The organism is Flavobacterium calami, assembly GCF_038290035.1.
Classification (GTDB): domain Bacteria; phylum Bacteroidota; class Bacteroidia; order Flavobacteriales; family Flavobacteriaceae; genus Flavobacterium; species Flavobacterium calami.
In genome coordinates, this window is the sequence record NZ_JBBYHS010000027.1 from 1 (window position 1) to 47,664 (window position 47,664).

General features: G+C 34.0%; 41 protein-coding genes. 21 read left to right on the plus strand and 20 right to left on the minus strand.

Annotated elements, in window-relative coordinates; translation table 11 throughout:
• Nucleotides 1–103: 103 nt before the first annotated feature.
• The 8 genes from AAEO57_RS19530 to AAEO57_RS19565 form a co-directional block, all read right to left on the minus strand.
• A complete protein-coding gene (locus AAEO57_RS19530) occupies nt 104–643 on the minus strand; it encodes an ADP-ribosylglycohydrolase family protein (RefSeq protein ID WP_341694711.1) in 540 nt (179 codons plus the stop codon).
• 3 nt (nt 644–646) lie between these two features.
• Nucleotides 647–1,378: a metallophosphoesterase family protein gene (locus AAEO57_RS19535; RefSeq protein WP_341694712.1), complete on the minus strand. Its 732-nt coding sequence runs from the start codon at nt 1,376–1,378 to the stop codon at nt 647–649.
• A complete protein-coding gene (locus AAEO57_RS19540; protein ID WP_341694713.1) occupies nt 1,375–1,929 on the minus strand; it encodes an RNA 2'-phosphotransferase in 555 nt (184 codons plus the stop codon). The genes AAEO57_RS19535 and AAEO57_RS19540 overlap by 4 nt, the downstream gene beginning before the upstream one ends.
• Before the next feature lie 23 nt (nt 1,930–1,952).
• Entirely contained in the window at nt 1,953–2,423 is a 471-nt protein-coding gene (locus AAEO57_RS19545; protein ID WP_341694714.1) for a macro domain-containing protein, read from the minus strand.
• 12 nt (nt 2,424–2,435) lie between these two features.
• Nucleotides 2,436–2,963, minus strand: coding sequence for an NADAR family protein (locus AAEO57_RS19550; RefSeq protein WP_341694715.1), 528 nt, complete (start codon nt 2,961–2,963; stop codon nt 2,436–2,438).
• 77 nt (nt 2,964–3,040) lie between these two features.
• Nucleotides 3,041–3,874 carry a ribose-phosphate diphosphokinase gene (prs, locus tag AAEO57_RS19555; protein WP_341694716.1) on the minus strand — a complete coding sequence of 278 codons (834 nt, stop codon included), beginning with the start codon at nt 3,872–3,874 and terminating at the stop codon, nt 3,041–3,043.
• A gap of 74 nt (nt 3,875–3,948) precedes the next feature.
• A complete protein-coding gene (locus AAEO57_RS19560) occupies nt 3,949–4,641 on the minus strand; it encodes an NUDIX hydrolase (protein WP_341694717.1) in 693 nt (230 codons plus the stop codon).
• A gap of 305 nt (nt 4,642–4,946) precedes the next feature.
• Nucleotides 4,947–5,846 (minus strand): LysR family transcriptional regulator, encoded by a 900-nt coding sequence (locus AAEO57_RS19565; protein ID WP_341694718.1) that lies wholly within the window; start codon nt 5,844–5,846, stop codon nt 4,947–4,949.
• Between the two features lie 84 nt (nt 5,847–5,930).
• Between AAEO57_RS19565 and AAEO57_RS19570 the strand changes: the two genes are divergently transcribed.
• The 3 genes from AAEO57_RS19570 (at nt 5,931) to AAEO57_RS19580 (ending at nt 9,278) form a co-directional block, all read left to right on the plus strand.
• Nucleotides 5,931–6,695 (plus strand): type 1 glutamine amidotransferase domain-containing protein, encoded by a 765-nt coding sequence (locus tag AAEO57_RS19570; protein WP_341694719.1) that lies wholly within the window; start codon nt 5,931–5,933, stop codon nt 6,693–6,695.
• A 4-nt stretch (nt 6,696–6,699) separates the two neighbouring features.
• The gene (locus AAEO57_RS19575; RefSeq protein ID WP_341694720.1) at nt 6,700–7,857 is read left to right on the plus strand and encodes an iron-containing alcohol dehydrogenase; all 1,158 of its coding nucleotides are present in this window, start codon (nt 6,700–6,702) and stop codon (nt 7,855–7,857) included.
• Nucleotides 7,858–8,282: 425 nt separating this feature from the next.
• Nucleotides 8,283–9,278, plus strand: coding sequence for an NAD(P)H-dependent glycerol-3-phosphate dehydrogenase (locus AAEO57_RS19580; RefSeq protein WP_341694721.1), 996 nt, complete (start codon nt 8,283–8,285; stop codon nt 9,276–9,278).
• 72 nt (nt 9,279–9,350) lie between these two features.
• On the opposite strand, the gene AAEO57_RS19585 is transcribed toward AAEO57_RS19580, so the two are convergent.
• From AAEO57_RS19585 to AAEO57_RS19620, 8 genes are all read right to left on the minus strand, one after another.
• Nucleotides 9,351–10,097, minus strand: coding sequence for a tetratricopeptide repeat protein (locus AAEO57_RS19585; protein WP_341694722.1), 747 nt, complete (start codon nt 10,095–10,097; stop codon nt 9,351–9,353).
• A gap of 45 nt (nt 10,098–10,142) precedes the next feature.
• Nucleotides 10,143–11,894, minus strand: a complete 1,752-nt coding sequence (locus AAEO57_RS19590; RefSeq protein ID WP_341694723.1) for a BatD family protein — start codon at nt 11,892–11,894, stop codon at nt 10,143–10,145.
• A gap of 137 nt (nt 11,895–12,031) precedes the next feature.
• Nucleotides 12,032–12,799 (minus strand): tetratricopeptide repeat protein, encoded by a 768-nt coding sequence (locus AAEO57_RS19595; protein ID WP_341694724.1) that lies wholly within the window; start codon nt 12,797–12,799, stop codon nt 12,032–12,034.
• 39 nt (nt 12,800–12,838) lie between these two features.
• A complete protein-coding gene (locus AAEO57_RS19600; RefSeq protein ID WP_341694725.1) occupies nt 12,839–13,873 on the minus strand; it encodes a VWA domain-containing protein in 1,035 nt (344 codons plus the stop codon).
• A gap of 150 nt (nt 13,874–14,023) precedes the next feature.
• Nucleotides 14,024–15,025, minus strand: coding sequence for a vWA domain-containing protein (locus AAEO57_RS19605; protein WP_341694726.1), 1,002 nt, complete (start codon nt 15,023–15,025; stop codon nt 14,024–14,026).
• Nucleotides 15,025–16,659, minus strand: a complete 1,635-nt coding sequence (locus AAEO57_RS19610; RefSeq protein WP_341694727.1) for a hypothetical protein — start codon at nt 16,657–16,659, stop codon at nt 15,025–15,027. Before AAEO57_RS19610 ends, AAEO57_RS19605 begins: the two co-directional genes overlap by 1 nt.
• A gap of 127 nt (nt 16,660–16,786) precedes the next feature.
• On the minus strand, nt 16,787–17,650 hold the full coding sequence (locus AAEO57_RS19615; protein WP_341694728.1) for a DUF58 domain-containing protein: 864 nt from the start codon (nt 17,648–17,650) through the stop codon (nt 16,787–16,789).
• A gap of 78 nt (nt 17,651–17,728) precedes the next feature.
• Entirely contained in the window at nt 17,729–18,733 is a 1,005-nt protein-coding gene (locus AAEO57_RS19620) for an AAA family ATPase (RefSeq protein ID WP_017497457.1), read from the minus strand.
• 224 nt (nt 18,734–18,957) lie between these two features.
• On the opposite strand from AAEO57_RS19620, the gene AAEO57_RS19625 reads away from it, so the two are divergent.
• From AAEO57_RS19625 to AAEO57_RS19635, 3 genes are all read left to right on the plus strand, one after another.
• Nucleotides 18,958–19,830 carry an aldo/keto reductase gene (locus AAEO57_RS19625; protein WP_341694729.1) on the plus strand — a complete coding sequence of 291 codons (873 nt, stop codon included), beginning with the start codon at nt 18,958–18,960 and terminating at the stop codon, nt 19,828–19,830.
• 115 nt (nt 19,831–19,945) lie between these two features.
• The gene (locus AAEO57_RS19630) at nt 19,946–20,698 is read left to right on the plus strand and encodes an SDR family NAD(P)-dependent oxidoreductase (protein ID WP_341694730.1); all 753 of its coding nucleotides are present in this window, start codon (nt 19,946–19,948) and stop codon (nt 20,696–20,698) included.
• Nucleotides 20,699–20,816: 118 nt separating this feature from the next.
• Entirely contained in the window at nt 20,817–21,956 is a 1,140-nt protein-coding gene (locus tag AAEO57_RS19635; RefSeq protein ID WP_341694731.1) for an ATP-binding protein, read from the plus strand.
• A gap of 49 nt (nt 21,957–22,005) precedes the next feature.
• On the opposite strand, the gene AAEO57_RS19640 is transcribed toward AAEO57_RS19635, so the two are convergent.
• Nucleotides 22,006–22,749 (minus strand): DUF3298 and DUF4163 domain-containing protein, encoded by a 744-nt coding sequence (locus AAEO57_RS19640; protein ID WP_341694732.1) that lies wholly within the window; start codon nt 22,747–22,749, stop codon nt 22,006–22,008.
• Nucleotides 22,750–22,944: 195 nt separating this feature from the next.
• Between AAEO57_RS19640 and AAEO57_RS19645 the strand changes: the two genes are divergently transcribed.
• Nucleotides 22,945–24,087, plus strand: coding sequence for a cystathionine gamma-synthase (locus AAEO57_RS19645; RefSeq protein ID WP_341694733.1), 1,143 nt, complete (start codon nt 22,945–22,947; stop codon nt 24,085–24,087).
• 49 nt (nt 24,088–24,136) lie between these two features.
• Here the strand turns inward: AAEO57_RS19645 and AAEO57_RS19650 are convergent, their stop codons facing one another.
• The gene (locus AAEO57_RS19650; protein WP_341694734.1) at nt 24,137–24,922 is read right to left on the minus strand and encodes a THC0290_0291 family protein; all 786 of its coding nucleotides are present in this window, start codon (nt 24,920–24,922) and stop codon (nt 24,137–24,139) included.
• Nucleotides 24,923–25,249: 327 nt separating this feature from the next.
• Here AAEO57_RS19650 and gdhA point away from each other — a divergent pair, with 327 nt between their 5' ends.
• From gdhA to AAEO57_RS19710, 12 genes are all read left to right on the plus strand, one after another.
• Nucleotides 25,250–26,593: an NADP-specific glutamate dehydrogenase gene (gene gdhA / locus AAEO57_RS19655; protein WP_341694735.1), complete on the plus strand. Its 1,344-nt coding sequence runs from the start codon at nt 25,250–25,252 to the stop codon at nt 26,591–26,593.
• 172 nt (nt 26,594–26,765) lie between these two features.
• Nucleotides 26,766–29,045: a type IX secretion system anionic LPS delivery protein PorZ gene (porZ, locus tag AAEO57_RS19660; protein WP_341694736.1), complete on the plus strand. Its 2,280-nt coding sequence runs from the start codon at nt 26,766–26,768 to the stop codon at nt 29,043–29,045.
• Nucleotides 29,046–29,075: 30 nt separating this feature from the next.
• Nucleotides 29,076–29,789, plus strand: coding sequence for a DNA repair protein RecO (gene recO / locus AAEO57_RS19665; RefSeq protein ID WP_341694737.1), 714 nt, complete (start codon nt 29,076–29,078; stop codon nt 29,787–29,789).
• A gap of 131 nt (nt 29,790–29,920) precedes the next feature.
• Nucleotides 29,921–33,322, plus strand: a complete 3,402-nt coding sequence (gene ileS / locus AAEO57_RS19670) for an isoleucine--tRNA ligase (protein ID WP_341694738.1) — start codon at nt 29,921–29,923, stop codon at nt 33,320–33,322.
• 10 nt (nt 33,323–33,332) lie between these two features.
• Complete coding sequence (locus AAEO57_RS19675) at nt 33,333–33,713, plus strand: TraR/DksA family transcriptional regulator (protein ID WP_341694739.1); 381 nt, start codon at nt 33,333–33,335, stop codon at nt 33,711–33,713.
• A 91-nt stretch (nt 33,714–33,804) separates the two neighbouring features.
• The gene (locus tag AAEO57_RS19680; protein WP_341694740.1) at nt 33,805–34,404 is read left to right on the plus strand and encodes a lipoprotein signal peptidase; all 600 of its coding nucleotides are present in this window, start codon (nt 33,805–33,807) and stop codon (nt 34,402–34,404) included.
• Nucleotides 34,405–34,528: 124 nt separating this feature from the next.
• On the plus strand, nt 34,529–37,687 hold the full coding sequence (locus tag AAEO57_RS19685; RefSeq protein ID WP_341694741.1) for a UvrD-helicase domain-containing protein: 3,159 nt from the start codon (nt 34,529–34,531) through the stop codon (nt 37,685–37,687).
• 72 nt (nt 37,688–37,759) lie between these two features.
• The gene (kbl, locus tag AAEO57_RS19690) at nt 37,760–38,953 is read left to right on the plus strand and encodes a glycine C-acetyltransferase (RefSeq protein WP_341694742.1); all 1,194 of its coding nucleotides are present in this window, start codon (nt 37,760–37,762) and stop codon (nt 38,951–38,953) included.
• A 112-nt stretch (nt 38,954–39,065) separates the two neighbouring features.
• The gene (locus AAEO57_RS19695; RefSeq protein ID WP_341694743.1) at nt 39,066–40,529 is read left to right on the plus strand and encodes an OmpA family protein; all 1,464 of its coding nucleotides are present in this window, start codon (nt 39,066–39,068) and stop codon (nt 40,527–40,529) included.
• A 64-nt stretch (nt 40,530–40,593) separates the two neighbouring features.
• The gene (locus AAEO57_RS19700; protein WP_341694744.1) at nt 40,594–43,359 is read left to right on the plus strand and encodes a PD-(D/E)XK nuclease family protein; all 2,766 of its coding nucleotides are present in this window, start codon (nt 40,594–40,596) and stop codon (nt 43,357–43,359) included.
• Nucleotides 43,360–43,797: 438 nt separating this feature from the next.
• Nucleotides 43,798–44,169 carry a roadblock/LC7 domain-containing protein gene (locus tag AAEO57_RS19705; protein WP_341694745.1) on the plus strand — a complete coding sequence of 124 codons (372 nt, stop codon included), beginning with the start codon at nt 43,798–43,800 and terminating at the stop codon, nt 44,167–44,169.
• 15 nt (nt 44,170–44,184) lie between these two features.
• Nucleotides 44,185–44,559: a hypothetical protein gene (locus AAEO57_RS19710; protein WP_341694746.1), complete on the plus strand. Its 375-nt coding sequence runs from the start codon at nt 44,185–44,187 to the stop codon at nt 44,557–44,559.
• 64 nt (nt 44,560–44,623) lie between these two features.
• Here the strand turns inward: AAEO57_RS19710 and AAEO57_RS19715 are convergent, their stop codons facing one another.
• Together AAEO57_RS19715 and AAEO57_RS19720 are read right to left on the minus strand one after the other, a co-directional pair.
• Nucleotides 44,624–45,403: an alpha/beta fold hydrolase gene (locus AAEO57_RS19715; protein ID WP_341694747.1), complete on the minus strand. Its 780-nt coding sequence runs from the start codon at nt 45,401–45,403 to the stop codon at nt 44,624–44,626.
• A gap of 174 nt (nt 45,404–45,577) precedes the next feature.
• Complete coding sequence (locus AAEO57_RS19720; protein ID WP_341694750.1) at nt 45,578–46,381, minus strand: TIGR00266 family protein; 804 nt, start codon at nt 46,379–46,381, stop codon at nt 45,578–45,580.
• A 177-nt stretch (nt 46,382–46,558) separates the two neighbouring features.
• On the opposite strand from AAEO57_RS19720, the gene AAEO57_RS19725 reads away from it, so the two are divergent.
• Together AAEO57_RS19725 and AAEO57_RS19730 are read left to right on the plus strand one after the other, a co-directional pair.
• The gene (locus tag AAEO57_RS19725; protein ID WP_341694748.1) at nt 46,559–46,915 is read left to right on the plus strand and encodes a hypothetical protein; all 357 of its coding nucleotides are present in this window, start codon (nt 46,559–46,561) and stop codon (nt 46,913–46,915) included.
• A gap of 89 nt (nt 46,916–47,004) precedes the next feature.
• A complete protein-coding gene (locus AAEO57_RS19730; RefSeq protein WP_341694749.1) occupies nt 47,005–47,523 on the plus strand; it encodes a ferritin in 519 nt (172 codons plus the stop codon).
• Nucleotides 47,524–47,664 lie beyond the last annotated feature (141 nt).

The window sequence follows — 47,664 nt, forward strand, 5'->3', positions numbered from 1 at the left end:
CCGCATCATTACTCGATAAAACATTTATAAATGAACTACTTATGAAATCAGATTACAATAATATCAATGAACATAATACTAACCAGCTGGTTTTTAACTTATTTTAAGTGGACACTAGTGATATTACGTAAATAAAACAAGCAAATACCGATCTGAAATGTGCGTGCGTAATAGACGAAACTTCTTTTACTTTTTGGTAAATAACTTCAATATCATTTTCTTTTTGAAGATAAAAAACCAATGGCAAAATACGCATTAATGAACCATTTCCGTTATCACTTTCAGAAAATCCTCCACATAAATCAGGCTGATGTCCTTTAGCTATATTGTGAATCGCATGAGTAGTCGCTATTCCAATATCGAAAACTCGTCCATGCGGCGTCCACATTTCTGCGCTATACCACTTTACGAAATTTCTAGCGATATCATTTAAATCATAACCTGCACACAAACTTTCTGCTAAACAAAAAGCAAGAGAACTATCGTCGCTCCAAGTTCCAATTGGTTGATGATGTGTTCCAAAGCCAAACATTTCAGTAACTGGATTTTCTTTTAAATAAGCTCTGGACTTAAATTCGACTGGAACGCCCAAAGCATCGCCAACCGCTAATCCAAATAAACCAGATTCTATTGTGTTTTTCATTTTTTACTTATTTCTTCCTTTTTCGTTAGGATAAAATGTCTGAACGACATCACTCTGCCAAAATTCTTTCGTTTCAACTTCTATACAGCTTAATTTTCCATAAAAACCTGCTCCAGTATCAATATTCCAAACATTACATCCTTGCATCGGGATTTCGACATCATAATGAAGTGTTGGCGTATGACCGATATAAAGTTCATTAAAAAGCAGTAATCGTTTTGGATAAGAAAGTGAATCTTTCTGGATTCGTTTGTCCATCGTCAAAGCCATTTCCCAAAGCGTTCTATCCCATGAATAATTAGTTTTGTAATGTTCTTTTTCTGGACCGTGCATCGATGAAAAACCAGCGTGAATGAACAAATTATTGTTTTCGTCTACAAAATAATCTTTCATCGAATTGAAAAAAAGACGATGCTTTTCTTTTTCTGAAAGTTCAATTCCTGCATAACTTTCTATAGTCGATTTTCCTCCGTGCAAGAACCAAATATCATTTATGATATCTTTTTCTAACCATTCCTGACACCAAGCATCATGATTTCCTTTTATAAAAATGCATTCTTGTTTTCGGGATAATTCAATAAGAAAATCAATCAATTGTTTCGATTCGCTCCAGCCGTCAACATAATCTCCCAGAAAAACAAATCGGTCGTTTTCTGAATAATTAATTCTTTCCAATAACTGAATTAAAGCTTTTAATCCGCCGTGAATATCTCCAAAAACTAAGGTTCTTTTCATGATTTAAATTCGATATACTTTGCCGGAACTTCATCTGTCAGCCAAACATTATTTTCAGACAAATAAAATTTAAATCCGTCTCTAAACATAGCGCCGCTTCTAACAGTTAAAATCTGAGGAACACCTCTTCTACTTCCAACCTTTGTTGCGGTTTCTTTGTCTTTGGAAAGATGTACGTGCTGACGGCTCATTTTTTTCAAGCCTTCTTTCTGAATGTTTTCGATGAATTTTCCAACAGTTCCGTGATACAGATATTCTAAAGGTTCTGTTTCAGCTAAATTCAATTCAACCGAAATGGAATGTCCCTGGCTTGCTCTGATTTTGGTTTTATCTTCGTTATAAGCGAAACGCTTTTTATCGTTATTTTCTACAACGTAGTCCAAAAGTTCAGCCGTCATCTGATTGTGACTTCCTTTTTTATTACATTTTTCTATTAATTCATTGACATCTGCCCAGCCGTTTTCGTCTAATTTTAGTCCGATCGTTTCTGGCGAATGTCTGAGCATTAGACTTAGAAATTTGCTGACGCTCTTTGCTGTTTTTTCATTCATCTTAATTAATTTTTATTCTGGATTTAAAAATCATAAACCACAACTTTTATATCCTGATCGGCCAGCTTTTTAAGAATGATTGGTTCAATCATTTCCCATTTTCCGCCAGCTAATCCGCATCCAATTCTAGGCATATGAACTGATGCATTGTTTGTTTTAGCAAAATCAGAAACTGCATTTAAGCCTTCTTCAATAGCATTGTATCGAATTGGAGCTCCCCCGTTTTCATCCTTATTGATTTTATGCTGACCAATTAAATTTGCTACCCATAAATCTTCTTCAACCTGAACAAACTGCACTTTCCCTAATTCAAAATCATTTTTAGATTTGAACCATTCACGATAACTTTTTTCAGGTGTTTTCCATCTTTTTGAAATTGCCATTACAAATCCTTTTCCCCATGCACCAATATCGTTGCAAACGTGAACAATTATCTTATTTTCTGCCCCTTCAGGAGATGTAGCATCGCCTTTTATATATTGAATGTCTTTCATTTTGTAATCAAATTATTTTAATTCATCCCTAACTTCCATCAAAGCAAAACCTAAAAGATTCAAACCTTTCCAGGCTTTCGGGTTTAGAACATCTTTGTGATCACTTGCCATTCCGATTCCCCAAATTGGATCTACGGGGCTCGCCTCAACAATAACTCGCTCTTTAGTGTTTAGTAAGAAAGTTTTCAAATCAGCATTTTGACTGAATTTGTGATAGTTTCCTTGTTTTACAATTTCATATCGGTTTTCTAACCAAACTTTGTCATTATAATTTCTCACTTCACGACCTAGTTTCTTAGCTTCAGCGGGAGAATCGGCTTCAAGAATTTTTTCTAAAATTTCCTGATCTTGAAACAATTCTGCTTTTTTGGACATCATCCAGTGTTCGGCAGTTTTGTAAGTTACTTTTTCTACTTTAAAAGGACTTAACCACCATTGACTGAAACAGGTTTTGGTAATTTTTCCGTTTTTATCGGGTTGATGTCCCCAGAAAAATAAAAATTTACTTTCTGGAACTACATTTTCTATATTGTATTTCATTTTGTTAGTGTTTTTGTTTCAAGTTTAAAGTTTCAGGTTTTTCGCTGGACTTGAAAACTGTTTTTAACTTGAAACATTTAAAGTAATTGATCCAATCCAATTACTTGAACGCTTTCTCCTTCAAAATCTTTAAAAGAATTTGTGGTAAAGATTCCGTCAAAACAGTTTAAAACTTCAAAACCTTTATTGAAAATTCCGTGGCTTACCGCTAAGTATAATTTGCCAGCATTTTTATTTTTTAATTCTTCAGCCAATCCCACGAAAGTTCCGCCGCCGTCGCAGATATCATCTACAATTAAACAATCCATTCCTTCCAAATCATCTTCGTAAACTTTAAAACCAGATAATTTTCCAGTTTTTACATCACGGCTTTTACTGCATTCTACCACCTCAATACCACCTAAAAACTCAGAAACTTTGTAGATTTTTTTCAAAGCCCCACCGTCTGGAGAAATCAGTTTTACATTATTTCCAATATTTTCTAAAACTTCTTTTATAAAAGTATAATTCGGAATCACAGTACTATTATTTAACAAAGCTGGAGTAACTTCTGAGTGCGCATCAAAAACAAAAACTTTGTTTAATTGCATTGCATTAATAATATCAGCATACACTTTTACAGACAACGGTTCACCAGGAATCATAACACGATCTTGTCTTGCCGCTGGAAAATACGGAATAAAAAGATCGATGATTTTAACATCCATTCTGCGTAAAGCATCAACTGTAATGCACAATAATCCTAAATCGTTGAATGAATTTAATCTATGCGTAATTGTTATTTTCTGATTACAATCAAAATCTGGATTGATTTTAATATGGGGTTCTCCTCCAGAGAAAGTAAAACTTTGAAATTTAATTTCTTCCTGATTATGAAATGGAGCGAATTTTGGGTCGAGATTTAGTATCATAGTTTTTTTGTTTGCGTTAATTATACGCAAATGTAGAATTAAATTTTAAATAAACAATTTATTTTGTGTAAAAATTACGCAAACTTTATTTCGAAGTGAAAGCCTTTTTTTGTTAACTTATTGTATTTTAATTTGTTAAACTTGAAAAGTTTAGCTGGACGACCACTTTTCGAAGGGGCATATTGATCTGTTTCTTCGATAATTTCAAAGCTTAATATTTTTTTTCTGAAATTTCGTCTGTCTATTTCTTTCTCCAAAATTGTACAGTATAAATTTTCCAGTTCAGAAAAAAGAAATTCTTTTGCCAGTAAATCAAATCCGACGGGTTCATAAGTGAGCTTTGCTTTTAAACGTTCAATAGCTTTTTTTAGAATATTATTATGATCAAAGGCTAAAGGTGGAACTTCCTTGATTTTAAACCATTGCGCATGGTCAGCATCAGAATCGGCTTTGATGGTTAATTTGGATGGATCTACCAGAGCAAAATAAGCAACAGAAATTACACGGTTTCTTGGATCTCGTTTTATATCATCACCAAAAGTAAACAGCTGTTCAAAATAATTAACTGTAACATTGGTCTCTTCTTTTAACTCCCTTTTTACTGCATCCTGCAGCGCCTCATCATTTTGGACCAAACCGCCAGGCAACGCCCAATACAATTCTTCTGTCCCAAATTTCTGTTGTATCAAAAGAACATATAACTGATTGTTCTGGTAGCCAAATACAATTGCATCAACAGCTACTCTGATATTTTGAATGTTAGTCATATTCTAAATGCGTAAGATTTACACAAATATAAAAATTGTTTTGTACTTCCTACGATTTAAGATTTAAAGTTTTTTAACTAAAAATTTTATAAATAGGGATTTAGATTCCATAAAATATTGGGTATTATTGAATCTTTAATAGTTCAATATTTTTTGAAATTTAAGAACGAATTTTACCGTGAGAAGAGTCGAAGGGCTTTATAGGATAGGGCTTTGACTTCGCTCAGCCTGACAGCTATCATAGCATAGAAGTTCTGGTTAACAAATTATTGTTGGATTTAACCTTCATTCATCATTTCTGATGATTAAGTAGACATGGCAATTCTGACTTCGTTTGCGATGGTGTCAAAAAAAGTCTTCAGATTATTGTTTTTAGCGGCCAGTAAATAAACATATTCTTCAGGAACATGAAAACTGTTCCATACTAATTGCAATTTGTTTTGCTGAATAAATTTTCTCGCATTGCAATTCCACGTTATCGCAATTCCGGAATTCCTGGACAACATTTCCAGCATTTCATGTTCAGATGGAATAATATAGTTGGGAACCATTGAAGGTCTTTTTTTATTAAAGGCATGAAGCCAGAACACTTTGATATGCGGAATCCTGGCGTCATGAGAATACCATTTTTGTTCGTTCAGCCATTGTTCTGCTTCAGTAAAATTGTCAGATTTTAACTTTTGACGGAATTCGGTTATATCTAGATTTACAGGCGCAACCATTACCAGTTTAATTTTAGCCACAGTTTCAGAAATAGTATCGAATGTATCGTATTTTTTGGAAACGATTGCAAAATCAAGTTTTTTAGAATCGACTAATTCAAAAAGTGAATCATTATCTGCAAAAGTAAAATCAATAAAATCAAATTTTGAAATTAAACTATTGCCAATACTGGAGAACAGATGTTTTGAAATACCAACAGAAATTAATCGCGTAGCATCTTCGGCTTTGGCTCTGAAACCGGTTTCTACATTTTCCAGCCTTTCGAGTGCGTCTATTATTAAGTTATTCAGTAACTTAGCGTATTCAGTTGGTTCGACGCCTTTTGATTTTCGAATGAATAATTTGTTTCCAACATGAGCTTCAAGCATGGAAATCTGCTGACTTACGGCTGGCTGACTCATAAATAACTCTTTTGCGGCATTCGAAAAATTACCATTTTTATAAACTGCCTTAAACGTTCTGTACCATTCTAAGTTGACCATGATATAAAATTATTTATAACAAACATAGTTTATTTTATTTTTACAAATACCATATAAGCCGTAAATTTGTTTAAAATTAATCAAATGAACAAAATAGCATTATTTGCGATAATCGCTTTTACAGCAAGTAGCATTTCGACTACTGCTCAAAAATTAAATAAAAAACAGATGAAAAAAGTATTATTTGTGCTTACGAGCCATGACAAATTAGGAGATACAGGTGAAAAAACAGGATTTTGGACAGAAGAATTTGCTGCTCCTTATTATACGCTGATAGATCAGGGATATATTGTAGAGATTGCAAGTCCTTTAGGTGGTCAGCCGCCAATTGATCCAAAAAGTAATGATCCGAGTGCTGCTACGGAAGACACGAAACGTTTTGATGCAGATTTAGCTTTACAGGAAAAACTAAAACATACACATAAAATTACAGATGTGAATCAGAAAGATTTTGATGCAGTGTTTTATCCGGGTGGTCACGGACCAATGTGGGATTTGGCTGTAGATCAAAACTCTATTGCTTTGATTGAATCTTTTTACAATCATAAAAAACCAGTAAGTTTTGTTTGTCACGCACCCGCAGCATTAAAAAATGTAAAAATTGATGGTTCTTATTTGGTTAAAGACAAAAAAGTTACCGGATTTTCAAATACCGAAGAAGAAGGTGTTGGATTGACAAAAGTGGTTCCGTTTTTATTAGAAGATGTCTTGAAAGCCAATGGTGGCAAATATTCAAAAGGAGCTGATTGGGCACCTTATGCAGTAGAAGACGGTTTGTTGATTACAGGTCAAAATCCGGCTTCTTCAAAACTGGTAGCTGAAAAATTAATGGCACAATTAAAAAAATAAGCAGATGTTAAATTTTGAATTATACAATCCGACGAATTTAGTTTTTGGTAAAGGACAAATTGAAAAACTTTCGGCTTTAGTTCCAAAAGAGGCTAAAATTCTTTTGACTTATGGTGGAGGAAGTATCTTTAAGAACGGAATTTACGATCAGGTAATCAATAATCTGAAAGGTTTTGAAATTGTAGAATTTGGCGGAATCGAACCAAATCCCAGATTTGAAACTTTGATGAAAGCTGTTGATGTTATAAAAGCAGAAAAAATTGATTTTATTCTGGCTGTTGGTGGCGGATCTGTTATTGATGGTGTAAAATTTATTTCGGCAGCGGTCAATTTTGAAGGGGATCCGATTGATATTCTTCAAAAAAGAATTTTAATTAAAGAAAATGCAATGCCGTTTGGAACAGTTTTGACGCTGCCGGCAACAGGAAGCGAAATGAATTCGGGATATGTGGTAACAATTGAAGCTACTCAGGAAAAATTATCTTCTGGTGGAAGCGCCTTATTCCCTCAATTCTCTATTTGTGACCCAACAGTAATTGCTTCTTTACCAAAAAGACAATTAGAAAACGGTGTTGTAGATGCTTACACCCACGTAATGGAACAATATTTAACTTATCCTACCGATGCCTTTCTTCAGGATAGAATTGCCGAAGGAATTTTACAAACATTAATTGAAGTTGGTCCTGGAGTTGTAAAAAATCCAACGGATTATACTTTAGCTTCTAATTTTATGTGGAGCTGTACGATGGCTCTAAACGGATTGATTCAAAAAGGTGTTCCGAGCGACTGGGCAACACACATGATTGGTCATGAATTAACAGCTTTGTACGGAATTGATCATGCCAGAACTTTGGCGATTATTGGTCCAAGTTTGTATAATGTCATGTTTGAAACTAAAAAAGGAAAGCTGGCACAATACGGAAGACGAATATTTAATTTAACCGGTTCTGATGATGAAGTGGCTAAAGAAGCGATTAATAAAACGGTAGAATTTTTCCATACGATGGGAATGGATACTAAACTTTCTCAATACACAAATGACTACGACAAAACAGCAGATTTTATTGTAGATCGTTTTGAAGAAAGGGGATGGAAAGGTTTAGGTGAAAATCAACTGGTAACTCTGGATAAGGTAAAATCTATTGTAGAAATGAGTTATTAAAAAATAAAATTTCAAGTTTTTTTTAAATTCCAAATTCCAATAGTAACCTAAATTATTGGAATTTGGAATTTTTATTTGAAGTTGTAAATGTCTATTTAATATCAAGAAATAGAAATTGTTATTTGGAGCTTAAATTTGGGGATTTGCATTAAAAAAGGCGTTCTTAAAATTTTTAGGAACGCCTTTTTAAAATACTAAAACAAAACTAACTAACTCAATTCTTACTAAATTCATTTAATAATCTAATTAATAATAACTTACAACGCAACTGCTTGTTTTTTATTGTATGGGTAAGAAAATATTTTTTAATTTTTTGAAATTCATTAGAAAAAGCCTTGTTTTTAAAGCCTGTTTTTAAAATTCTTAAATCACATTTTGTGATATTACTGCATTATTAAGTACTTTTGCCTTAAATTATTTGAATAATGAGTCAAAATTTAAAATTTGCAGTAATTGGTGGTGGGAGCTGGGCAACAGCTATTGCAAAAATGTTATGTGTGAATCTTCCTGAAATTTCGTGGTATATGCGAAATGATGCAGCGATAGAGCACCTTTTAAAATATAAACACAATCCAAATTATTTAAGTTCAGTGGAGTTTGATACCAATAAACTTAAATTAACAAACAATATAAATGAAGCAGTTGAATACGCAGATTATTTAATTTTTGCGATTCCTTCTGCTTTTTTAAATGCAGAATTAGAACATTTAACAGTTTCTCTGGAGAATAAAATTATCTTTTCAGCTATCAAGGGAATTGTTCCTGAGACAAGTTTGATTGTTGGAGAGCATTTTCATATTCAATACGATATTCCATACTACAATATCGGCGTTATTACAGGGCCTTGTCATGCTGAAGAAGTTGCTTTAGAAAGACTTTCATACTTAACAATTGCCTGCGGTGATCCAGAGAAAGCCTGTACGGTTGCAAAATCTCTATCCAGTAATTATATAAAAGCTAAAATTTCTGACGATATCATAGGAACAGAATATGCGGCTATGCTGAAAAATATTTATGCTATAGCTGCCGGTATTGCACATGGTTTGGGTTATGGTGATAATTTTCAGTCTGTATTGATGAGTAACGGAATCCGTGAGATGCGAAAATTTATCAAGAAAGTTCACAGAATGAAACGAAACATCAATGACTCTGCTTATTTAGGAGATTTACTGGTAACAGGATATTCCGTATTTTCAAGAAACAGAATGTTTGGTAATATGATCGGGAAAGGGTATACGGTAAAAAGCGCTATGATGGAGATGAGTATGGTTGCCGAGGGTTATTACGCTGCTAAAAGTGCTTATAAATTAAATCAGGGCTATGGAGCCAAAACACCTATTATTGATGCCGTGTATGCTGTATTGTACGAAGGTAAGAATGCCAAGACTGTTTTCAAAAAACTAACAGAATCTTTAGATTAAGATAAAATTTAAGTATAAAAAAGAGTCCGTTTCTACTATAGTAACGGACTCTTTTTTTATAATGATATTGCTCTATTTTACTTCTTTAATAGCAGAAGCATCAATCCAGCCTTCTGTGCCATCTGTCAATTCGATTTTTTTCCAGTTTTCCAGGCTTTCGGTTACGTAAACCTTAGCGCCTTCATGTAATAAGAAAATACTCGATGCCGCTTTCTGAGGTTCGCTTCGTACTTCTGTCATTTCAGCAAAAACGATTGCCGGGCGATCGTTATTATAGTGGTCTTTTTCAGTTATTCCTGCTGAAACGCTCAAAAATAAAGCAAATAACAAAACAAACATTCCGATAAAATAGATTCTTTTTGAAAGGGTAAGCTGTGAAAAATAATAGCCAATAAAGCTCAGTAAAAAGGCAAATGCAATTCCTACCGAAATCCATGCCCAGGTGTTGTAATTAAAAATGCCTGTAAAATTCTGAATCAGTTTTGCAAAACCAACTTTTGGAACTTCCTTAATTTCATCAATGGTTAGTTTTTTGGCAAATTTCAGGTTGTTCAAAGTTTCGGCATCATGCGGTTTCAGTACAAGTGCTTTTTCATAATTATAAATAGAGAGTGCGACTTTATTGAGTTTGTAGTAGCAATTTCCTAAATTAAAATACAATTCAGCAGAGTGTTGTTTGTCTTCTTTAACAATGCTTTCATAAACCTGAGCTGCCTCCTGATATTGCCCTTTTTGATACAAGGCGTTTCCTTTTTCAAAGCTGCTCTGAGCAAAGAAAACCTGCGTGATTAATAAAAAGAGATATACTATATTTTTCATTTTCCTGGTTTCTAATTTTTCACCTTCACAAACTTGCGGCTAGGTTTAAACAATTTGTTTTTCTAATTCCGAGATAATCAGAACAGCTTTGTCATAATCCTGTTGAATTGAAGCGCTCGATGCCGGAGCATAACGTGCAAATTCGCAGTTTTCAGTCAGATTGATAAAACTCTGAACCGTTTCAGGATTCGCATTTCGGGATAATAGTAATTCGCGGATATTGTCTTTGCTCATTTCGGATGTTTCAATGTGTAATTTGGCTTTTAGGAAATTATGCATTGCTTTTTCCAGCGCAATATAAAACGGTTCTTTATTGTTAAGCTGCTTTTTGGCTTCAGATAAATATTTCTTAGCCAGTTTATTATTCATTTTAATTCGGTTACCGGTAACATCACTGTCAATAGCTTCTTTTTTCTTCTTAGCAATCACGATAATAGGTAGAATCACGAAAGGCAATAATAATAAGCTGTAATATAAATCAGAGCCGTAGAAATCATCTTTTGCTGTCGAAACTAAAACAGTTTTTGGCTTGATGTATTTAAACTGTTCTGATTTCGTAATTACATTTTTTGATGCATTGCTGGAAGCTGTAGCTTCAGCCTGAACCGGTCCTTCTAAAACATCAATCATGATTTCAGGAGAAGTTACGGTTTTATAGCTTCCGGAATTCAAATCGAAATAAGAGAATTCCATTGGTTTTATAGCATATTTTCCTTTAAATTGAGGAATTATAGTATACTTGTCAGAAATTTTTCCAGACATGCCGGCAAGTGACGTATTTACTTGTTCATCATGAACCGGATCATACATCTCTAATGCATTTGGTACAACAGGTTTTGGTAACGTAAACAATTTCATATTACCTGTTCCGGCTGCGCTAACAATTAAATCAAGGCTCTCACCACTTTTTAAAGTAGTTTTTGAAGGGGTAACTTTAAAATCAAACTTACCAACAGCTCCAGTAAAACCAATTGGCTTACTTGCTTCCGGAAGCGCTTTTACATTAATTGTTTTGGCGCCTGCAGAAACGGTTTTGTTTCCGTCATCAAATACGATCTGACCAAACATGTTACGGCCTCTAGGTACCTGAATCCCGATGTCTAAAGAAAGTGGTTCAATAGTAAGATTGCCTGATTTTTGAGGGTATAAAATCGTTTTTTTAAGCACCACAAAATAACAACGTTCTCCTTTGAACATTCCTTCTTCAACCTGCAGTTGTTTGATGTCAATGTTCTGATTCCAGAAGTCTTTGTATTTTGGTTTTGCCAGCTCTTTAAAACCGGTTACGTTAATACCATTGAAATACAATTTATAAACCACCGTAATAGGCTGATTTATATATGGATTTGTTTTTGAAATTTCTGCTACAAGATTCAGAACCTCATTTCCTCCTCCTTGCTGCTGTTGCTGATAATTAGGGTCCCTTTCCTGAGCCACAGCATTGGTAACTGTTATTTTTATAGGAGAGGTTTTGTAAACCTGTCCGTTGTATTCAATTGAAGCCTGTTTGATTGTAAAAGTTCCTTTTTGCACAGGCAGCAAAAAATAGGAATATATTTTTTGAAATGAGCTTCGGCCATTAACCCATGACTGGCTTATTTGCTGACTTGGTCCGGCAACAATCCTGAAGCCGTCAAAAGAAGGCTGATCAAAGTTATCACCGTCAACATTCATGATAAAGTCAATACGGAGTCTCTCATTAACCCCAAGTGTATTCTTGCTTACTCTGGCTTCAAACTGAACCTGAGCCATAAGCCCCTGAAAAGTAAATAGTAATAGAATTAAATATCTTTTCATTACTTGTTTGATCGTTTTTTGAATGTTTTTAAATTAAAATTCATGTTATTTTGTCAGGCTGAGCGGAGTCGAAGCCTACTTATGTTATGAGCCTTCGACTTCGCTCAGGGTGACATATTGTTTTAAAGAAAAGTATTTTACCAGTCTTTTTCTGCTTTTCTAGGGCTTCCCTTTACTTTTTGAGCATTTACTCTATCCTGAATTTTCTTTTCTTCATTGTTTACAGCATCTAGTAAATTCTGGACACGATCTTTGGAAATTCCTCCAGGCATAGGTTTTGGCTCTCCGTTATTGTTTGATTTGTCCTCTTTTTTCGGATCGTTTTTACCGTCTTTTTTGTCTTTGTTATCGCCTTTATCGTCTTTTTTCTGATCGTCCTTCCCGTCTTTTTTGTCTTTATTGTCGCCGTCTTTTTTGTCGTCTTTTTTATCCTTGTTTTTGTCTTTGTTTTTGTCTTTGTTTTGATCGTTTTTAGGAGGGTTTTCTTTTAGTTTTTGTTTAGCCAAAGCATAATTGTAACGTGTCTCATCATCAGTCGGATCATTGCGCAATGCATTTTTATAAGCTTCGACAGCCTGAGAATAATCTTTCTCTTTCATAAAAACGTTTCCTAAATTATGGAAAGCTTTATGTTTCTCAGGTCTCGTTTTGGCATTTTTAATCGCTTTTGCATAAGCATATTTTGCTTCTGATGCCTGATTTTGTTTATAAATAGTATTTCCTAAATTATAAGATGCCGTAGCTTTTTTAGGGAATTTTGATTGAGAAATTCTGTAATCTGCCTCAGCATCAACAAATTTATTCTGTTTATATTCTTCATTGGCTTGTGGCAATGTTTTGTCTTTTTCCTGAGCCGTAAGTGCCAAAGAAAAGGTTAGTAAAATATAAAGAAGTAAATTTTTCATTCTGTTATTGTTTTTTGTTTCCGTGTGTATGTGAAACAATTATTTCTTTTCGTTAAATAAATTCAACTCGTTTATCCAGTTTGTTTTTCTTTCCAACAGAAAAATATCCAAAAACAACAGTAGAAAGGCAAAACCTAAAAACCACTGAAATTGCGATTGGAATTCGGCCATTTGTGTGGCTTCAAACTCTGTTTTCTGAATATTATTTAAAGCATTTTTTATGTATTCCAGTACTTCTTTTGTGCTTCCGCCGTAAACATATCCGCCTTTTGTTGCTTTTGCAATAGCTTTTAAACCCTCCTGATTTAATTTGGTAATAACAGTTTCACCGTTTTGGTCCTGCTGATAGCTTCTTACTACACCATTTTCTTTTAACGGAATTGTAGCACCTTTTTCAGTTCCGATACCAATGGTAATGATTTTCATACCAATTTTATTGGCTTCTTCTGCAGCAATTTCAGCTCCTTCGGAGTGGTCTTCACCGTCAGAAATCAGGATTAACAGTTTGCTGGTTTTACTTTTTTCATCAAAATAAGTGGCAGATAATTTGATTGCTTCGTCAAGAGAGGTTCCCTGTGATGATACCATTCCGGGATTCATACTCTGGAGGAACATTTTGGCAACACTGTAATCTGTTGTAATCGGCAGAACCGGGAAAGCACTTCCCGCATAGGCTACAATTCCGATCCTGTCGCTCCCTAACTGATTGATAATTTGTGAAACCAATTGCTTACTTTTTTCTAAACGACTTGGCGCCACATCTTCTGCTAACATACTTTTTGAAACGTCAACAGCAAAAACAATATCAATTCCTTCTCGTTTAACGGTTTCCATTTTAGTTCCGATTTTTGGATTTACCAAACCGATAATCAGACAGGTTAAGCCCAGAAGAAACACTATTAATTTTAAGACCGGTTTAAAAACAGAGCGTTCCGGGCTTAGTTTTTTTACCATTTCCAAATCACCAAATTCACGTTGCTTTTTTCTTTTCCAATACATATTAAAAAGAAAAACACATACCACAATCGGGATGAGAAATAATAGATATAAATATTTTTTTTCGTCTAATTCCATAAATATTTTAAAATTCCAATCTCACTAGTTTTTTGAGATAAATTCCAAATTCCAAATTTTGCTTTCGTACTAAATTAATTCCCAAATTTTAAATTCATAATTCCAAGTTGGGATTTGGAATTTAAAAATTGAATTTTTTTGATTTGAAAATCAAATGAAGCTTCTGTAAACCGTATTTCTTAAACCAACTTCCAAAAGCAATAAAAATCCTGAGAGGAGTACAAAAATCCTGTATTTTTCATCATAATCGTAGAATTTTAATTCCTGAATCTCCGTTGTTTCAAGTTTGTTGATTGAATTGTATATTTCAGCTAATTTGTCATTACTAGTTGCTCTGAAATAAGTTCCTTCTGTTTTTCTGGCGATACTTCTCAATAACTGTTCGTCAATTTCCACTTTTTGCATTTTGAATAAAAATCCGCCATTTGGAGCGTATGCATAAGGAAATTCGGCCATTCCGTTAGTTCCGATTGCAATGGTGTATACTTTTATTCCGTATTGTTTTGCAATGTCTGAAGCTGTTTCAGGCTCAATAAAACCGGCATTATTTACCCCATCGGTCAAAAGGATAATCACCCTGCTTTTTGCTTTGCTGTCTTTAAGTCGGTTTACGGCAGTTGCCAAACCCATTCCAATCCCCGTACCGTCTTTTAATACATTGTCGTATTTGATTTCTTTAATAGCTTCCAAAATAATGGCTTTGTCACTTGTTACAGGTGTTTTGGTATAAGCTTCCTGTGCATACAAAACCAGCCCGATTCTGTCATTTGGTCTTTCACTGACAAAATCTGCAGCTACTCTTTTTAAAGCCTCCATACGATTTGGCTTTAAATCTTTTGCCAGCATACTCCCCGAAACGTCCATTGCCATTACAATATCAATTCCTTTTGTCGTTTTAGTTTCATTGCTGATATCCACTGTTCTTGGTCTTGCTAAAGCAATAATGAGAGAACTTAATGCAATAATTCTGAAGACATATAAGCACGGTTTTAATCTTGTCAATAGGGATTCGCTGTTTTTAAAACCCTGAGTTGAACTCATTTTTAAGGTAGCCGATTGCTGATTGCGTTTCCAGAAAAACCATCCTATTGCAATTGGGATTAGTAAAAACAGCCAAAAAAATTCCGGATTTAAAAAAGTTATTTTTTCCATTAGTTGCTCGCTCTTTTAAGTTCAACAGAATTTAAAATTCGATCCGAAATATCATTAGCGTAAGTGTCTCCTTCTTCATGGAATATAGCAATTTGCTGCAATCCGCCATCTTGTTTAAACATCAGGACTTCATAGTAAATTTTAGTGCTCGATTTCAGAGTGTCATTAATGAGTGTGAATGTTCCATAACCTTTTATACCTGTAATTCCTTCTTTGGTTTCAAAATCTTCCTGTTTGACAATCATATTTCTGGCTCCCTGGCTTTCGATAATTTTTAAATTACCCTCAAGTGCTTTTGACAAATCTATTTCTGTTTCGGCTTTGAATTTTGCTGTAGAAACCGTAATGTAAAAGTTATCCAGTAAGCTTCCGTATCCAAAAAGCTGCATTTCTTTAATTAGTGCCATTGCTTGTTTTGGCAGTACTTTTTGAGTGTCTAATCGTTTTAAAACTTTTGGAGTTTCAACTAAAATACCCGGATTACCATACTCGCTTTTTATCCATTCTCCTTCCAGTAATTCCTTCGTTGGATGTCCAATGACATTATCTTTTACAAACTTGAAACCTTTTGTAACGATAAAATAAGTTGTAGTGGCAGTTATTAAAAACACTACTGTACCCACTGCAATTGCAATACGTTTGTTTTTTTGTTTCTTTAACTGAAGCTTGATTTGTTTTTGTTTTTGTGCTTCATTAAGAAGTAAATCTTCTTCTTCAGCAGGAACTTCTGTCGGGATAGCGCTGTCAAGCGTTAAAATTGCTTTCTGAATCTTATTTCTATCTTCTGTAATTTCAAATTCTAGTGGTTTTGATTTTGCAAATTTTACTAAATCTGCTTGTCTTAAAACGCGTTCTAAATTCTCAACAGTTTCAGGAGTCAGGCTCATTTTCTTTTTGGTAGAAGCCGTTTTAAGTCCCTGAATCAGTTCGGAAGTTGTACTTTCCATAGCCGGAATCTGAATTGCTTCTTCAATATAATTTCGCGCAATATCAGTCAATTCACTATAATATTCTTTTATTTCACCTTTTTGCCAGAGTTCTTTTTTCTCTAACACGTTTAAGAGGCTTGTTGCTTTTTCGATTGGTGTTTTATACACTTCCTCTTCAATTTTTTTCTTTTGGTGTTTTTTCATGTACCAATAAACAAAAGCACCAATTGCTATAATTAGAATTACAATCAAAAGATAAATCCACCATTCTCCAATACCACTTTCTACTGTAGAAATATCTTTGATGTCATACATTTTTTGTTGTAGGGTGTCGACTTTTATGCTGGCAACTTCAACAGAAACCGGCTCACTTAAATGAGGTTTTTTATCAATCAGAATCTTAACAGGCGGAATGACATATCTTCCGGAATCAAATTGTGTTAAACCATATTTTTTAATCAGTTCATAAGTACCGTCTTTTTTAACGGTGTCAATTGGGTACGATTGAATAACTTCTAAAGCACCAATGTTTTTTAGAGCAGGAAATACAACTTTAGATTTTGAGCTTACTACTGTTTTAAGTGTTAGCTTAAACTCGGCACCAATTTTATTTTTTGTAGTATCAATACTGGTTTCAATCTGCTTGCTTTGTGCAAAAACAGCTGAAGAAAGTAAAAATAGAAATATGTAAAATTTTAATTTCATTTGGTTTTTGATTTCAGATTTTAGTCTAAAATGAATGCTTAAACGGATTTAGCTTAAGCGATTTTTTTATGATTATTCTTCAAATTAATCTAATATTCTAATAATCTAATATGTCTGATAATCTAAATTATCTCGATTTAAAATACCCCAGTAATTTAGTCACGTAATTTTCGTCGACTCTTGTATTTACGACACCAGCACCAGATTTACTGAAAATTTCCTTGAAATAATTTACCCTTTCCTGATAATGCTTTTCGTAATTCATTCGGACTTTTTTAGAACCGGTATCTACGAGCTGAATTTTTCCGGTTTCGGCATCAAGCATTGTTACCATTCCTAAATTTGGGATTTTTTCTTCACGTATATCGTAAACCCGAACACCTGTTATGTCATGTTTTTTAGAAGCAATTTTTAAAGTGTGCTCATAATTTTCAGACATAAAATCTGAAATCATAAAAACAATTGCTTTCTTTTTTTGTGTTCCTGAAAGAAACTTTAAAGCTTGGGCTATATCTGTTTTCTGGCTTTTTGGTTCAAATTCGATCAATTCACGAATAATTCTCAAAACATGAGATCGGCCTTTCTTTGGCGGAATGTACAATTCGACATTATCAGAAAACAATATTAAGCCAATCTTATCGTTATTTTGTGTAGCCGAAAAAGCCATCGTTGCCGCAATTTCCGTTACGATATCTTTTTTAAACTGACTTTTTGAACCAAAGCCTTCAGAGCCCGAAATATCGACCATTAAAACCATGGTCAATTCGCGTTCTTCTTCAAAAACTTTTACGTGAGCCTCGTTATAGCGTGCGGTTACATTCCAGTCGATGTTACGAATATCATCACCATATTGATATTGGCGCACTTCGCTAAACGTCATTCCTCGTCCTTTAAATGAAGAGTGGTATTCTCCCGAAAAGATATGATTACTCAGTCTTTTCGTTTTGATTTCTATTTTCCGTACTTTTTTTAAAAGCTCTTTTGTATCCATTTCTTTAGTTTTCAGTCGCAGTTTTCAGTCGCAGTTAATTGTAATGTGTTTACTGTGACTGAAAACTGAAAACTATTTTTAAGGTACTTCAATCTCGTTTACGATTTTGTTGATAATGTCTACAGAAGTGATGTTTTCTGCTTCGGCTTCGTAAGTAATTCCAACCCTGTGGCGAAGCACATCGTGAACAACTGCACGAACGTCTTCTGGAATTACATAGCCACGACGTTTGATAAAAGCATAGCATTTTGCAGCATTAGCCAAATTGATACTTCCACGAGGTGAAGCTCCAAAACTAATAAGTGGTTTTAAGTCGGCTAATTTGTATTTTTCCGGGTAACGCGTAGCGAAAATAATATCTAAGATATATTTTTCGATTTTTTCATCCATATAAACTTCACGAACCGCTTCCTGCGCACGCAGAATTTGTTCTACAGAAACTACAGGATTTACTTTTTCGTAAGATCCTTTTAAATTTTGACGAATTACAAAACGTTCTTCATCAATTTTTGGATAATCAATTACAGTTTTCAACATAAAACGGTCAACCTGAGCTTCAGGAAGTTGATATGTTCCTTCTTGCTCCACCGGGTTTTGCGTTGCAAGAACCAAAAAAGGACGATCTAATTTGAAAGTCGTGTCGCCAATAGTAACTTGTTTTTCCTGCATCGCCTCCAAAAGAGCAGACTGAACTTTTGCAGGAGCACGGTTAATCTCATCGGCAAGTACGAAATTGGCAAAAATTGGTCCTTTTTTAATAGAAAATTCGTTTGCTTTGATATTGTAAATCATGGTTCCGATGACATCGGCAGGTAATAAATCCGGAGTAAACTGGATACGGCTGAAAGAACCTTGTACTGCCTGAGACAATGTATTTATCGCTAATGTTTTAGCCAGACCAGGAACTCCTTCCAGCAAAATATGCCCTTGTCCTAAAAGTCCGATTAATAAACGCTCGACCATGTGTTTCTGGCCCACAATAACTTTGTTCATTTCCATTGTGAGAAGGTCTATAAAAGCACTTTCTCTTTCAATTTTTTCATTTATCGCTCTAATGTCTAAAGTCGTTGTATTTTCTTCCATATAAATATTTTTAAAAACCTTTTAAAACTCTTGATTTTTATGCCTGATTTTTGAGAGTGCAAATTGAATATTTTTTGAGAAGTAAGATGTTAAAGAATGGTTAAAAATTCGACCAAACACCTAATTTTAAGGACGAATTGTGAATCTATTTTTATATTTTTAAGAACTTTGGTAAATATGCTATAATGAACCATCTTTACTACAAAAAATAATACAGCAAAACAATGAGCAAAACGTTATTATCGCCTGTAATTTCAGGTATCAGGAATTGGGGTGTGTGGGATAAAAATCTGTCTCCTAAAGAAATGGAAAGTATGATACAGCTTTGTATCGAAAATAAAATTACCACTTTTGATCATGCCGACATTTATGGGGATTATACCACTGAAGCCGAGTTTGGAAAAGCACTTCAGAATAGTAAAATTTCACGCGACAAATTACAGTTAATTACCAAATGCAGCATTCAGATGGTGACTGAAAACCGCAATAATAAAATCAGGCATTATGAACATTCTAAAGAGTACATAATCTGGTCTGCAGAAGAATCCCTGAAAAAATTAAGAACAGATTATATTGATGTTTTTCTGCTGCAAAGACCAAGTCCGTTGATGCAGGCTGATGAAATTGCTGAGGCCGTTGAAAAGCTAAAATCAGAAGGGAAAATTATTGATTTTGGGGTTGGAAATTTCAGTAATTCGCAAGTTGAATTAATTCGTCAGAAAACAGAAGTCAGTTATCATTCGGTACAGTTCTCTGCTACAAATTTTGAACCGATGACAGATGGTACTTTCGATTACGCACAAATACATGGTATTCGTCCACTGGCATGGAACCCGCTTGGAACAGTTTTTAGAGAAGATACCAAACAAACACGCCGTTTGAAACAACTACTTTCTGTTCTTGTAGAAAAATACCATTTAGGTTCTGATACACTTTTATTGGCATGGATTTTAAAACATCCGGCAAAAATAATTCCGGTTGCAGGAACTGTAAACGTAGCCAGGATTCAATCGCTGATGAAAGCTGTAGAACTGGAAATGGATAAAGAAGACTGGTTTGCCATCTGGGCAGAAAGTAGAGGAGAAGAATTACTTTAAAAGCATAAGAAAATTTTAAATTTCGCTTAAAGCAAAAAAAATATTTGCCACAGAGGATAAGGTTTTTTAGTATGTAAAGTCTTTGTATCTGTGGCTCAAAAAAAAATCAGACAGAATGAAAAAAACAATTTTAATCACGGGTGCTACAAGCGGAATTGGTAAAGCAACAGCACAAATATTTGCTCGTAACCATTATAAAGTGATTATTTGTGGAAGACGGGAAGAACGGCTGACCGAACTGGAAAAAGAACTTTCAGAATATACTGAAGTACATTCTTTAGTTTTTGATGTCAGGGATAAAAATGCTGTTTTTGAAAGTATAAGTTCATTACCGGAATATTTTTCTCAAATTGACGTTTTAATTAATAATGCCGGGAACGCACACGGATTAGATCCGATTCAGAATGGTGATGTTGACGATTGGGATGCGATGATTGATATTAATGTAAAAGGGCTTTTGTATGTTTCTAAGGCAATCATTCCACAAATGGTTGAAAGAGAATCAGGTCATATTATTAACATAGGTTCAACAGCCGCAAAAGAGGTTTATCCGAACGGAAATGTATATTGCGGATCAAAACATGCGGTAGATGCTATCACACAGGGAATGAGAATTGATTTGAACCTGCACAAAATTAAAGTAAGCGGAATAAATCCTGGTTTGGTTGAAACAGAATTTAGCGAAGTACGTTTTAAAGGGGATGCAGAAAGAGCTTCAAATGTTTATAAAGGTTTTGATCCTTTAAAAGCAGAAGACATTGCTGATATTATTCATTTTGTGGTTTCACGACCATACCATGTTAATATTGCCGATTTAATTGTTATGCCGGCAGCACAGGCATCGTCAACAATTGTGAAAAGGCACTAGCTTAGATTTTAGACTACCTTAGACTTTTCAGATTTGGGTTGTTTATAATAATCTGAAAAGTCTAAAATAAAATAATCTAAGAAGTCTAATAATCTAAGCCAGTCTAATATCTGAAATAATGATCAATAAACGTCTTTTAATAAAAAACCTACTCGCTCATAATGATGAGAGCAGTTTTTATGATAAAAAAAGGCAGCTGAATTTGCATTCGCGTGAAGGAAAAGGAAAATTCCTGAAACACATTTGCGCATTGTCAAATTCAAATCCTACTAATAATTCTTATATTGTTGTGGGTGTTGAAGATCATGATAACGAAATTGTGGGTGATGACTTTTTTGATGACAGCCGGATTCAGAATCTTGTCAATGCTTTTTTAGAAAACCCTCCTAAGATTCAGTACGAAAATGTACCTTTTCCAAATCTTCCAAAGGACAAAGTAATAGGATTGGTTACCATTAAACCTAAAAGCCAGATTTCGTTTTTCAAAAAAGGAATTCATACTATCCCGGCAAATAGCATTTTTGTCAGGCGCGGTAGTAATTCGGTTCCTGTAGAAGGCGAAGTAGAAAAAAATTATCAGAATACCGAAACTGTTATAGGAATCGAAAATAGTTCACGAAACAGTATTCAGTACACACTTGACGGGGTATTTGATTTTATGAATTTCAGGCATAAGGATATGTCGCCAAAATATAGGGTTTTTAAAGAATTGTTTGTGATCTGCTGGGCTGGAGTACCAAAACAATCAAGAGATAAAACCTTTCTTTCACGTGTGGATATTGAATTGATAAATGAACAAATTAAACTTTTCTATTCGGCTCAGGATGTTGTCACTATTGTTTTTGATGACGATACTTTTACCATAACCGAGTATGTTCCTCTGGGATTAAATGATAAAACAAGTTACTATCCGTTAGAAAAACAAACCATACATTTTTTTGACAACGGATATTATAAAATTGACCGGCAAATGCTTTTTCAGCCGCCCGAATTCAATAAACGAATGCTGTTTCATATCTACAATTCAAATATTGCTCTGCTTCAAAAACTGCAAAAAGGCTTTGCTTTATCAGAACGGGAACTAAAAGATTTAGAAAACCTGCCGTCTACTTTTATGATTTGTTACCTGAATGGTTTTGACGAAGCGAAACAAAAACTCATTGACGCTAAATTGCTATTAAAACCTTTTGGACAGGTGTATTTATCATTTAAAGAAGCATTGCGAATTTTGCGTAAAATGAAATACGATGTTCAATAAAATGGTTGAGGTGTAGAGATGCTCAGTGCATTTAACTCAATTTAAGAATCTATAAAAATTTCAAATATTTACTCACTTCTTTATACGGAAATAAAATCTCTTTTGGCCCGTCTGCATAAGAAGCTGCTTCATAAGAGTTGTAATATAAAAGTAGTCCTTCGGTGGTATAAAATATATTCTGTGGCAGTTGGAACTTATCATTTTCAAACATCAAACCGGTTGAATTGATATTGGTGTTGTCCGGAATTTTATATTTTTTCCGAAATTCTTTTTCGGCGAAAGTTTTAAATTCTTTTTCGTTTTTAAACAATTCGTTTTTAAAAATAGTTTTTCCCGTATTGGGATTGAAGAGGAGTGAACGATATCCCTGATAGCCATGAGCGCCTCCAGTAAAAGTATAGTGATCAATTTTTATATTTAAAATCTGATCAGAATGGTATTCGACATTTCCTGTAATTTTCGCTTCCCATCCAAAAGTTTCGGTTGGGAATTTTTCACGCATTTCTTCATACGAATCAATGAAAGAATTGGCGATCGAATTGTAATCTTTTGCGTTTGATGGCTTTTCGCCAAAATAAACGATTTCTTTTAAAACATTTAATATTTTTTTGTTGATACTATCTGCTGTTACAGGGATATTTTTTGCGATTGGTATATCGATTGTAATTTTAGGACAATCTTTTTTACAGGGTATTTTGGATTTTTTTTCAAAAACCTCGTTTTCAAGAGTCAATGTTTTAGTACAGCCGGTGAATAATATAATCACTATGAGAAGAAGAGTGCAGTGTTTCATCTTAAAAAGTGTTAATTATATACAAAGGTAAGAAGATGAGTCAGGATTAGAATAAATTAAAAGGTAAATTTGTGAAAGTATTAAGTGTTTTGAAATTGTAACTGTATGAAACAAGTAATGTTAATTGGTGAGTTACAGTATTGATTATTTGTAAATTACGCTTAAGTATAACAAGATAAAATTAAAATTCAATATATGAAATTCAATACTAAAGTGATACACGGAGGTCAGCATCATGACCCTGAAACAGGAGCTGTTATGCCTCCGGTTTATCAAACTTCTACTTTTGTTCAGACGAGTCCGGGAAAGCCATTAGGGGATTACGAATATAGCCGTGCATCGAATCCAACCCGTACAGCATTAGAAAATGCGTTGGCAAGTATCGAAAATGGTACACGTGGTCTTGCTTTTTCTTCTGGTTTGGCAGCTACTGATTGTATTTTGAGATCTTTTAAAGCTGGTGACGAAGTAATCGCTATGGATGATTTGTATGGAGGGACTTACAGGATGTTTTCAAGAATTTATAAAGATTCGGGGATTAAATTCCATTTTGTTGATATGACTGATATTGCAAAATTAAAGTCTTTAATAAATGATAACACCAAATTGATCTGGATAGAAACACCAACCAATCCTTTGATGAAACTGGCAGATATTGAGGAAGTAGCCAAAATCACAAAAGAAAATAAAATCTGGCTGGCAGTTGACAATACTTTTGCGACACCTTATCTGCAGAGACCACTTGATTTAGGAGCAGATATCGTAATGCATTCAGCAACAAAATATTTAGGAGGACATTCAGATGTGATTGCCGGGGCTATAATTGTAAAAGATGAAGCTTTAGGAGAACAATTGCACTTTCAGCAATTTGCGACCGGAGCGACTTTGGGACCAATGGATAGTTTTTTGGTTTTAAGAGGAATAAAAACACTATCGTTACGAGTGCAGAGACATTGTGAAAATGGAGAAAAAATCGTTAAATTTTTAAGCAGTCACCCTAAAATCAAAACGGTTTATTATCCTGGTTTAGAGAGTCATCCTTTTCATGAAATTGCCAAAAAACAAATGAAAGCTTTTGGAGGTATGGTATCTTTTGATTTTGTTTCAGGTAAAAAAGAAGATGCTGTTTCATTTTTAGAAAACCTAAAGGTATTTACTCTGGCAGAATCCTTAGGAGGAGTAGAATCCTTAGCGAACCATCCGGCTTTAATGACTCATGCCTCAATTCCGGCAGATAAAAGAGCAGAGGTTGGTATTACTGATGATCTTGTCCGCTTAAGCGTAGGCATAGAAGATGCAGAAGATTTAATAGCTGATTTAGAGCAGGCTTTGAAATAAAAAAAACAATCCCCAATTCTTTCAAATTGGGGATTGTTTATATTTTTTTTTAGAATTCTAAATAATGTGAATATCCAAAATTGAACCAAACCTGTGAGTCATTTGCCTTGTTTTCTTTGTAAAGATCACGATTAGGATTTAATCCGTCAATCCAGTCAGAATTGAATCCCTGATAACGAATCTCAAAAAGTAAATCGTTCATTTCATTTAGCTTATATTGTACGCCAACTCCAAGAAGTACAGAAAACGCAATGCCGTTTTCAGTAGAAAAACCATATTGATGACCGTCTGAGGGTACTAAATATTTGTCAAAAGTTGTAGCAGGTGTTCCTAATGGACCAAGAGAAGAACTGGCTTTAGTGTCGTAATAACTCGCCATGGCACCTACACTAAAATAAGGATAAAAACTGCCTACATGTTTTTCGAACTCATGTATTGTCATAAAAGGAGAATAATTCAACTGAGCTCCAATATTTAAAGTACTTGTTTTTCCACTCATAGCTTTTAATTTTTCCTTTCCAGCAGATGGTTTGCCTTCAATCCATTTTCCATAATGCTGAAAATTAGTGTGAGTGAAAGAAATTTCAGAGCGAACTTTAAAATGTTCGTTAAAATATTCGTTTCCGTTTGCGGCAGACGAAAAGTTTATCCAGTGTACCGCTCCGATTCCAAAACCCGTATTTCCAACATTTGTTGAAGCATCGTGTCTTTGTCCGTAGTCAGACTGAAAAGCTACTGGACCAGCGATTAATCCAATTTCGTAGGCTAATTGTGCATTTGATACCGTGGAAATACCAAATAATGTGAAAAAAGTTAGTACTATTTGCTTGAACATGAGTTTTTGGGCTTTCAAATCATTGGCAAATATATAAAAAACATAACCGACTTTAAAATAATTAATTAGCCAATTAAAAAATAAGTAATGAAACCCTTAAAACACTACTCATAATATTGGGTTTAATTTAGAAAATAATAGTTGTTAATGTGAATTTTAAATTTGTTTGAAAAATATACAATTCTGCTAAAAATGTTATAAAAATGAATTTTGAAATATGATTTTGCTTTACCTTTGTTATAAATAACGAAAACGTTTTCTTAAAGGATGTTTTCTTATTTTACTGATACAAATAAATGATTTGTTAGCGTAATTTATTTCAAAATGATGAAACAAAAAATAAATGAGTTTATGGCTCTTGTAGAGTCAAAAAATCCAAATGAACCTGAATTTCTTCAGGCTGTTAGAGAGTTTGCAGAGACGGTAATTCCGTTTATCGCAGAACAAAAAAAATATGATGGAAAAAACCTGCTGTTGAGGATAGCTGAGCCTGAACGTTCGGTAATATTTAGAGTTCCATGGGTTGATGATAAAGGAGAAATCATCGTGAACAGAGGATTTAGAATTCAGATGAACTCAGCAATCGGACCATATAAAGGAGGAATAAGATTTCATCATACTGTAAATCTTTCGGTATTAAAATTTCTGGCTTTTGAACAGGTTTTTAAAAACAGTCTTACGACTCTCCCAATGGGAGGAGGAAAAGGGGGTTCTGATTTTGACCCCGAAGGGAAATCTGATGCTGAAATTATGCGTTTCTGTCAATCCTTCATGACAGAGCTATGCCGACATATTGGTCCGGATCTGGATGTTCCGGCAGGGGATATAGGTGTTGGAGCAAGAGAAATTGGATATTTGTTTGGTCAGTATAAAAGGATCAGGAATGAATTTACAGGAGTTTTAACCGGAAAAGGTCTGGCTTACGGAGGTTCACTGATAAGACCTGAAGCTACTGGTTATGGAGTGGTGTATTTTACAGATCAAATGCTGCGTACTATAGGACATGAAATAAAGGGAAAAAGAGTGGCTATTTCAGGTTTTGGAAATGTGGCCTGGGGAGTTGCTTTAAAAGTAAATGAACTAGGAGGGAAAGTAGTCACACTGTCTGGTCCTGATGGCTATATTTATGATGAAGAAGGAATTTCCGGAGAAAAAATAGACCACATGTTGGAGATGAGGGCAACCGGCGACAACAAAGCAGAAAGATATTTAGAGAAATATCCAAATGCTGTCTTTCATAAAGGGAAAAGTCCTTGGGAAGTAAAAGTAGACATTGCAATTCCGTGCGCTACTCAAAATGAATTAAATGGTGAAGACGCTCAAAAGCTTATTGATAATGGAGTACTGTGTGTAACTGAGGCTGCAAACATGCCTTCTACATTAGATGCAATTAAATTGTTTTTAGATAATAAAGTGCTGTTTGCACCTGGAAAAGCTGCTAATGCAGGTGGAGTTGCTGCTTCGGGATTAGAAATGACACAAAATTCTATTCGTCTTAACTGGACAAGTGAAGAAGTAGATTTAAGGCTAAAAGACATCATGGTTGGAATTCACAATCAGTGTAAAAAATACGGTGTTGAAGAAGATGGTTATGTTAATTATGTAAAAGGAGCTAATATAGCCGGATTTGTTAAAGTTGCTGATGCTATGCTTGCTCAGGGAGTAGTATAAACATTTTAGAATTTATAAATATGCCTTCATTCTTTTCCTTAAATCAGAAGAGAATCGAAGGCATTTTTGTGTGCCAAATTTTCTTCTGCTTTAAAAAAGAATAATTTAAAACAGAACAAAAATCAAATACTTTCGTTTGTAGTATATTTGTCAATCTGAATCTTTTAAGCAAATGAAAAAAAAGTTTTTATATATTCTGTTTTTTTTAATTATTCAAAAATGTTTTTCTCAGGGAGCATTATCCTGGCAGGGCTATTTTTCATACAATAATATTAAAGATATTGCTATAAGTTCAGCATCAATTATTGCCGCTTCAGAAAATGCTTTGTTTTCAAAAAATTTAGCGACTAATATCCTTAAAACTACAACTACTATCGATGGACTTTCAGGACAGACTATATCTTCAATGTATTATAGTGAGTCGTTTAAAAAAACAATAATAGGCTATGAAAACGGGCTGATTATGGTTGTAAATGAAGATGGGAGCATGCTTAAAGTGGTAGATGTAATCAATAAACAACTGCCTTCTAATCTAAAAAAAATCAATCACTTTATGGAGCAAAACGGATTGGTTTATGTTTCCTGTGATTTCGGAATTGTACAGTTTAATTTAGCAACTTCTAAATTTGGTGATACTTATTTTATTGGCGATGCCGGTGCTGAAATTAGTGTAAAACAGACTACTTTTTTTAATGGCTTTATTTATGCAGCTACTTCAAACGGAATAAGGCGGGCCAGTATTACCAATGCAAATTTGGTAGATTATAATCAATGGACAGTTGTTAATTCCGGTGACTGGTCCAGTGTAGAAACCTTAGATACAGAACTCATAGCAATCAATGCTGCAGGGTACATTCATCGTTATAATTCAAATTCGTTTGTGACTTTTTTTCAGCTTCCACAGTCTTCTACAGATATGAGAGTGGCAAACCATCAGTTGTTTGTTACAACTCCGGCAGCAATTTACATTTATGACAATCAAATGGTTCTGTACCGTCAGATTTCGAATACTCAGGTTGTAGATGCCGGGGTCAATTTTGTCTGCTCATCTGCAATTGGCGATGCTATTTATATTGGCACAAGAGAGAATGGTTTGTTTAGCTCATCTTTATCGATTTCTAATGCTTTTGTAGATAATACACCTCAGGGACCTTTGCGAAATAATATTTTTTCAGTAGATGTATTTTCAAGTCAGGTGTGGATGGTTTATGGGGATTATACGGTGAATTATAATCCTTATCCTTTAGACAGTTACGGAGTAAGTAAATTTACTTCTTCTGGATGGGTGCATATTCCTTATTCTGAAGTTTTTGATGCTAAATCATTGACCAGGGTTGTAATAAATCCAAAAAATGAAAACCAGGTGTATGTCAGTTCTTTTTTTTCAGGATTGCTAAAAATTGAGAATGATGTCCCTTCAATTTTGTACAATGAAAAAAATAGTGGTTTGGAGAGTTTGACATTTGCGGGGCCAAACTATATAGATATTCGGATTAATGGAACTGCATTTGATAAATCAGGCGATTTATGGATTACCAATAGTCTGATTAAAAATGGTCTAAAGGTCTTAAAAGCAAATGGTCAATGGCTAAGTTATTCTATGACAGGGATTCTTGATAATCCTGAAAATGTTTCATATTCAGATATTGTTATTGATAAAAACAATACAAAATGGATAGGTACTAATACTAGTGGTATTATAGCATTTAATGAAAAGAATAATATATATAAAAAGGTTACGGAAGGATCTGATAATGGAAATTTGCCAAGTACCGATATAAGGTCGATGGCAATTGATACTAAAAATCAGCTTTGGATAGGGACTTCAAAGGGGCTTCGCGTATTGTCTAATGTTGGGAATTTTCAATCAGATTCACAATTAAAAGCAAATCCAATTATTATAATGGAAGATAATTTGGCGCAGGAATTATTATACGAACAATTTGTAAGTTCCATTGTAGTAGATGGCGCTAATAACAAATGGATAGGTACTGTCGATTCAGGGGTATTTATGGTATCTCCCGATGGACAGCAGACAAAATATCATTTTACTATAAATAATTCTCCTCTGCCAAGTAATACTATAAATGATATTCAAATAAATAATACTACTGGGGAAGTTTTTATAGTTACAAATAAAGGGATGATTTCCTTCAAAGGTGTATCAACAGAAGCAAATGAAAATCTGAACAATGTTTACGTCTATCCCAATCCGGTGCGTCCTGCTTATGCAGGAACAGTGAAAATTACAGGATTGATTGATAAAGCCAATATAAAAGTAACTGATATAGAAGGTAATTTAGTTTATGAAAAAATATCAGAAGGAGGTACAATCGAATGGGATACCACCGCTTTTGGTAAATATAAAGTAGCTTCGGGCGTTTATATGATTTTCATTTCTGCACAGGATGGAAGTGAAACAAAAGTCAAGAAAGTGATGATTATACGTTAGTCTGAAAGTCAAAAGTCAAAAAATCTAAAATTGCTTGTTAAAACCAAAGCCATAGTAATTTCATCCTTAAAATTTCAGGAAAAAAGCCTGATAGTAAAATGCTTCACACTATCAAACGGGCTGAAATCTTATTTTGTGCGTGATGCTTTTTCGAGTCGAAAATCAAGTCAGAAGATGGCGTATTTTCAGCCGTTTTCGATTTTAGAAATTGAAGCGGTTCATAAAAACAAAGGGACTTTAGAAAATTTTAAAGAAATAAAAAGTGCTGTTCCGTTTCAGAGTATTCATACTGATATTGTAAAAAGTACGATGGTAATGTTCCTTTCAGAAATGCTGCATTATTCTATTCAGGAAGAAGAAAAAAATGAACAGCTTTTCCTTTTTTTAGAAACTGCCCTGACCTGGCTGGATCATCATAACGAAATTTCTAATTTTCATCTAATCCTGCTTTTGGAAATGACTAAATACCTCGGATTTTATCCGGATGTTTCAGAAACTGATTTGCCTTTTTTTGAAATGAATGAAGGTGTTTTTACACTTTTTCAAAATGGAAATGTGTTGTCTGAACATGAAACGAACTTGTTTAAAAAACTGATTGGACTAAAATTCGATAACGATCAAAAAGTCTTTCATGTTTTAGAAAGACAAATTCTTCTGAGAATTCTAATCGATTATTATAGTCTGCATTTGGAAGGGTTTAAAAAACCAAAATCTTTAGAAATTTTAAAAGAAATTTTTTCTTAAAATCAGTAAAAGAAACAATCTTTGTTATAGAGTCTAATCTGAATTTATTGAAAAAGGTCTTTTTTGCTTCATCTTTTATCTATTTTCCTCAAAATTCCTTACTTTCGCACCTCGTTTAAGAAAAGGATAAAATGAGTACAAAATTTACTGAATACAAAGGACTTGACTTGCCAACGGTAGCGTCTGAAGTTCTTGATTTTTGGAAGAAAGAAAATATATTTGAAAAGAGTGTAACCACTCGCGAAGGTGCTGAGCCTTTCGTATTTTTTGAAGGTCCGCCTTCAGCAAACGGATTGCCTGGTATTCACCACGTAATGGCACGTGCGATTAAAGATATTTTTTGCAGATATAAAACTCAAAAAGGTTTTCAGGTTAAAAGAAAAGCCGGATGGGATACTCACGGTTTGCCTGTAGAATTGGGTACTGAGAAAGAATTAGGAATTACAAAAGAAGATATTGGTAAGACAATTTCGATCGAAGAATATAACGAAGCGTGTAAAAAAACCGTTATGCGTTATACAGACGTATGGAATGATTTGACCGAAAAAATGGGTTATTGGGTAGATATGGAAGATCCGTATGTGACGTATAAGCCAAAATATATGGAATCGGTTTGGTGGCTTTTGAAACAAATCTACGATAAAGGTTTGTTGTACAAAGGGTATACAATTCAGCCTTATTCTCCAAAAGCAGGAACAGGATTATCTTCTCACGAGGTAAATCAGCCGGGAGCTTATCGTGATGTTACAGATACTACAATTATAGCGCAATTTAAAACTTTGCCAGAAACGCTTCCGAGCTTTTTACAAGGTTTTGGAGATATTCACATTTTAGCTTGGACGACAACGCCTTGGACATTGCCATCGAATACCGCTTTAACAGTTGGTCCAAAAATCGATTATGTTTTAGTAAAAACTTTCAATCAATATACTTTTGAGCCAATCAATGTTGTTTTGGCTAAAAACTTAGTTGGAAAACAATTCGGAAAAGGATTTTTCTTGAGTGAAGATGATGCTGACTTTGATAACGTTAAAAACGGTGACAAAAAACTTCCATACAAAATCTTAACCGAAGCAAAAGGAGCAGATTTAGTAGAAATTCGTTACGAGCAATTATTGCCTTATGTATTGCCATATCAAAATGCTGAGAATGCATTTAGAGTAATTGCAGGTGATTTTGTTACAACAGAAGATGGAACGGGAGTTGTACATACAGCGCCTACTTTTGGTGCAGATGATGCCAAAGTAGCAAAAGAAGCAAAACCAGAAGTTCCACCAATGTTGGTTTTAGATGAAGAAGGAAATGCAGTTCCTTTAGTAGATTTACAAGGAAAATTCACATCGCATTTAGGTGATTTGGCTGGTAAATATGTTAAAAACGAATATTACGATGCAGGGCAAGCTCCAGAGAAATCTGTCGATGTTGAAATCGCTATTCGTCTTAAAGAAGAAAATAAAGCATTTAAAGTTGAAAAATACGTGCACAGTTATCCACACAGCTGGAGAACAGACGAGCCGTTATTATATTATCCTCTAGATTCATGGTTCATCAAAGTAACCGATGTAAAAGATAGAATGTTCGACCTGAACGAAACTATCAATTGGAAACCTAAGTCTACTGGTGAAGGACGTTTTGGAAATTGGTTAAAAAATGCCAACGACTGGAACTTATCTCGTTCTAGATATTGGGGAATTCCGTTGCCAATTTGGAGAACTGAAGACAAAAAAGAAGAAGTTCTTATTGGTTCTGTTGAAGAATTATACAATGCGATTGAGAAATCTATCGAAGCTGGTTTTCAAAAAGAAAACCCATTTAAAGGTTTCGAAATCGGAAACATGTCTGAATCAAATTATGAGTTAATTGATTTGCACAAAAATGTAGTCGATCAAATTACTTTGGTTTCGGCTTCAGGCCAGCCAATGAAACGCGAAAGCGATTTGATTGACGTTTGGTTCGATTCTGGAGCAATGCCGTATGCACAATGGCATTATCCTTTCGAAAACCAGGATAAAATTGACGGGAATAAAGATTTTCCGGCTAATTTTATTGCTGAAGGAGTAGATCAGACCCGTGGATGGTTTTATACCTTACACGCGATCGGAACTTTAGTTTTTGATAAAATTGCATACAAAAACGTAGTTTCAAATGGTTTGGTTCTGGATAAAAACGGACAAAAAATGTCTAAACGTTTAGGCAATGCGACAGATCCTTTTGAAACGATTGCAGAATACGGTCCAGATGCGACTCGTTGGTACATGATTTCAAACGCAAATCCTTGGGATAACCTGAAATTTGATATTGAAGGAATTGCTGAGGTTCGCCGTAAATTCTTTGGGACACTTTACAATACGTATTCATTCTTCTCGTTATATGCAAACATCGACGGATTTAAATATGAAGAAGCCGAAATTCCGTTAAACGAAAGACCTGAAATAGATCAATGGATTATTTCTGAATTACATTCATTAATCAAATTTGTAGATGAATGTTATGAAGATTATGAACCTACAAAAGCGACAAGAGCAATTTCTGATTTCGTTCAGGAAAACTTAAGTAACTGGTACGTTCGTTTATGCCGTCGTCGTTTCTGGAAAGGTGAATATGCTAAAGATAAAATTGCAGCTTACCAAACGCTTTACACTTGTTTGCTTACAATCAGTAAACTAAGCGCTCCGGTTGCTCCGTTTTTTATGGATAAATTGTACAGAGATTTGACAGCTTCTACTGGAACCGAGAATTTTGCTAGTGTTCACCTGGCTGAATTTCCAAAATTTGTCGAAAACTTTGTTAATAAAACGTTGGAGAGCAAAATGCAGAAGGCGCAAACTATATCTTCTTTGGTTTTATCACTACGTAAAAAAGAGATGATTAAAGTGCGTCAACCTTTGCAAAAGGTAATGATTCCGGTACTTGACGAGAATCAGCGTGCTGAAATCGAAGCGATTTCTGACCTGGTAAAAGCGGAAGTAAATGTGAAAGAAGTAGAGCTTTTAGACGATGCTTCAGGTATTTTAGTGAAGCAGATTAAGCCTAATTTTAAAGCTCTTGGCCCACGTTTTGGAAAAGATATGGGTCTGATTTCTAAAGAGATACAGGGTTTTTCTGCGGATCAGATCAATCAGTTGGACAAGCAGGGAACGTTAGATATTGTTATTTCTGGAAATAATGTAACTTTATCATTAGAAGACGTCGAGATAACATCTCAGGATATTGAAGGCTGGCTGGTTGCAAATTCAAACGGAATTACAGTTGCGCTTGATATTACAATTTCTGAGGAATTAAAAAATGAAGGTATCGCGAGAGAATTAGTAAACAGAATTCAGAATATCCGTAAAGATTCAGGATTTGAAGTTACTGATAAGATTAATATACAAATTAAAAGAAACGGTATTTTAGAAGAGGCTGTTTTAAAAAATGAAGGCTATATTAAGTCTGAGACACTGACAGAAGATTTGGTTTTTGTGGACGTCTTAGAAAACGGCACAGAAATTGAGTTTGATGATATTAAAACATTGATATTAATTTCAAAATAATTATAAGACCATGATAGATGAAATTACAAGATACTCTGATGCAGATTTAGCAGAGTTCAAAGAAATAATTCAGGCAAAAATTAAAAAAGCACAAGAAGATCTTGATTTGATCAAAAGTGCCTATATGAACGATTTGAATAACGGAACTGACGATACTTCTCCAACTTTTAAAGCTTTTGAAGAAGGAAGTGAGACCATGTCAAAAGAAGCAAACTCTCAGTTGGCTATCAGACAAGAGAAATTCATTCGTGACTTAAAAAATGCTTTATTCCGTGTAGAAAACAAAACTTACGGTATCTGCAAAGTAACAGGTAAATTAATTGGTAAGGAAAGGCTTAAAATCGTTCCTCATGCAACAATGAGTATCGAAGCTAAAAACTTGCAGAAATAATATAGAAATTTCTATTTTAGATAAAAGAAACGCTCCTTGTAGGGGCGTTTTTTGATTTAATTGTTATTTTTGCGACACTAAAATTCAAAAAATGTCATTAAGAAAAGCATATCTCCTTATATTTCTAATATTATTAATAGATCAGGTTTCTAAGATCTATGTAAAAACGAACTTTGTATTAGGTGAAGAAGTCCAGGTTTTTAATTGGTTCAGGATACATTTTATTGAAAATGAGGGAATGGCATGGGGAACTAAGATTCCTGGTGAATACGGAAAGTTAATTTTAACTGTATTTAGAATTTTTGCTGTTTTCGGGATTGGATATTGGCTTTACGATTCTGTAAAAAAACACGCTTCTTCTTATTTGGTTGTAGCGATTGCGCTTATTTTGGCAGGTGCTGCAGGCAATATACTGGACTCTGTTTTTTATGGAGTTATTTTTGACAGCAGTTATAACAATCTGGCAACTCCTTTTGCTTCAGAACCATACGGGACATGGTTTCATGGTTTAGTGGTAGATATGTTTTATTTTCCTATCTGGAAAGGTCATCTGCCTGGCTGGATACCATTGTTTGGAGGAAAAGAATTTGAGTTTTTTAACGCCATCTTCAATGTCGCTGATATTGCGATTTCTACAGGGGTTGGGATTTTGCTGGTTTTTAATAAAAAAGCTTTTCCGAAGTACGAATAATCAATTTAAAATTTTTGAAATTCCAATAGCTGTTGCAATTAAAACTGATGTTGGAATTTGGAATTTTGCATTAATTGGGTTTTAAATATTTATTGGTTATTTTTACCTTATTAAAATCAAACTTATGCAAAGCCCGTCTTTTTCTATTTATGATGCTTCTGCAGGTTCAGGAAAGACTTATACTTTAGTAAAAGAATATCTTAAAATTATTCTTTCTTCTCCCAAAAATGATGCTTATCGAAATATTCTGGCAATAACTTTTACCAATAAAGCTGTTCATGAAATGAAAAGCCGTATTGTTGGGAGTTTGTCTGAATTTACGAAAGACAATCCATCAGCAAAAGCTAACGATTTGATGGAAGACTTGTCTTGTGAAACGGGCCTTTCGGTAATTCAAATTAAAACAAAATCCCAAAATATTATTAAGCATCTTATCCATAATTATGCTGCTTTTGATATTTCTACTATTGATAAATTTACGCATAAAGTTATCCGGGCTTTTGCACATGATCTGAATTTGCCCATGACTTTTGAGGTGACTCTGGATACGGAAAATTTGTTAATTGAAGCGGTTGATGCCATTATTGCTCAGGCTGGGCAGGATGAAACTTTGACAAAACTGCTTGTCGATTTTACGATGGAAAAAACTGACGATGATAAAAGTTGGGATGTTTCACGGGAAATTCTTGAAACAGGCAGATTGGTTTTGAATGAAAATAACCGGAATGAGATTTTGCATTTTCATGATAAATCGATTGAAGAATTTGTCGAAATCAAAAAGAAAATGGCAATTTTATGTGCCGATTTAGAAAAAGAAAACGCTGATTTTGCGATAGAAGCTCTCGCTCTGATTGATAAAAACGGAATTGATTTGAAATCGTTCTCAAGAGGAACTTTTCCGAATCATTTAGAAAGTATCAGGGATGGTAAATTCAATCCGAGGAATAAAACTTTTCATGAATTTGAGGATGTTGCTATCAATAAAACAGCAAAAGACCGAGGGTTTATTGAAGATATTATTCCAGAACTACTTCAGATATTAGCAAAGGTTTATAAAAATTTTGAAAAGAGAGATTTTTATAAAGCTTTTTTAAAAAATATAACACCTCTTTCTTTGTTGAATACAGTTAGTAATGAACTGGCTAAAATTCAGTCTGAACAAAATATTTTGTCAATTTCAGAATTCAATGCGATTATTCATCGTGAAATTCAAAACCAGCCGGCGCCTTTTATTTATGAGCGTTTGGGTGAGCGTTATCGTCATTTCTTTATTGACGAGTTTCAGGATACTTCAGAAATGCAGTGGCAAAATTTAATTCCACTTATCGATAATGCGCTTTCCGGGCAGGATGATTTCGGTAATAAAGGAACTTTGATGATTGTTGGAGATCCAAAACAGTCTATTTATCGCTGGAGAGGCGGAAAGGCAGAGCAGTTTATCGAATTAAGTAAAGATGTAAATCCATTTAATAATCCGGATAAAGTAATTAAACATTTAGATACAAATTATCGAAGCTATAGCGAGGTTATTGATTTTAATAATGCTTTTTTTAAGCTAATTTCGACTGAGTTTTCGAATGAAGATTATAAGAATTTGTATGAAAATCATAGTTTTCAGAATTCAAATTCCAAAAAAGGCGGGTATGTCAATATTTCTTTTCTTCCGGTAATTGAAAAGAATGATTTTGCTGATGAAGAAGATGTGGCTGAGAAAACAGATTTGTACGTTCTGGCTACACTGAATACAATTCAGAAAGTGATTCGTGAAGGTTTTGAATATAAAGATATTGTAATTCTAACCAGAAAAAGAGATCAGGGAATCGCAATTGCCAATTACCTCACCGAACAAAATATCCCAATTCTGTCATCAGAAACCTTGATGATTCAAAATGCAACTGAGGTACGTCTAATTATTCATTTGCTAAAATATCTCAATAATAGCATTGATTTGGAAGCAAAAGCAAACTTCCTGCATTTTTTAGGAAATACAAAGGAGATTGAAATGCCAATTCATGATTTTATTGCAGAAGGAATGAATCAGAGGCTTGAAAATGATTTTGAAAAATGGCTTTTGACTTTTGACGTTTCGCTTTCTTTTCAAAATATTCGAAAAAAATCATTGTATGAAGCGGTAGAAATTATCATTTCAAAATTTATTTTTCCTTTGGACGGAAATGCCTATGTGCAATATTTTCTTGATATTGTTTTAGAACGGGATATTCGCAATCAGGCCGGTATAGCCGATTTTTTATCTTACTGGGATAAAAATGGAGAGAAATTCAGTATTCCATCTCCGGAAGGGAAAAATGCGGTCAGGATTATGACTATTCATAAATCAAAAGGATTGGAATTTCCTGTTGTAATTATGCCTTTTGCAGAAGAGGATTATAATAGAAAACCAAAAGATAAGTTGTGGCTTGATGCCGAAGACGAAGGTTTAGGTGTGCCAAAAGCATTGATTGATAATAGTAGTGCAGTAGAAGGTTTTGGAGAAAGCGCATCGGTTGTTTTTAATTTGAAAAAGCAGGAGGAGTTGCTGGATAATATTAATGTTTTGTATGTGGCTCTCACACGTGCGGAGGAGCAATTATATGTTATCTCGCAATCATTGAAAGAAAGAAAAGATGGAGATTTTCCAAATAATATGGCTTCATTTTTTGTTAAATATTTAATTCATAAAGGTATTTACGACCCTGAGAGACTGGAATATGAATTTGGAAACAAGCTGAAACTTTTAGTCTCAGATAAGATATTGGATCAGGTAAAAACAATTCCGATAGTTTCAGAAGTTTTAAATCCAAAAAATATAAAAATTGCCCAGCGGGAGGCTTTAATGTGGGGTACTTATCAACAGGATGCTATTTCTTATGGAAATATAATTCATGAAATTTTGGCTTTTGTAAAAGACAGATCGGATATTGATCTTGCGATTACCAAAGCAATAGAAAACGGATTGATAGCCTTTAGTCAAAAAGAAATTGTTTCGAAATCACTATCTGAAATTGTAAATCATCCTGAAATTAGTGTTTGTTTTGACGGGGAAAATATGATTTTGAACGAGCAGGCAATTATTCAGAAAGAAGGCAAAACATTAAAGCCGGACAGAGTTGTTTTGACAAAAGATAAAGAAGCTTATTTGCTGGATTATAAAACAGGAGCAAGAAATCCTAAATATGTACAGCAAATTCATGAATATCAAAATGCTATTGAAGAATTAGGATACAAAGTGTTAAAAAGAGCTTTAGTGTATATAGGAACTGATATTGATGTGGTAAATTTGTGATAAAATTAATCAGATGTTAAAATAAACAGAAGTGTGTAACTTGTTAATTTTTAACATATTAAAAGGATAAAAATGTACGGAAAAATTAAAGAATATCTGCTGGATGAATTGCAGGCTATTGAAGAAAACGGGATTTTTAAAAAAGAACGTATTATCACTTCGGCACAGGGTGCAGAAATTACTATTTCGACCGGAGAAACTGTTTTAAACTTTTGTGCTAATAATTATTTAGGGCTTTCTTCTCATCCTGAAGTTGTACAGGCGGCCAAAGACGCAATGGATACGCATGGGTTCGGGATGTCGTCAGTGCGTTTCATTTGTGGTACTCAGGATATTCATAAAACATTGGAAAAAAAAATTGCCAACTTTTATGGAACAGAAGATACGATTCTTTATGCTGCTGCTTTTGATGCGAATGGAGGTGTTTTTGAACCATTATTAGGGGAAAATGATGCTATTATTTCAGACAGTTTAAATCATGCTTCCATTATTGATGGGGTACGCTTGTGTAAAGCGGCACGTTATCGTTATGAAAATAACAACATGGAAGATTTGGAGCAGCAATTAATTAAGGCAAATGAGGCTGGAGCTCGTTTTAAACTGATTGTTACTGATGGAGTTTTTTCTATGGACGGTTTAGTGGCTCCGTTGGATAAAATCTGTGATTTAGCTGATAAATATGATGCTTTAGTGATGGTAGATGAATGTCACGCTGCGGGATTCATTGGTGCAACGGGAAAAGGGACACTTGAAGCAAAAGGCGTTATGGGAAGGGTCGATATTATAACTGGAACACTGGGTAAAGCTCTCGGTGGTGCAATGGGAGGCTACACCACGGCTAAAAAAGAAATTATTGAATTATTGCGTCAGCGCTCAAGACCATATTTGTTTTCGAATTCATTAGCACCTGCTATTGTTGGGGCCTCTATAAAAGTATTTGAGCTTTTGGAAAAAGATACTTCCTTAAGAGATAAATTAGAATGGAATACCAATTATTTTAAGGACGGCATGAAAAAAGCGGGTTTTGACATTGTAGACGGAGACTCAGCGATCGTACCAGTTATGCTGTATGATGCGAAATTATCCCAAACTATGGCTAATGAACTTTTAAAACAAGGAATTTATGTAATCGGATTTTTTTATCCGGTTGTACCGAAAGAAAAAGCTAGAATTAGGGTTCAGTTGTCTGCGGCGCATTCAAAAGAACATTTGGATAAAGCCATTGGCGCTTTTACATTGGTTGGGAAAATGTTAAAAGTTATATAATTGCCATTTTATTCAATTTTTGTAGGTTTTTTTTAACATTACATTTTGTATTTAAAAAATTAGGTGTTACTTTTGTCTGTAATTAACTAAATTGTAATTAAAAAAAATAAGTATGAAACATCTTAACAAACTTTTTGTTGCTGTGTTAATGGCTATGGGTTTAAATGCCCAAGCACAAGACAGTAACAACCCGTGGGCGATCTCTTTTGGGGTTAATGCCGTAGATACCAGAACAAGTTCTGGTTCAGGAAGTGGTTTCTTTGATCAACACTTTTCTCAATTATTTGCTGTAAAAGATAACTGGAATATTCTTCCTTCTCTATCTTACATTGGTGTAAACAGATATGTAGGTCATGGATTTTCTGTTGGTTTACAAGGTTCTGTGAATAAAATTGATAAATATGTTGTTTTTGATCCATCTAATCCAGATCATGACTCAAGAGGGAATGTTGTTTATAATCCAGGGGATTTAATGTATTATGGAATTGATGCTACTATCAAATATAGCTTCCAGGAATTAATCAAATCTAAAGTGGTTGATCCATCGTTATCTGTTGGTGGAGGTTATACTTTCTTTGGAGATAGTAGTTTTGGAACTGTTAATCCAGGTCTTGGTGTGACTTTCTGGTTTACAGATGCTATTGGTCTTGAGTTAGCTTCAAGATATAAATGGGCTGTAAGTGGAGACAGAGAAGATGCAAATGGTGAGCCGGATAACGTTTCTCATTTCCAGCATACTGCAGGTTTAGTATTTAAATTCGGAGGTAAAGATACAGACGGAGACGGAATCTACGATAAAGATGATGCTTGTCCGGATGTTGCTGGTTTAAAACAATTCAACGGTTGTCCTGATACTGACGGTGACGGAATCGTTGATGCTTCTGATGCTTGTCCAGATGTATTTGGTTTAGCTGCATTAAACGGATGTCCTGATACAGACGGAGACGGAATCGCTGATAAAGATGATGCTTGTCCAGATGTTGCTGGTTTAGCTGCTTTAAAAGGTTGTCCTGATACAGATGGAGACGGAATCGCAGATAAAGATGATAAATGTCCTACAGTTGCAGGTCCAAGAGAAAATGGTGGTTGTCCATTCTTAGATGCTGACAAAGATGGTGTAGCTGATAAAGATGATGACTGTCCTACTGTAGCTGGTCCAGCTAGTAACAGAGGTTGTCCTGAAGTAACTACAGAAGCTTTAGAAGAACTTAAAGTTCAGGCAAGAGCGGTTTATTTCAATACAGGAAAGGCTACTTTCAAAACAGGAGATAAAGAAACTCAGGCAAGATTAGATGCTATCAAACAAATTCTTATCAACTATCCAAATGCTAAATTCAGCATTGAAGGACATACAGATAGCACAGGTTCAGCTAAAATCAACCAAAAACTTTCTGAAGAAAGAGCTGCTGCTGTTAAAAATGCTTTAATTGAAAGAGGTGTTAATCCAGAAAACTTAGAGTCTAAAGGATTTGGAGCTTCTCAGCCAGTTGCAAGTAACAAAACTGCTGCAGGTAAAGCACAAAACAGAAGAACTGAAATTAGACACGTAGGTTCTAAATACGAAGGTAAATTGTAATTTACTTTTAAAATAAATAACAGAAAGCCATTCTTAATTGAATGGCTTTTTTTATTTTTATCAAATGATAAATACTTCTTTTCTGGGTAAAATTGCTATTTCTGTCCTTCAAGATTATTCTGAAAGGTTAATTGATCTTACTATTGTCCTGCCTAATAAAAGGGCAAAAGTGTTTTTGATTGAAGCATTAAAGAATCAGGCAAATCAAACAATTATTTGCCCTAATATTATTTCGGTTGAGGATTTTGTACAACAAATCGCTTTTGTTCGTTCTGTCGATTCCGTTGAGCTGTTATTTGAGTTTTATGAAGTGTATCTTTCAATAACAGACAAACAAAATCAGCAGCCATTTGAACTGTTTGCTAATTGGGCAAAAATGCTTCTTCAGGATTTTAACGAAATTGATCGTTATCTTTTAGATCCATCTCATGTTTTGTCTTATCTGAAAGATATTGAAGATATTAAAAGGTGGGGGATTGAAGTGGAGGACAAGACAAAACTTATTGAAAAATATATTGATTTTTGGAAACTTCTGCCAATATATTATGATGCTTTATATCAATATCTGCTGAATAAAGGTATCGGTTATCAGGGGCTTATTTATCGGGAAGCAGTAAATAATCTTAATCATTTTTCGGATACTAATTCAGGTAAATTATTTGTTTTTGCTGGTTTTAATGCATTAAATGCTGCTGAAGAAAAAATAGTGCAGCATCTTTTAGCTTTGGATCAGGCTAAAATTTATTGGGATGCCGATCAAACCTTTTTGAATGATCTATATCACGATTCAGGACTTTTCCTAAGACGTTTTAAGGAAAGCTGGAAACATTATAAAACAAATCCTTTTGAATGGATAGTAAATGATTTTTCTCAGTCTAAAAATATCAGTGTTATTGGTACTCCCAAAACTATTGGGCAGGCAAAACTAGCGGGAAGTATTATTGAAAATATTATTAAGGATGACCCTGTTACAGCACTCGACAAAGTTGCTGTTGTGTTGGGAGAAGAGAATTTATTGCTGCCAGTTTTGTATTCATTGCCTGATGCTGTAGGGGCATTAAATATTACTATGGGGTTTTCTGGTAAAAACAATCCTTCTCAAATTTTGATTGCAAAATTGTTCAGGATGCATAGTAATGCAATTTCCAGAAATAATGCAGCTTATGTTTTGTATTATAAAGATGTATTAGAAATCCTGACTCATCCTTTGATTCAGCCTTATGCAAAAACAAGTCAGCTGGTTAAAATTATAAAGGAAAATAACTATACTTTTATTTCGCATTCTAAATTAAACGAACTGAATTTAAACCCTTCTGGGTTATTTGATTTGCTGTTTCAAAAATGGGATAGTGGAGCTTTGGCTGTTCTGGAAAATATTTCGGCACTTTTACTTTTGATAAAAGAGAATTTCAGTAATGATAATGAGGAAGAAAAAATAGCTAAAACTTTTCTTTTTTCTGTTTTCAAGGTAATTAATCAATTGATTAGTTATTATTCTAAATATCGCCATATTGATGATATTCAGACTTTGCATGCAATTTACAAACAAGTTGTCGATGTGGCTGAAGTATCATTTGAAGGAGAGCCTTTAAAAGGACTACAAATTATGGGGGTTTTAGAAAGCCGTGTCTTGGATTTTGATACCGTAATTATTACTTCAATGAATGAAGGAAAGTTTCCGGCTGGTAAATCTCAAAATTCTTTTATTCCGTATGATGTAAAAAAAGAGCTTGGTTTGCCAACTTTTAAGGAAAAAGATGCTATTTATACCTATCATTTTTATCATCTGCTGCAGAGAGCTAAGAATATTTATCTGATTTACAATACTGAAAACGATGGATTAGATGCTGGTGAACGCAGTCGTTTTATTACACAGCTGGAAGTGGAGAAACAGCCAAATCATAATTTAACATTTGATATTTACAATCCTGTTTTGCCTGCGACTGCTTATGAGCCAATGGTAATTCTGAAATCTGAGGCTATTATGGACAGATTGCGGGAAATTGCTTTATTGGGTTTTTCTCCCTCTGCATTGACAAGTTATATTCGGAATCCAATTGATTTTTATTTTCAAAAAATCCTTAAAATTAGAGAGGTAGAGGAGGTAGAGGAGAATATTGCTTTAAACACCTTAGGAACTATTATTCATGAGGTTTTAAAGGCGCTTTATGAGCCGTTTGTAGGTAAAATTATTTCGGAAACAGATCTTTTAAATTGTTTTAAATTGTTAGATGACGAGGTTCTTAAACAATTTAAATTGGTTTATAAGGAAGGTGAAATCAAAAAAGGAAGAAATTTACTTGCTTTTGAAGTGGCAAAACGAAATGTTTCTAATTTTTTGAAAATGGAATTAGAAGAGGTTCGTAATGGCGATACAATTAAAATTATAGCTTTAGAGAAAACATTTGAACGATTTTTAGAGCATCCTGATTTGCCTCTTCCAGTTTTAATAAAAGGAAATGTTGACAGGATTGAATTGCGAAATGGAAAGATAAGAATTGTCGATTATAAGACCGGGAAAGTCGAAAAAACCAATGTAATACTCAAATCATGGAAGGGGTTGACACAAGAGATTAAAAATGATAAAATTATCCAGGTTCTGGCTTATGCTTTTATGTTTGAAAAGGAAGCTGTTGATTTACCTATTGAAGCCGGAATAGTCTCTTTTAAAAATTTAAAATCGGGTTTTATGCCTTTTGGTTTCAAAGAAGATAAGGATTTGTCTACTACAATTAGTAATGATATTTTGGCAAGTTATCTGGAAGAAATAGTCTTGCTTCTGACCGAAATTTTTGATCCAAATATCTCTTTTGAAGAAAAGATAAAATAATTTTGATATACATAGGAAAAAAGCTTCGATTATAATTTTGTATAATCGAAGCTTTTTCGTTTAGCTAAATATTTTTTTGAAAAACCCTTTTTTGGGTTCTTGAGTATTGGAATTGTTTATAGGTCCGTTTTCAAAACGAAATCTTCTAAACTTCATCAATTTTACATTTAAGTCAAAGCGTAATTCGTCGACAGTTTTCATAATACAATTTTCTGCAAATTTAAAAAAAAAACTTATATGAACCCGAATGGCACTGTTATCTTAATTTTTATATTAAATTTTATGAAAAAAAACAGACTTTTTTTAAATAGATTCATTTTTTTTGTTAATTTTTTTTATGCATCTTGTTTTAAAAATCAATAAAAATTAGGGGATAAATAAAAGTTACTCAGATAGTTATAATGACCTTCTTTTTAACATTTGTTTATACGTGGGTTCGTGTTAAAAAAAATAACTTTGGCGCTTCCAAAAACGATTAATTTAACAAAAATGATTGATTTAAATACACTGGTAGAAGAAACCGGTGCAGATTCAGGATTGGTTTTTAGTATAGACGGAGTATTGGTTGAATCTGTTAATCTGGAGTATGATGGAAATGTTGCGGCAATGATCGGAATGATTTTAAAAATGAGTCTTGAAATGTCAGAAGATCTTAATAATGGAGACCTGAAACAATTGATGATTAAAAATGATGATGGAATCGTAGTTGCCAACAAAAATCAGGATGATCAATGCGTTGCTTTGCTTTCTAAGGATTTGAGTAAAATGGGGCTTCTGCTTCGTAAAATGGACACAATTTTTAATAATTAATTTTTAATATATACTATGTCAGATTTTTTACAAAACTTTCAAAACGATTTAAGAGAAAATATTTCCGGTTTTATAGCGGTTTCCGTTACAGAAATAGAAACAGGAATGTCATACAGCTCGCTTTCTGTTGATGCGACTTTTGACCCGGAATTGGCTTCTGCTTATAATTTAGAAGTTGTTAAAGCAAAATTAAATGCAATTAAGGCATTAGGGCTGAATCAAAAAATCAATGATGTTTTAATTACACTTACAGATCAGTTGCATATTATAGATGTATCTGAGGACGGAAAATACTTTATATATTTAGCTGTAGATGCTAAAAAAGCAAATTTAGGATTGACAAGAGCTGTTTTATCAAAATTTAAGAAAGACATAATTTCTAAGTTATAATTTTTGCCCCCAATTAATGAGGAAAAGGCTGTTTCATTTATTTGAACAGCCTTTTTTGATTTTGTTAATTGTTGAAAAACTCCAAAAGTATAGTCTTCAGTTCTTTTTGGTTTTCAATATGGCTCATGTGACCATCTTCAAATGCAATAAGTTTTACAGCTGTATTTTCAATTTGGGAAAGGCTTTCTTCGTAGCTTAATACAGGATCTTTTTTGCCTAAAATCAGCAGTACAGGGAACAATTTTTTTTGCAGTAAATATTGTCTGTCTTTTCTAATTTTCATTCCTTCCAAAGAAGCAATAATTCCTTGTAAGGGAGTTTTTAAAGCCTCAGTTTTCACTTTTTCAATTTCTTCCGCAAGGCGAATTCTATTGTTTTCACTGAATAAATTAGCAATCGCAAGGCTGACAAAGTTGATGTAATTTTGTTTGACTGCTTTAATCGCACGTGTTCTGTTTAGTTTTTTCTCGGCGCTGTCTTCTTTGGAGGTCGAATTCAGTAAAACCAGTTTTTGTGTTTTTTTAGGAAATAATTCGGCGAAAGCCAGAGCAACATAACCACCCATAGAATGTCCAAGAATTGTAGCTCTTTCTATTTTTAAGTTTTCTAAAACTTCATTGACAACCTTTGCATTGTCTTCCATTTCATGAACATAGCCCATAGAGTCAGACTCACCGTGACCTAATAAGTCTATTGTGATTACGCGATAGTTTTCTGAGAAAAGCTCAATGTATTCCTTCCACATTTTTTTGTTTTCCAAAAAGCCGTGAAGCAAAACAATTGCATTTCCTTTTCCTGAATCTGTAAAAGAGATATTGGTGTTTTTATAGAGAATATTTGTCAAAATAATATTTTTATGAAGGTAAAATGCAAAGATAAAAAAGCTAAAACCATATAAGAAATATAAGTTCATTTGAGTTTAAAAATAATGATCGGTTAAGCTTAATGTTTAAATGAACTTATTCTTTTTTAATATAGTAAAAAAACGGCCTCCATTTCTGAAAGCCGTTTCTATAAATTAAAATCGGTTATCACCATCCAAGAGATTTCCTAATCCGCCAAGAAGACTTCCTTCATCTCTACTGTTTCCACCAGATCTTGGTGCTGATGCTATGATGCGGTCTGCTAATCTGGAGAAAGGCAGGGACTGTATATAAACCGTTCCCGGACCTTTTAGGGTAGCATAAAACAAGCCTTCGCCGCCAAAAATAGAATTTTTGATGCCGCCAATAAATTCAATATCATAATCAACATCTTTGGTAAAACCAATAATACAGCCCGTATCGACTTTCAGGACTTCACCGTGAGCTAATTCTTTTTTGGCCATTGTTCCTCCCGAATGCACAAATGCCATACCGTCTCCTTCTATTTTCTGCATGATAAAACCTTCACCACCAAATAAGCCGCGGCCTAATTTCTGAGAGAATTCTATTCCGACAGAAACGCCTTTGGCAGCGCATAAAAAAGAACTTTTTTGACAGATAAATTTACCCTGAAATTGAGTTAAATCAATCGGAAGTATTTTTCCCGGATAGGGCGATGCAAATGAAACTTTACTTTTGGTATAACCCTGATTTAAAAATGCCGTCATAAATAAACTTTCCCCGGTAAGAACTCTTTTTCCGGCATTTAAAAGTTTACCAAACAACCCCGATCCCTGTTGTTGGGAACCATCGCCAAATATGGTTTCCATCTGGATATTGTTTTCCATCATCATAAAACTTCCGGCCTCGGCAATAACAATTTCCTGTGGGTCCAGTTCTATTTCAACATACTGCATTTCTTCTCCAAAAATCTGATAATCTATTTCGTGTGCCTGCATAATTTCTAAGTTTTTTATTTTCAAAATTAGACGAAGTTTGGCTTCGAATGTTACAGTTTTATGTGTTCGTGAATATTTTTTAAAAACATTAACAGCTTTTGTTATTTTAAATTAGTCTTAATTACGTGTTTGTTTGCTGTAAATTATATATTTTTGCACCGTTATAATTTTATCAGAATGGCATTAGTTAGCGATTTGACCACCAATATATTGTTTGAAACCGAAAAGGGATACAGTTATCAATGTGATTTGACCAATAGTATCATCATTAATTTTATTGATACTGTATCAAGTTATAAAATTCATGATTTTTTAATTTTTCAAAGAAAGGTCAATAGTGTCGATATTCTCAATATGCTTTATGACTTGTCTGATCACTCTGATGCACAGCTTATTGAAACTACCAAGAAAAATTTCTCCAGAAATCTTAACATCTGTGAAATAGTACAGCTTAGGGAATTATTAAACGGAACAAAATTTACCCTGAATCTGCATTCTATGCTTTGCAGTATTGCAAATGTTGAGCTAATTTAGATTCTTACTTAGATTAAATCCAAATTTTCAGGCATTTAGAGGTCTTTTCTTTAATTTTTGTAATTTTACACGTATAAAAATTAAAGGTTATGAAAGATTTACTAAGAACAAGCACTTCACTAACTGAAGGCGTAGAAAATATATTAAACTTACAGGCAAAAATAGAAAGTGACGCTTCTAATAAATATTTAGCTATGGCTGCATGGCTGGACAGAAATGGTTATGCTAATACTGCATCGTATTTGTATAAGCAGGCGGAAGAAGAAAGAGAGCATTTTCTGAAAATTTTCAAATTCATTACAGATATGGGAGGGATTGCTGTTACGCCATCTGTGCCTGAAGTTCAGCAGGAATTTGCTTCTTTGAGAGAAGTATTTGAAATTGCTTTGCAAAATGAAATTGCAGTTACTCAGGCAATCAATAAAGTAATCGCAAAATGCAGAGCTGAAAATGACTATGCTACAGAAGATTTTATGATGTGGTATGTGGCTGAACAAAGAGAAGAAGAGAAAAACGCAAGAAGAGCTTTAGAACTTTTTGAACTAATCAACGAAAACGCAGCTGACGGCAAATTCCAATTAGATGTGCAAATAGCAAAAATCGGATAATAAACGGTTTATAAAATTAAAAGAGGCTGTCCTAAAAGTAAGGACAGCCTTTTTTTTGCTGTTTTTAATCTAAAATAGTATCTTAGAGTTGCACAAAAAACGAGCAATGGCTAAAGTAATATTTAAATCGCAATCAATCAA

Bases quoted from the DNA above. Each gene is read 5' to 3' on its own strand.
- AAEO57_RS19540 (WP_341694713.1), bottom strand. From the start codon at position 1,929: ATGAATGAAAAAACAGCAAAGAGCGTCAGCAAATTTCTAAGTCTAATG.
- AAEO57_RS19570 (WP_341694719.1), top strand. From the start codon at position 5,931: ATGAACAAAATAGCATTATTTGCGATAATCGCTTTTACAGCAAGTAGC.
- AAEO57_RS19725 (WP_341694748.1), top strand. From the start codon at position 46,559: ATGGCATTAGTTAGCGATTTGACCACCAATATATTGTTTGAAACCGAA.
- porZ (WP_341694736.1), top strand. From the start codon at position 26,766: ATGAAAAAAAAGTTTTTATATATTCTGTTTTTTTTAATTATTCAAAAA.
- kbl (WP_341694742.1), top strand. From the start codon at position 37,760: ATGTACGGAAAAATTAAAGAATATCTGCTGGATGAATTGCAGGCTATT.
- AAEO57_RS19730 (WP_341694749.1), top strand. From the start codon at position 47,005: ATGAAAGATTTACTAAGAACAAGCACTTCACTAACTGAAGGCGTAGAA.
- AAEO57_RS19640 (WP_341694732.1), bottom strand. From the start codon at position 22,749: ATGAAACACTGCACTCTTCTTCTCATAGTGATTATATTATTCACCGGC.
- AAEO57_RS19680 (WP_341694740.1), top strand. From the start codon at position 33,805: ATGTCATTAAGAAAAGCATATCTCCTTATATTTCTAATATTATTAATA.
- AAEO57_RS19695 (WP_341694743.1), top strand. From the start codon at position 39,066: ATGAAACATCTTAACAAACTTTTTGTTGCTGTGTTAATGGCTATGGGT.
- AAEO57_RS19605 (WP_341694726.1), bottom strand. From the start codon at position 15,025: ATGGAAAAAATAACTTTTTTAAATCCGGAATTTTTTTGGCTGTTTTTA.
- AAEO57_RS19685 (WP_341694741.1), top strand. From the start codon at position 34,529: ATGCAAAGCCCGTCTTTTTCTATTTATGATGCTTCTGCAGGTTCAGGA.
- AAEO57_RS19675 (WP_341694739.1), top strand. From the start codon at position 33,333: ATGATAGATGAAATTACAAGATACTCTGATGCAGATTTAGCAGAGTTC.
- AAEO57_RS19645 (WP_341694733.1), top strand. From the start codon at position 22,945: ATGAAATTCAATACTAAAGTGATACACGGAGGTCAGCATCATGACCCT.
- AAEO57_RS19550 (WP_341694715.1), bottom strand. From the start codon at position 2,963: ATGAAATACAATATAGAAAATGTAGTTCCAGAAAGTAAATTTTTATTT.
- AAEO57_RS19625 (WP_341694729.1), top strand. From the start codon at position 18,958: ATGAGCAAAACGTTATTATCGCCTGTAATTTCAGGTATCAGGAATTGG.
- AAEO57_RS19545 (WP_341694714.1), bottom strand. From the start codon at position 2,423: ATGAAAGACATTCAATATATAAAAGGCGATGCTACATCTCCTGAAGGG.
- AAEO57_RS19635 (WP_341694731.1), top strand. From the start codon at position 20,817: ATGATCAATAAACGTCTTTTAATAAAAAACCTACTCGCTCATAATGAT.
- AAEO57_RS19620 (WP_017497457.1), bottom strand. From the start codon at position 18,733: ATGGAAGAAAATACAACGACTTTAGACATTAGAGCGATAAATGAAAAA.
- ileS (WP_341694738.1), top strand. From the start codon at position 29,921: ATGAGTACAAAATTTACTGAATACAAAGGACTTGACTTGCCAACGGTA.
- gdhA (WP_341694735.1), top strand. From the start codon at position 25,250: ATGAAACAAAAAATAAATGAGTTTATGGCTCTTGTAGAGTCAAAAAAT.
- AAEO57_RS19700 (WP_341694744.1), top strand. From the start codon at position 40,594: ATGATAAATACTTCTTTTCTGGGTAAAATTGCTATTTCTGTCCTTCAA.
- AAEO57_RS19720 (WP_341694750.1), bottom strand. From the start codon at position 46,381: ATGCAGGCACACGAAATAGATTATCAGATTTTTGGAGAAGAAATGCAG.
- AAEO57_RS19590 (WP_341694723.1), bottom strand. From the start codon at position 11,894: ATGAAAAGATATTTAATTCTATTACTATTTACTTTTCAGGGGCTTATG.
- AAEO57_RS19535 (WP_341694712.1), bottom strand. From the start codon at position 1,378: ATGAAAAGAACCTTAGTTTTTGGAGATATTCACGGCGGATTAAAAGCT.
- AAEO57_RS19585 (WP_341694722.1), bottom strand. From the start codon at position 10,097: ATGAAAAATATAGTATATCTCTTTTTATTAATCACGCAGGTTTTCTTT.
- AAEO57_RS19575 (WP_341694720.1), top strand. From the start codon at position 6,700: ATGTTAAATTTTGAATTATACAATCCGACGAATTTAGTTTTTGGTAAA.
- AAEO57_RS19650 (WP_341694734.1), bottom strand. From the start codon at position 24,922: ATGTTCAAGCAAATAGTACTAACTTTTTTCACATTATTTGGTATTTCC.
- AAEO57_RS19615 (WP_341694728.1), bottom strand. From the start codon at position 17,650: ATGGATACAAAAGAGCTTTTAAAAAAAGTACGGAAAATAGAAATCAAA.
- AAEO57_RS19710 (WP_341694746.1), top strand. From the start codon at position 44,185: ATGTCAGATTTTTTACAAAACTTTCAAAACGATTTAAGAGAAAATATT.
- AAEO57_RS19600 (WP_341694725.1), bottom strand. From the start codon at position 13,873: ATGGAATTAGACGAAAAAAAATATTTATATCTATTATTTCTCATCCCG.
- AAEO57_RS19610 (WP_341694727.1), bottom strand. From the start codon at position 16,659: ATGAAATTAAAATTTTACATATTTCTATTTTTACTTTCTTCAGCTGTT.
- AAEO57_RS19560 (WP_341694717.1), bottom strand. From the start codon at position 4,641: ATGACTAACATTCAAAATATCAGAGTAGCTGTTGATGCAATTGTATTT.
- AAEO57_RS19630 (WP_341694730.1), top strand. From the start codon at position 19,946: ATGAAAAAAACAATTTTAATCACGGGTGCTACAAGCGGAATTGGTAAA.
- prs (WP_341694716.1), bottom strand. From the start codon at position 3,874: ATGATACTAAATCTCGACCCAAAATTCGCTCCATTTCATAATCAGGAA.
- AAEO57_RS19530 (WP_341694711.1), bottom strand. From the start codon at position 643: ATGAAAAACACAATAGAATCTGGTTTATTTGGATTAGCGGTTGGCGAT.
- AAEO57_RS19595 (WP_341694724.1), bottom strand. From the start codon at position 12,799: ATGAAAAATTTACTTCTTTATATTTTACTAACCTTTTCTTTGGCACTT.
- AAEO57_RS19565 (WP_341694718.1), bottom strand. From the start codon at position 5,846: ATGGTCAACTTAGAATGGTACAGAACGTTTAAGGCAGTTTATAAAAAT.
- AAEO57_RS19580 (WP_341694721.1), top strand. From the start codon at position 8,283: ATGAGTCAAAATTTAAAATTTGCAGTAATTGGTGGTGGGAGCTGGGCA.